55 protein-coding genes, 7 tRNA genes and 1 riboswitch (1 of these 63 running past the window's edge) are annotated in these 57,671 nt (G+C 40.2%); of the genes, 24 read left to right on the top strand and 38 right to left on the bottom strand.

The window, feature by feature from the left end:
* The 10 genes from ACRCA4_RS12290 to seqA form a co-directional block, all read right to left on the bottom strand.
* A protein-coding gene (locus tag ACRCA4_RS12290) for a dihydrolipoyllysine-residue acetyltransferase (protein WP_433188980.1) crosses the window boundary here: on the bottom strand, nt 1-1,248 show its 5' portion. It extends 366 nt beyond the left edge of the window; 1,248 of the gene's 1,614 nt are visible here — the first part of the coding sequence; its start codon is at nt 1,246-1,248; the stop codon falls past the left edge of the window.
* Between the two features lie 9 nt (nt 1,249-1,257).
* Nucleotides 1,258-2,235 carry an alpha-ketoacid dehydrogenase subunit beta gene (locus ACRCA4_RS12285; protein ID WP_433188977.1) on the bottom strand — a complete coding sequence of 326 codons (978 nt, stop codon included), beginning with the start codon at nt 2,233-2,235 and terminating at the stop codon, nt 1,258-1,260.
* Nucleotides 2,235-3,419: a thiamine pyrophosphate-dependent dehydrogenase E1 component subunit alpha gene (locus ACRCA4_RS12280; protein WP_433188974.1), complete on the bottom strand. Its 1,185-nt coding sequence runs from the start codon at nt 3,417-3,419 to the stop codon at nt 2,235-2,237. The genes ACRCA4_RS12285 and ACRCA4_RS12280 overlap by 1 nt, the downstream gene beginning before the upstream one ends.
* A gap of 246 nt (nt 3,420-3,665) precedes the next feature.
* A complete protein-coding gene (gene astE, locus ACRCA4_RS12275) occupies nt 3,666-4,709 on the bottom strand; it encodes a succinylglutamate desuccinylase (RefSeq protein WP_433188971.1) in 1,044 nt (347 codons plus the stop codon).
* An 84-nt stretch (nt 4,710-4,793) separates the two neighbouring features.
* Nucleotides 4,794-6,494 carry a GGDEF domain-containing protein gene (locus ACRCA4_RS12270; protein ID WP_433188968.1) on the bottom strand — a complete coding sequence of 567 codons (1,701 nt, stop codon included), beginning with the start codon at nt 6,492-6,494 and terminating at the stop codon, nt 4,794-4,796.
* A gap of 73 nt (nt 6,495-6,567) precedes the next feature.
* Complete coding sequence (locus ACRCA4_RS12265; RefSeq protein WP_433188965.1) at nt 6,568-6,885, bottom strand: hypothetical protein; 318 nt, start codon at nt 6,883-6,885, stop codon at nt 6,568-6,570.
* Nucleotides 6,886-6,932: 47 nt separating this feature from the next.
* Nucleotides 6,933-7,445 carry a GNAT family N-acetyltransferase gene (locus ACRCA4_RS12260; protein ID WP_433188962.1) on the bottom strand — a complete coding sequence of 171 codons (513 nt, stop codon included), beginning with the start codon at nt 7,443-7,445 and terminating at the stop codon, nt 6,933-6,935.
* Entirely contained in the window at nt 7,432-8,238 is an 807-nt protein-coding gene (locus ACRCA4_RS12255; RefSeq protein ID WP_433188960.1) for an SAM-dependent methyltransferase, read from the bottom strand. Before ACRCA4_RS12255 ends, ACRCA4_RS12260 begins: the two co-directional genes overlap by 14 nt.
* A gap of 88 nt (nt 8,239-8,326) precedes the next feature.
* Entirely contained in the window at nt 8,327-9,976 is a 1,650-nt protein-coding gene (gene pgm / locus ACRCA4_RS12250; protein ID WP_433188957.1) for a phosphoglucomutase (alpha-D-glucose-1,6-bisphosphate-dependent), read from the bottom strand.
* A 9-nt stretch (nt 9,977-9,985) separates the two neighbouring features.
* A complete protein-coding gene (seqA, locus tag ACRCA4_RS12245; protein WP_433188954.1) occupies nt 9,986-10,513 on the bottom strand; it encodes a replication initiation negative regulator SeqA in 528 nt (175 codons plus the stop codon).
* A 108-nt stretch (nt 10,514-10,621) separates the two neighbouring features.
* On the opposite strand from seqA, the gene ACRCA4_RS12240 reads away from it, so the two are divergent.
* The 4 genes from ACRCA4_RS12240 (at nt 10,622) to fldA (ending at nt 12,473) form a co-directional block, all read left to right on the top strand.
* A complete protein-coding gene (locus tag ACRCA4_RS12240; protein ID WP_433188951.1) occupies nt 10,622-11,383 on the top strand; it encodes an alpha/beta fold hydrolase in 762 nt (253 codons plus the stop codon).
* Nucleotides 11,384-11,446: 63 nt separating this feature from the next.
* Nucleotides 11,447-11,644, top strand: coding sequence for a DUF2788 domain-containing protein (locus ACRCA4_RS12235; protein WP_433188948.1), 198 nt, complete (start codon nt 11,447-11,449; stop codon nt 11,642-11,644).
* Nucleotides 11,645-11,657: 13 nt separating this feature from the next.
* On the top strand, nt 11,658-11,930 hold the full coding sequence (gene ybfE / locus ACRCA4_RS12230; RefSeq protein WP_433188945.1) for a LexA regulated protein: 273 nt from the start codon (nt 11,658-11,660) through the stop codon (nt 11,928-11,930).
* Nucleotides 11,931-11,942: 12 nt separating this feature from the next.
* Complete coding sequence (gene fldA, locus ACRCA4_RS12225) at nt 11,943-12,473, top strand: flavodoxin FldA (RefSeq protein ID WP_433188942.1); 531 nt, start codon at nt 11,943-11,945, stop codon at nt 12,471-12,473.
* Nucleotides 12,474-12,558: 85 nt separating this feature from the next.
* On the opposite strand, the gene ACRCA4_RS12220 is transcribed toward fldA, so the two are convergent.
* Nucleotides 12,559-13,029 (bottom strand): DUF4442 domain-containing protein, encoded by a 471-nt coding sequence (locus ACRCA4_RS12220; protein ID WP_433188939.1) that lies wholly within the window; start codon nt 13,027-13,029, stop codon nt 12,559-12,561.
* A gap of 150 nt (nt 13,030-13,179) precedes the next feature.
* Here ACRCA4_RS12220 and fur point away from each other — a divergent pair, with 150 nt between their 5' ends.
* The gene (fur, locus tag ACRCA4_RS12215) at nt 13,180-13,620 is read left to right on the top strand and encodes a ferric iron uptake transcriptional regulator (protein ID WP_433188936.1); all 441 of its coding nucleotides are present in this window, start codon (nt 13,180-13,182) and stop codon (nt 13,618-13,620) included.
* Nucleotides 13,621-13,688: 68 nt separating this feature from the next.
* On the opposite strand, the gene ACRCA4_RS12210 is transcribed toward fur, so the two are convergent.
* Together ACRCA4_RS12210 and ACRCA4_RS12205 are read right to left on the bottom strand one after the other, a co-directional pair.
* Entirely contained in the window at nt 13,689-14,615 is a 927-nt protein-coding gene (locus ACRCA4_RS12210; RefSeq protein WP_433188933.1) for an electron transfer flavoprotein subunit alpha/FixB family protein, read from the bottom strand.
* A complete protein-coding gene (locus tag ACRCA4_RS12205; protein ID WP_433188930.1) occupies nt 14,615-15,364 on the bottom strand; it encodes an electron transfer flavoprotein subunit beta/FixA family protein in 750 nt (249 codons plus the stop codon). Before ACRCA4_RS12205 ends, ACRCA4_RS12210 begins: the two co-directional genes overlap by 1 nt.
* Nucleotides 15,365-15,563: 199 nt before the next feature.
* Between ACRCA4_RS12205 and ACRCA4_RS12200 the strand changes: the two genes are divergently transcribed.
* Both ACRCA4_RS12200 and rluF read left to right on the top strand, forming a co-directional pair.
* Nucleotides 15,564-17,201 (top strand): electron transfer flavoprotein-ubiquinone oxidoreductase, encoded by a 1,638-nt coding sequence (locus tag ACRCA4_RS12200; protein WP_433188927.1) that lies wholly within the window; start codon nt 15,564-15,566, stop codon nt 17,199-17,201.
* 209 nt (nt 17,202-17,410) lie between these two features.
* Entirely contained in the window at nt 17,411-18,166 is a 756-nt protein-coding gene (gene rluF / locus ACRCA4_RS12195; RefSeq protein WP_433188924.1) for a 23S rRNA pseudouridine(2604) synthase RluF, read from the top strand.
* A gap of 152 nt (nt 18,167-18,318) precedes the next feature.
* Here the strand turns inward: rluF and ACRCA4_RS12190 are convergent.
* The 9 genes from ACRCA4_RS12190 to ACRCA4_RS12150 form a co-directional block, all read right to left on the bottom strand.
* Nucleotides 18,319-18,394: transfer RNA gene (locus tag ACRCA4_RS12190), tRNA-Gly, on the bottom strand.
* A 27-nt stretch (nt 18,395-18,421) separates the two neighbouring features.
* A tRNA-Leu gene (locus tag ACRCA4_RS12185) sits at nt 18,422-18,508 on the bottom strand.
* 66 nt (nt 18,509-18,574) lie between these two features.
* A tRNA-Cys gene (locus ACRCA4_RS12180) sits at nt 18,575-18,648 on the bottom strand.
* A gap of 31 nt (nt 18,649-18,679) precedes the next feature.
* A tRNA-Gly gene (locus tag ACRCA4_RS12175) sits at nt 18,680-18,755 on the bottom strand.
* Between the two features lie 132 nt (nt 18,756-18,887).
* The gene (gene pgsA, locus ACRCA4_RS12170) at nt 18,888-19,442 is read right to left on the bottom strand and encodes a CDP-diacylglycerol--glycerol-3-phosphate 3-phosphatidyltransferase (protein WP_433188921.1); all 555 of its coding nucleotides are present in this window, start codon (nt 19,440-19,442) and stop codon (nt 18,888-18,890) included.
* 33 nt (nt 19,443-19,475) lie between these two features.
* Nucleotides 19,476-21,290: an excinuclease ABC subunit UvrC gene (gene uvrC / locus ACRCA4_RS12165; protein ID WP_433188918.1), complete on the bottom strand. Its 1,815-nt coding sequence runs from the start codon at nt 21,288-21,290 to the stop codon at nt 19,476-19,478.
* Complete coding sequence (gene uvrY / locus ACRCA4_RS12160; RefSeq protein ID WP_433189038.1) at nt 21,290-21,925, bottom strand: UvrY/SirA/GacA family response regulator transcription factor; 636 nt, start codon at nt 21,923-21,925, stop codon at nt 21,290-21,292. The genes uvrC and uvrY overlap by 1 nt, the downstream gene beginning before the upstream one ends.
* A gap of 218 nt (nt 21,926-22,143) precedes the next feature.
* A tRNA-Ser gene (locus ACRCA4_RS12155) sits at nt 22,144-22,234 on the bottom strand.
* Between the two features lie 191 nt (nt 22,235-22,425).
* Nucleotides 22,426-22,516, bottom strand: a tRNA-Ser gene (locus ACRCA4_RS12150).
* Between the two features lie 164 nt (nt 22,517-22,680).
* On the opposite strand from ACRCA4_RS12150, the gene ACRCA4_RS12145 reads away from it, so the two are divergent.
* The 5 genes from ACRCA4_RS12145 (at nt 22,681) to ACRCA4_RS12125 (ending at nt 24,874) form a co-directional block, all read left to right on the top strand.
* Entirely contained in the window at nt 22,681-23,349 is a 669-nt protein-coding gene (locus ACRCA4_RS12145; protein ID WP_433188915.1) for a Bax inhibitor-1/YccA family protein, read from the top strand.
* A 144-nt stretch (nt 23,350-23,493) separates the two neighbouring features.
* On the top strand, nt 23,494-23,856 hold the full coding sequence (tusD, locus tag ACRCA4_RS12140; protein ID WP_433188912.1) for a sulfurtransferase complex subunit TusD: 363 nt from the start codon (nt 23,494-23,496) through the stop codon (nt 23,854-23,856).
* A 24-nt stretch (nt 23,857-23,880) separates the two neighbouring features.
* Nucleotides 23,881-24,237, top strand: coding sequence for a sulfurtransferase complex subunit TusC (gene tusC, locus ACRCA4_RS12135; protein ID WP_433188909.1), 357 nt, complete (start codon nt 23,881-23,883; stop codon nt 24,235-24,237).
* Nucleotides 24,237-24,512: a DsrH/TusB family sulfur metabolism protein gene (locus ACRCA4_RS12130; RefSeq protein ID WP_433188906.1), complete on the top strand. Its 276-nt coding sequence runs from the start codon at nt 24,237-24,239 to the stop codon at nt 24,510-24,512. Before tusC ends, ACRCA4_RS12130 begins: the two co-directional genes overlap by 1 nt.
* A 26-nt stretch (nt 24,513-24,538) precedes the next feature.
* Nucleotides 24,539-24,874: a TusE/DsrC/DsvC family sulfur relay protein gene (locus ACRCA4_RS12125; RefSeq protein WP_433188904.1), complete on the top strand. Its 336-nt coding sequence runs from the start codon at nt 24,539-24,541 to the stop codon at nt 24,872-24,874.
* Between the two features lie 35 nt (nt 24,875-24,909).
* Here ACRCA4_RS12125 and serS read toward each other — a convergent pair whose 3' ends face one another.
* From serS to ACRCA4_RS12100, 5 genes are read right to left on the bottom strand one after another with little or no spacing between them, the layout of a single operon-like run.
* Nucleotides 24,910-26,199 carry a serine--tRNA ligase gene (gene serS / locus ACRCA4_RS12120; RefSeq protein WP_433188901.1) on the bottom strand — a complete coding sequence of 430 codons (1,290 nt, stop codon included), beginning with the start codon at nt 26,197-26,199 and terminating at the stop codon, nt 24,910-24,912.
* 6 nt (nt 26,200-26,205) lie between these two features.
* Complete coding sequence (crcB, locus tag ACRCA4_RS12115) at nt 26,206-26,580, bottom strand: fluoride efflux transporter CrcB (RefSeq protein ID WP_433188898.1); 375 nt, start codon at nt 26,578-26,580, stop codon at nt 26,206-26,208.
* Entirely contained in the window at nt 26,580-27,935 is a 1,356-nt protein-coding gene (locus ACRCA4_RS12110; RefSeq protein ID WP_433188895.1) for a replication-associated recombination protein A, read from the bottom strand. Before ACRCA4_RS12110 ends, crcB begins: the two co-directional genes overlap by 1 nt.
* Complete coding sequence (gene lolA / locus ACRCA4_RS12105) at nt 27,936-28,583, bottom strand: outer membrane lipoprotein chaperone LolA (RefSeq protein WP_433188892.1); 648 nt, start codon at nt 28,581-28,583, stop codon at nt 27,936-27,938.
* A 3-nt stretch (nt 28,584-28,586) separates the two neighbouring features.
* A complete protein-coding gene (locus tag ACRCA4_RS12100; RefSeq protein WP_433188889.1) occupies nt 28,587-31,043 on the bottom strand; it encodes a DNA translocase FtsK 4TM domain-containing protein in 2,457 nt (818 codons plus the stop codon).
* Between the two features lie 268 nt (nt 31,044-31,311).
* Between ACRCA4_RS12100 and ald the strand changes: the two genes are divergently transcribed.
* Together ald and cspE are read left to right on the top strand one after the other, a co-directional pair.
* Complete coding sequence (gene ald / locus ACRCA4_RS12095; protein ID WP_433188886.1) at nt 31,312-32,430, top strand: alanine dehydrogenase; 1,119 nt, start codon at nt 31,312-31,314, stop codon at nt 32,428-32,430.
* 303 nt (nt 32,431-32,733) lie between these two features.
* Nucleotides 32,734-32,943 (top strand): transcription antiterminator/RNA stability regulator CspE, encoded by a 210-nt coding sequence (gene cspE / locus ACRCA4_RS12090; protein ID WP_027670166.1) that lies wholly within the window; start codon nt 32,734-32,736, stop codon nt 32,941-32,943.
* Between the two features lie 71 nt (nt 32,944-33,014).
* Here the strand turns inward: cspE and ACRCA4_RS12085 are convergent, their stop codons facing one another.
* Genes ACRCA4_RS12085 through ACRCA4_RS12075 form a run of 3 tightly spaced genes read right to left on the bottom strand, consistent with a single transcriptional unit; the run spans nt 33,015 to nt 35,246 of the window.
* Nucleotides 33,015-33,272 carry a DUF2960 domain-containing protein gene (locus ACRCA4_RS12085; protein ID WP_433188883.1) on the bottom strand — a complete coding sequence of 86 codons (258 nt, stop codon included), beginning with the start codon at nt 33,270-33,272 and terminating at the stop codon, nt 33,015-33,017.
* Complete coding sequence (locus ACRCA4_RS12080) at nt 33,256-34,125, bottom strand: EamA family transporter (protein WP_433188880.1); 870 nt, start codon at nt 34,123-34,125, stop codon at nt 33,256-33,258. Before ACRCA4_RS12080 ends, ACRCA4_RS12085 begins: the two co-directional genes overlap by 17 nt.
* Before the next feature lie 17 nt (nt 34,126-34,142).
* Entirely contained in the window at nt 34,143-35,246 is a 1,104-nt protein-coding gene (locus ACRCA4_RS12075) for a 1-acyl-sn-glycerol-3-phosphate acyltransferase (RefSeq protein ID WP_433188877.1), read from the bottom strand.
* A gap of 295 nt (nt 35,247-35,541) precedes the next feature.
* Between ACRCA4_RS12075 and ACRCA4_RS12070 the strand changes: the two genes are divergently transcribed.
* Nucleotides 35,542-35,618: transfer RNA gene (locus ACRCA4_RS12070), tRNA-Pro, on the top strand.
* A gap of 177 nt (nt 35,619-35,795) precedes the next feature.
* Here ACRCA4_RS12070 and ACRCA4_RS12065 read toward each other — a convergent pair.
* The 4 genes from ACRCA4_RS12065 to ACRCA4_RS12050 all read right to left on the bottom strand — a co-directional run bounded on the left by ACRCA4_RS12065 (nt 35,796) and on the right by ACRCA4_RS12050 (nt 41,858).
* The gene (locus ACRCA4_RS12065; RefSeq protein ID WP_433188874.1) at nt 35,796-36,293 is read right to left on the bottom strand and encodes a GNAT family N-acetyltransferase; all 498 of its coding nucleotides are present in this window, start codon (nt 36,291-36,293) and stop codon (nt 35,796-35,798) included.
* Nucleotides 36,294-36,320: 27 nt separating this feature from the next.
* Nucleotides 36,321-40,232: an ATP-dependent RNA helicase HrpA gene (gene hrpA, locus ACRCA4_RS12060; RefSeq protein WP_433188871.1), complete on the bottom strand. Its 3,912-nt coding sequence runs from the start codon at nt 40,230-40,232 to the stop codon at nt 36,321-36,323.
* A 68-nt stretch (nt 40,233-40,300) separates the two neighbouring features.
* Entirely contained in the window at nt 40,301-40,720 is a 420-nt protein-coding gene (locus tag ACRCA4_RS12055; RefSeq protein WP_433188868.1) for a CBS domain-containing protein, read from the bottom strand.
* A 130-nt stretch (nt 40,721-40,850) separates the two neighbouring features.
* A complete protein-coding gene (locus ACRCA4_RS12050) occupies nt 40,851-41,858 on the bottom strand; it encodes an isoaspartyl peptidase/L-asparaginase family protein (protein ID WP_433188865.1) in 1,008 nt (335 codons plus the stop codon).
* A 169-nt stretch (nt 41,859-42,027) separates the two neighbouring features.
* On the opposite strand from ACRCA4_RS12050, the gene ACRCA4_RS12045 reads away from it, so the two are divergent.
* Together ACRCA4_RS12045 and ACRCA4_RS12040 are read left to right on the top strand one after the other, a co-directional pair.
* Nucleotides 42,028-43,248, top strand: a complete 1,221-nt coding sequence (locus ACRCA4_RS12045; RefSeq protein ID WP_433188862.1) for a tetratricopeptide repeat protein — start codon at nt 42,028-42,030, stop codon at nt 43,246-43,248.
* 142 nt (nt 43,249-43,390) lie between these two features.
* Nucleotides 43,391-44,620 carry a tetratricopeptide repeat protein gene (locus ACRCA4_RS12040; protein ID WP_433188859.1) on the top strand — a complete coding sequence of 410 codons (1,230 nt, stop codon included), beginning with the start codon at nt 43,391-43,393 and terminating at the stop codon, nt 44,618-44,620.
* Between the two features lie 22 nt (nt 44,621-44,642).
* Here ACRCA4_RS12040 and ACRCA4_RS12035 read toward each other — a convergent pair whose 3' ends face one another.
* From ACRCA4_RS12035 to ACRCA4_RS12025, 3 genes are all read right to left on the bottom strand, one after another.
* Nucleotides 44,643-45,671 carry a malonyl CoA-ACP transacylase gene (locus ACRCA4_RS12035; RefSeq protein ID WP_433188856.1) on the bottom strand — a complete coding sequence of 343 codons (1,029 nt, stop codon included), beginning with the start codon at nt 45,669-45,671 and terminating at the stop codon, nt 44,643-44,645.
* Entirely contained in the window at nt 45,668-47,893 is a 2,226-nt protein-coding gene (locus ACRCA4_RS12030; protein WP_433188853.1) for a thiamine pyrophosphate-dependent enzyme, read from the bottom strand. Before ACRCA4_RS12030 ends, ACRCA4_RS12035 begins: the two co-directional genes overlap by 4 nt.
* Nucleotides 47,894-47,994: 101 nt before the next feature.
* Nucleotides 47,995-49,173, bottom strand: a complete 1,179-nt coding sequence (locus ACRCA4_RS12025) for an acyl-CoA dehydrogenase (RefSeq protein WP_433188850.1) — start codon at nt 49,171-49,173, stop codon at nt 47,995-47,997.
* A gap of 109 nt (nt 49,174-49,282) precedes the next feature.
* Here ACRCA4_RS12025 and ACRCA4_RS12020 point away from each other — a divergent pair, with 109 nt between their 5' ends.
* The 7 genes from ACRCA4_RS12020 to thiH all read left to right on the top strand — a co-directional run bounded on the left by ACRCA4_RS12020 (nt 49,283) and on the right by thiH (nt 57,432).
* Entirely contained in the window at nt 49,283-50,125 is an 843-nt protein-coding gene (locus ACRCA4_RS12020) for a LysR family transcriptional regulator (RefSeq protein WP_433188847.1), read from the top strand.
* Between the two features lie 106 nt (nt 50,126-50,231).
* Nucleotides 50,232-51,665: an exodeoxyribonuclease I gene (gene sbcB / locus ACRCA4_RS12015; RefSeq protein WP_433188844.1), complete on the top strand. Its 1,434-nt coding sequence runs from the start codon at nt 50,232-50,234 to the stop codon at nt 51,663-51,665.
* A 57-nt stretch (nt 51,666-51,722) separates the two neighbouring features.
* Nucleotides 51,723-51,833, top strand: a riboswitch (TPP riboswitch).
* 95 nt (nt 51,834-51,928) lie between these two features.
* Nucleotides 51,929-53,707 carry a phosphomethylpyrimidine synthase ThiC gene (thiC, locus tag ACRCA4_RS12010; RefSeq protein ID WP_433188841.1) on the top strand — a complete coding sequence of 593 codons (1,779 nt, stop codon included), beginning with the start codon at nt 51,929-51,931 and terminating at the stop codon, nt 53,705-53,707.
* A gap of 4 nt (nt 53,708-53,711) precedes the next feature.
* Nucleotides 53,712-55,334 (top strand): thiamine phosphate synthase, encoded by a 1,623-nt coding sequence (gene thiE / locus ACRCA4_RS12005; RefSeq protein ID WP_433188838.1) that lies wholly within the window; start codon nt 53,712-53,714, stop codon nt 55,332-55,334.
* A gap of 19 nt (nt 55,335-55,353) precedes the next feature.
* A complete protein-coding gene (gene thiS, locus ACRCA4_RS12000; RefSeq protein WP_433188835.1) occupies nt 55,354-55,554 on the top strand; it encodes a sulfur carrier protein ThiS in 201 nt (66 codons plus the stop codon).
* Nucleotide 55,555: 1 nt separating this feature from the next.
* Nucleotides 55,556-56,323 carry a thiazole synthase gene (locus ACRCA4_RS11995; protein ID WP_433188832.1) on the top strand — a complete coding sequence of 256 codons (768 nt, stop codon included), beginning with the start codon at nt 55,556-55,558 and terminating at the stop codon, nt 56,321-56,323.
* The gene (thiH, locus tag ACRCA4_RS11990; RefSeq protein ID WP_433188829.1) at nt 56,320-57,432 is read left to right on the top strand and encodes a 2-iminoacetate synthase ThiH; all 1,113 of its coding nucleotides are present in this window, start codon (nt 56,320-56,322) and stop codon (nt 57,430-57,432) included. Before ACRCA4_RS11995 ends, thiH begins: the two co-directional genes overlap by 4 nt.
* 6 nt (nt 57,433-57,438) lie before the next feature.
* On the opposite strand, the gene ACRCA4_RS11985 is transcribed toward thiH, so the two are convergent.
* Nucleotides 57,439-57,671: hypothetical protein (locus ACRCA4_RS11985; protein ID WP_433188826.1), on the bottom strand; the 233-nt coding region annotated here is incomplete at its 5' end.

Raw genomic sequence — 57,671 nt, 5'->3', positions numbered from 1 at the left:
GTCTTTAATATTAGGCACTAATAAGCCAACTTTAGAGTCAACCGCAATACCAATATTATGCTGGGCTATATAAGTTAACTCAGTGCAATCAGCATTCACTTGGCTGTTCATAACAGGGAACTGCTTAATTGCTAATGAAAGCGCCTTAATAAAGAACGGCATCATTGTTAATTTAATGCCTTGCTGCTTATATTGATCTTTTAAACTAGCACGCAATGCAATAAGATCAGTTAAATCAATTTCTTCACAATACGTAAAATGCGGTATTGTTGAAACTGAATCGGTCATTTGCCGCGCCATTACCGCTTTAATGCCTTTGATAGGCTCTACGCGGTTTGCCCTTTGTGTCTGTTGAGTTGGCTGAGCTGTGTCTTTAGTTGCACTAGCTTGGCTGTTATTAGCCTTTAAAAAGGCATGAATGTCGTCTTTATACACTCGGCCTTTTTCACCCGTTCCAGCTACCTTGCTAAGTTCAACATTAAGCTCTCTGGCTAAGCGACGAACCGCTGGGCTAGCTAAGGCCTTACCATTGCTTGGCGCACTAGTGTTAGCAACCTTGTTAGTCGTAGTGCTAGCTGGCTGAGTCGCAGTTGCCCTTTGCGCAGGCTGGGTATTCACTGGCGCAGCTTGGATGCTACCTTCGTGCTGCATTGCAAATAATGGCGCATGCACTTTAGCAATTTCACCTTTTGCGTAATAAAGCTTAGTAACTGTTCCAGAATATTTTGCTGGAATTTGTACTAGGGCTTTATCTGTCATTACATCACAAACAGGCTGGTCTTCAACGATCTCATCACCTTCAGCAACAAGCCACTCAACAATTTCACACTCAACAATGCCTTCACCAATATCAGGTAAAATAAAGTCTTCGCTATTTTGCATAGTCGCATTGCTTTGTGTTGCATTCGCCGGTGCAGAGGCTGGCACTTCCATTGCAGTATTTGCGGCATTACTTGCACCATTTTCCACACCTACGGCTGGATTTGGCTCTGCCATTTGGTCTGAACTTCCTGCTAGCTCCATTTCAAATAGTGGCTCATGGACCTTAGCAATTTCGCCTTTTGCGTAATAAAGCTTTGAAATTACACCATCATGAACGGCTGGAATTTGCACTAACGCCTTATCGGTCATTACATCACAAACCGGCTGATCTTCTTTAATGCTATCGCCTTCTGCGACTAACCATTCAACAATTTCACACTCAACAATACCTTCGCCTATATCCGGCAGAATAAAGTCTTTTTTCATTACTGCCTCCTAAAAGTTAATTGCGCGTTTAATCGCTTCGTATGTTTTTAAGTGATCAGCAACATACTCTTTTTCTAATGCCAGTGGATATGGAGTATCTAAACCACAGACTCGCTCTATTGGGCTTTCTAAATGTAAGAAACACATTTTTTGAATAGTTGCAGCAATTTCACCAGCAAAACCACCGGTTAACGGCGCTTCATGGTTTATGACTAAACGACCTGTTTTCATAACCGATTTTGCTACGGTTTCAGCATCCCAAGGTAAGATACTGCGCAGGTCAATAACCTCGCATGAAATTCCCTCTTTAGCTGCCATGTCAACGGCTTTTTGTACCGTCTCCATTTGAGCTCCCCAAGCTAAGACAGTAATATCTTTACCTTGCTGAGTGACTTCGGCTTTGCCAAGTTCAATTTCATAATACTCTTCAGGCACTTCACCCGTTGAAGCCCGATATAATTTTTTCGGTTCAAAAAAGATAACTGGATCTGGGCTAGCTATTGAGGCTAATAATAATCCTTTAGCTTGGTATGGATCACGAGGAATAACAACCTTTAAGCCTGGTGTATGAGCAAAGTAAGCTTCTGGTGATTGACTATGATAGTGACCACCGGCAATACCGCCACCATAAGGGCTTCTAAATACTAAGCCGCCAACATTAAACTCATCACCTGAGCGGTAACGGAATTTAGCTGTTTCATTAACTATTTGGTCAAAGGCTGGGAAGATATAATCAGCAAATTGAATTTCAGCGACTGGTTTCATGCCTTGTGCCGCCATACCATTAGCAAAACCCGCTATACCTTGCTCGGTTAATGGCGTATTAAAACAGCGTGCTTTACCATATTTTTCTTGCAGCTTACTGGTTGCACGAAATACGCCACCAAAATGTCCAACGTCTTCGCCAAAACACACTACGCTGTCGTCTTTAGCCATTGCTAAGTCAAGCGCATTATTAATGGCTTGTAACATATTCATCTTTGCCATTAGTCTAATCTCCCCGCCGTAATCGGATAAGCTTCAGGATATTTACGGATATGCGCTTTTAATTCTTCTAACTGCTGCTCTAGCGCAGGGATAGGATGCTTATACACATCTGAAATTAAATGCTCAATACCAGGCTTAGCAACCTTCTCTGCCACTTTTAATGCATCTAGGATCTCGGTACGCAATGAATCTATGATCGACTTGTCGTCAGAGTCATTTAACCAGCCTTTTTCAATTAACCATAACCTAAAGCGTGAGATAGGATCATTTTGCCGCCACTTTTCTTCTTCTTCTTTAGAGCGATAACCACTTGGATCATCTGAAGATGAGTGAGCACCTAAGCGATAAGCCATCGCTTCAATTAAAATAGGTTCGTTATGCTCTAAGGCAAATTCACGTGCCATTTTTGTTGCTTGATACACAGCTAGAATATCAGCACCATCAACACGGATGGTTTTCATACCGTAACCCACACCACGGCTAGCAATACCATCACCGACAAACTGCTCATTAGCAGGTGTAGAAATAGCATAGCCATTATTACGACAGAAGAAGATCACTGGCGCTTTATGCACAGCCGCCATATTTAAACCAGCATGGAAATCGCCTTCAGATGCAGCACCTTCACCAAAATAGCAAATAGTCGTATTTTTTAAGCCACGTAACTTTTGGGCATAAGCATAACCACTTGCCTGAGGTATTTGCGTGCCTAATGGTGATGAGATAGTCATATAGTGAATATCCTTACTACCATAATGCACAGGCATTTGACGGCCTTTACCTAAATCTTTCTCATTTGAGAAAAGCTGATTCATAAACTGTTCTAAAGTAAAGCCACGATAGCGCAAGGCTCCTTGCTCACGATATTGCGCCATAATCATATCTTTATCATCTAACGCTGCAGCACTACCTACTGTTGTTGCTTCTTCACCTAGGCACTGCATATAAAAGCTAATGCGGCCTTGGCGTTGAGCAGCTAACATTCGCTCGTCTAAAACGCGAGTAAATACCATAGTGTCATACATTTTAAGCGCAGTTTCTTTATCTAATTCTGGCTCGGTTGCACCATCATATAAACTGCCGTCATCACGTAAAATACGCAGTGTTGGAATTTTTAACGCATCACCAGCAGTGAATTCTGCCGTGTGCACCGTAGTAATGGTGGCGTTATTTGGATTAGTCATAGGGTGTCTCTTATTTGTTGTACATGATAGACATGTTGGTTAAAGCGCCGTTTATGTCACTAAACTACACTCAACTTTACTGCAACGTTAGTTGCATTCCCCGTTTATGTCAGACTCAGTCTGGTACCGGTTTGTTCTAATTAATCTCGGCGCAACTTTACCTTTACGTAAACTGCATTGCAACCTAGCACCGATAATTAGCCATGTTTATTGCATTATTAGTGTCAGAAAAAATTTACTAAAGCATTAAAGTAAATTATCACTAACACTCGTAGGCTCTACTAATAACATGGCCCTCTGACCTATAGCGACATTAGCATTAGGGAAAATAATGGCTTCTCCTGCTTGCTCAACTTTATGCACTATATCACCATCGGTTGCCAGTACCGTATCTACTGGATAAGCCGTAAAATTTTCAACATCAGTTGCAAATTGCAGCGTAAAGGCATCTGTTTGTTTATTGATTGCTCGGGATACACGATACAGATTGAAGTTTTCTTCGGCAAAAGTCGGCGTAGTTACTGCCTCTTGGCTAACTAAATCACGTAACGTTTGGCGTACTTTAGTAAAACGCGACATATCGTTTTGTCCAAAGGGCATTACTTTACCTAATTCAATGGTGAAAGAGTCCGCGCTATGCGTATTCGACGCGTAATAACTGAAGGTTGAAGCCGGTGTTTGCATAAGTAATACTGTGCTTACATCACAGGCTTGTAAGAATTCGAATTGATTTTTATGCCAAGGCTTGCCATGTAAAAAAGGATAAACTGCGAACTTCTCAAATCGAGAGCCGCGAATTGCCGTGTGTAAGTCATACAACATACGATGCCTTGGGCTATCGGTTTTCTCTGCCGCTTGATAAAACTGGCTTACGTAATGCTCTAGTGTTTTAGCACGCATTCGCTCTGGGTTTATCACCCCATCACCTAAACTATGATGACCAGAAAACAAACGATTTAAGTTTTCATCTATTTCACGTTTACCTTCTAACATCGCCGGTAAGTTACCAAAAATAACTAATAAACGATGCTTTAAAATTAAATCACCCTGCAACAGATCTTTAACTAGCTCGGCACAAATTTCAATAGGAGCGGTTTCATTGCCGTGGATCCCGCATGACAAGACAATATCTTTTTCAGTTATTTCAGCAGGTTGAAAACGAATAATGCCAGTATCACAAATTTCAACCTTTGTATTATTCGCCAAAGTAAATTTTTGCGCAGTTAATTGATTAGGGTTAGCCAAACTTAAAGCTAAGAAATCATATCCTGGGATGACATTTTCTACCATCGACACTTCTCCTGTTATCTAAACTAACGTAATTCTATCCTAGTTTAGTGAACAGACAAAGTAACCCAAAATGATAAGACATGATTAATGGGCTTCGAACTCTTCAACCTGATTTTTACCCTGTTTTTTAGCTTGATACATAGCATGATCTGCATCAGCAAGTAATTGCTTCAATTGATAACCCGATGTAATAGAGTTACTCACGCCAAAACTGGCACTTAATGTAAAACTATGGCCACTTTCAGTTGTATCTATCGCACTAATCGCCTCACGGCAAATCTCTGCTAGCAATAATGCTTTATCGGGTTGGCAACCGGGTAATAATATAGAAAACTCTTCACCACCTATTCGGCCAAAAATATCATTATTGCGCATAAAGTTACGGCAGGATTTAACTACTTTTTGTAATGCCCAATCACCGGTAGCATGACCATAATCATCGTTAATCCTCTTAAAAAAGTCTAAATCAAATAAAATTAATGAAGCAGGTTTATTATTTGTCTCACAATATTCTAGTGAAATTTTTGCCTGATTATTAAAGTGATACCGGTTGCTTATGCCTGTTAAATGATCAAACTCAGCTAATATTTTAAAGCGATTTCGGCCAAATATTGCTCTTACTGCAAGCACAATAGCAATAAAAACAACCACAGCTAACAAGGTTACCATTAAACGCTGGTTTTTAACTTCTTGCTCGTAAATACTACTTTGCAAATAAAGTAACTCGTTGTCTTTATCTAATAATGCAATGCGCTGATTTTTAGTTTCAATTTCTCCCCGGGCAAGATAAAAAGCTTTTTGTTGGCTTAACTTTTCATCGTTGTAGGTCGCGCTAATATCACTATAAAACTCTAAACTTGCTAGCGCAGCTTCACTATCGCCAAGCGCTTTATGTGCCTTATATTTTGCGTTATATGCCATTAAATGTGCTTGATAGACATTATCTATTTCACCGGTAGCAATTGCTAAGTCGGCATTTTCTAAAGCTCTTTCATAATGGCCCAAACCAAAATAAGCTTCAGCATAAAATGCATAAAAAACAGTTTTAATAAAAGGATACTGAGTCGCTTTAACTGCCGCTAAGTGTTTATCAAGCATTAATAGTCCACGACTAAAGTTTTGTTCTTCGATTAAAAACTTAATTTCATAAGCATGAATAATGTTCATCCACAATAGTTCATTAATAGAATTACAATACTCTATTGCCTCTGGATATATTCGTTCAAATTCAACTTTATCGTTTAGATTAGAGAGGATTTCGGAATATAACTGATAACCGATACATTTATAGCGTGGGTCCTGAGCATTTTCTATTAACTGTAACGAATACGATTTCGCTAAAGAATATACCCCAAGTTTGTTGTACAGCATAGCTTTTAAGCCAATACCATTTTCTAGTGCAGAAGACGTAACTACAAACTTCTCTAGCTCATCTAACTTATCAAGAAAATAAAAAACATCCATATATTGTTTAGTTAATAGATAGCTATTAGAAATAACAGCTATAGCACGATAAGCTAATTCTTTATCTTCACTATCAATAATATTTTTCAGCACTTCAATAGCAGCTAAATATTTGCCGTTATAGGCCAAAGAGTAACCATAGAGATATTGATAATAATCATGCTGTCGTGTGGTTAGTTTCTGACCACTGTCCGAAATTTCAAGTAACAAATCAGACAGTGTATTTGGCTCACTACTCTTAATTTTATCGGCATAAAGCAATTTTTCAGCGATGGTTCTATTTGTCGCTCCCATTTCAGCTTCGTCAACTGTCTTGGACATTAGAGGCAAAGACAATAATAACAGTAATGCAAATATATAGGTTTTTATGTCCATCGCTGAATAAGGCATCTTATTAGCCAATTAACCTAAATGCTTCAATTTCATTATGCAATGAAGCTGAACTATCTTCAGGTTCTTCCGGTTCCTCTTGCGGTGCAGGCTCATCATCAGGCTGTTTCTGAGGCTCTTCTGCTGGCATAACGCCACAAATTAGGCCAGTTCTTGCATCTAATGCTGTTTCTAATTCATGCACTTTATTTTGCTGTAAAGCAGCCAATATTTCGCTATCACTGCCTTGAGCAAGAAAAAGTTGTTGCAATTGTTCTTCCGATGCATTTTGTAAGTTAGCGTTACTAGCAACATACTCAAGTAGACTTACTACGTTTTTCATTTTAACTCCCTGTTTATAAAGCTTTACTATTATTGTTGTTATTTTGGCTATTGAAATACGTACCGACTTGGATCTGACGATACAGCAAAACCAGCTTTCGTTGCCCCGATAATTGCCGCTTTATTGTCAGGGTCAATATTCATATATATAGTATTTACATCAAGCTGTTTTAGCATATTTACGAGTGCTTTAACCACTTCAACAGCAAGGCCTTTTCCTTGTGCTAAAGGCAATAGCATCACACCTACTTCAGCTTCTTTATTTGTCAAGTTAAGATACGGCATCCCGCCTATGCCAAAATCTGTCTCGTTATCTTTATGCTTTATTCGTAACAATAAAGTATCGTAATGCTGTCGTTGTTGCTTGTACATGATGTCAGACATCATTTTTTCAATCTTGCTAAACGATAACGGATCTGCGATGTATTGCATCGTTTTACTACAACCATATAATTTTGCAAGTAGTTCAATAGAAGATGAGTCAATTGGTTCCAAACGTAATCTTGCTGTAGTGAACGTAAAATACGTTAAAATAGCGGCTTTATTATCACTTAGCTGCATGCTGAGCCTGCTCTAATGCCGTTATCGCTTCTAGACGATATAATAGTTCAGAGTTTAATTGCATCTTTTTACAAGGGGGGATAACTAAGGTTGTTTTAAAGTCCATGTTAGCAATAGGCAATTTAGCTAAAGATAAAATCTCAATTCTAGGTTTTTGTAACGGCAATGTGATGGCTTCGTATAAAATAACTTGATGTTCTTTAGGATAACTTTCAGCTAACAAATCAACCAATAGTTGCTTATATTCTGCTCCGGTACTAAATTTAGCTAAACTTCTATCACCGGCCACCCCCACTTGCCAGAGGATTAAATAAGCAGCAGTATCGATAGTACGCTTATAAAACATAAACTGACTTGTTTCATAATGCTGACACCCGTACTGGCCTGGATCAATCGCTAAGTCAGAAAATAGGCAATCCTCGGCCGAGATCCCAGGTTCCATATGGGCATGAAAACCAAGCTGTTGTGCTTGTTTTATGGCATTATGCGGCACCCAAGCAAATACACCTGGATGGCCATAAAATGCACCTACCACTTTTTTATTTAATTTAACCTGAGCCAACATAGCAGAAACCATCTGCTGATAGGTTTCCATCCGAGATTTGCCTTCCAAATAATAAGGTTGCAACGATCTAACATCCGTATTCATTTGGTTAAGCCACTGCTCTGTCACACCATCAGATACCAGCACAAACACAATGTCAGCTTGCTCAATATGACTACGCGCTATGGGACTAATATGAGCCCCTAATGTCATGCCGGTTCCAACACAAACTAAGCTTCCTTTTTGCAAAATAATCCCTGTAAATTTCGCTCAATTCAATTGAGTCTAGCATTGCCTCGTTCCAGATAAAACTAATTATTGCATCAATGTTAAATTTTTAACTCAAAGCAAAAACTTGTTTAACAAAAAGTTTTGCATCTTGCTCTAATTGAAGCAAATGATCTTGATCAATAAAGCTTTCTAAATAAATTTTATAGCTATCTTCAGTACCCGAGGGTCTAGCTGCAAACCAACCATTTTTAGTCACGACTTTAACGCCGCCAATATCAGCTTTATTACCTGCAGCTTGGGTTTCAACGCTTATAATCGTATCTCCGGCAAGGTTGGTTTGTTGGATAGAGGTAACATTTATATCTTTTAATGCTGCTTTTTGTTCTGTAGTAGCAGGCGCATCAATACGTTTATATAAAGGTGCTCCTAACTCTTGGGTTAAGGCTTGGTATTGTTGATAAGGATCTACCCCCGTTTTAGCAAACATTTCAGCGGCAAGTAGCCCTAAAATAAAACCATCTTTGTCAGTTGACCAAACCGTACCATCTAGCCGTAAAAAGCTGGCGCCGGCACTTTCTTCACCAGCAAAAGCCAGATTTTGCTCATATAAACCATCAACAAACCACTTAAAGCCAACAGGAACTTCATATAAGGTACGGCCACGACTAGTCACCACTCGATCAATAAGGGCACTTGAAACTAAGGTTTTACCAATAGCTAAATCAGTCGACCAATTGGGCCTATTAATTAATAAGTAATTAATTGCTGTCGCTAAATAATGGTTAGGGTTCATTAACCCCCCTGACGCGGTAACGATGCCGTGTCGATCAAAGTCAGGATCATTGCCTATAGCAATATCATACTGATTTTTTAGCTTTAAAAGATTTGCCATGGCATAGGCTGAGGAGCAATCCATTCTAATTTTGCCATCTTTGTCCAATGGCATAAACGCAAAAGCCGGGTCTATTTTGTCATTAACTACAGTGATATCTAAACCATAGCGCTCGGCAATTCTAGGCCAATAAGCAATACCCGACCCACCCATAGGATCCACGGCAATACGTACATTAGCCTTAGCAATGGCGGCCATATCAATTACATTTTCTAAATCATCAACATAGTGCTGAATATAATCAATATGCTGGCAGTAACCTGAGGTTAAAGCTACTTGATAAGGCATCATGCGAACGCCGTCTAAATCTTTAGCCAATAATTCATTTGCCCGATGTTCAATCCAAGCGGTAGCTTGGGTATCAGCCGGCCCTCCATGAGGTAGATTATATTTAAGCCCACCATCTTCAGGCGGATTATGTGATGGTGTAATTACAATGCCATCGGCCAGTTGCTGCGTTTGGCCTTTATTCTGCGTTAAAATAGCATGGGAAATAACCGGAGTCGGTGTATAGCCTAAATCTTTTTCAATACAAACTTGAATTTTATTCGCAATAAGGACTTCTAACGCTGAAGCAAAAGCGGCTTCAGATAACGCATGGGTGTCTTTTCCTAAGAATAAAGGCCCCGTATAGCCTTGCTGTTTGCGATAGTCAGCAATAGCTTGACAAATAGCTAAGACATGCGGCTCGTTAAACGTTTGTTTTAACGCGCAGCCTCTGTGCCCTGATGTACCAAAGCTAACTTTTTGCCCAGGAAACTGCTCTACATCCGGCTCTAAAACATAGTAGGCCGTCATCAAACGGCTAATATTAGGAATTAAATCGGACGGAATAGCTTGGCCGGCTAACGGATGTAAAGACATAGAATTTCCTTAAAGTAAATCACGGATCCGCTCAGCGTCCGCTTCTGCATAACCCAATTTAATGGCCGCTTCAGTTAACATTAATTTTTTTCGCGTTGTATTAGAGTTGGTCATAACCCAGTATTGCGTGTTTGGAATTTGTTTTGGATTAGTACTACTTCCTGCCTCAGACAATTCATCGTAGGATCGTCCAAAATACAGGCGGTTACGGCCTTTTATTTCTAAAACCGCTGAAAATTGCTTTTTGTGTGCTCTCGCTAATGCAGATAAGATAAATAAGAAGCGCCCGACTACACTTGACTCTGCCTGTAGCTCTTGACGATTAATTAAGTCAAAAACCGATAAATTAGTCACTGTCTCTTGTTTAACAGCTAAATTAGCAGAAACCGTCTCTTCACTTTTAGCACTAACAGCAACTTGTGTTTCTGCATCACCAAGTAATAAACGGCGTAAAATATCTGAAGCACTTTCACCAATTTGTTGTGTCTGTCCTGCGATATATTGATAAAGCTCTTCATCAATCTCGATGGTTTTCATACATTTATTCCACCTACAAAAATTTCTACCATTATATAAAGCCTTATCGACTGACGCCAGTAACAACCTTTGTTAAACTAGCGAACATTTCAACTCTAAGAGCTTTATATGCTATTACATACTCATTCTACAGGTTCTGGAGAACCCATTGTATTAATCCACGGCCTTTTTGGCAGTTATGAAAACCTAGGTATTATTGCCCGAAGCTTGGCAGAACACTACCATGTTATAAATATAGATGTGCGTAATCATGGGCTGTCTGCACACAGCGAGCAAATGACCTACCCATTGATGGCCGAAGATTTAAAACAAACCTTAGATCACTTAGACTTGGGTAAAGTTGCTATGTTAGGCCACTCTATGGGGGGTAAATTAGCTATGGCTTTTGCCCTAGCTTACCCTGAACGCGTAACAAAACTCATTTTAGCAGATGTTGCTCCTGTGGCTTACCCAGCAAGACATCAACAGATTTTGGCCGCTTTAAATTCAGTTCCTTTAGCAGAAATAAAAAGCCGCACTGATGCAGACAAGCATTTAGCACAATATATCAATGAAGCCGGTGTTCGACAATTTTTGTTAAAAAGCTTAGATAAACAAGAGCAAAATTTTAACTGGCGCTTTAATTTAACCGCACTAACTAAGCAATATGACAACATAATTGGCGAGCCGCAACAGAACGGTGTTTTTGCAGGCCCTTGTTTATTTATCAAAGGTGGCTTATCTGACTATATATTAGCCGAGCATAAAGAGCAGATCCTAGCCCACTTTCCACAGGCAAAAATAAAAGTAATTGAAGGGACTGGCCATTGGTTGCATGCAGAAAAGCCAGTTATTTTTAGCCGATTAGTACAAGATTTTTTATCAGTATAACAGCTCAATTTATGCCAATTTATGCTATAGTGCCGTCGATTTTTTACAGGCAGGGGAAATAAATTGGCTTTTGAGCAAATTGAAACGCTTGGATTATGGCTTGGCTTACTGATTTTATACGGCTTTATCGTTATGGCGATTGTAGATGTCTTGAAAAAAAGTAAGGTGCCTAAGTATGGGCAGATCTTTGTTTGGCTAGTGTTATTTCTATCGCCACTTGTATTTGTTATTAAAAGCGTAATACCGTTTTTTCTTGAGTAAAGGGTTCAGATTAATGGCTAAAATTGCCACTGATCGCACTACTATTGATTTGTTTGCGCAAGATAAACGTCCGGGACGGCCAAAAACCAACCCACTGCCTCGAGCAGAGCAACTCAAGTTAAACAAACGCAATCAGATCAAACGTGATCGCAGTAAAGGTTTAAAACGTATAGAGTTCAAAGTGTCTGATCAGTTGTATGAACAGTTAAGTCAGCACGCAAGCGACGCGCAAATGACGCGTAGCGCCTATATTGAACATATTTTGACACAAATGTTGACCAGGTAAGAAGGTTAGATAATGGCTACAGTAGGCATATTTTTTGGAAGTGATACAGGTAACACTGAACATATTGCTAAAATGATCCAAAAAGAGTTAGGTAAGCACTTATTTGATGTGCGTGATATCGCCAAAAGCAGTAAAGAAGATATTGCTGCTTTTGATTTAATTTTATTTGGCATCCCTACTTGGTATTACGGTGAAGCGCAATGTGATTGGGATGATTTTTTTCCTGATTTAGAGCAAATCGATTTTACCAACAAACTAGTTGCTATTTTCGGTTGTGGCGACCAAGAAGATTATGCTGAGTATTTTCTTGATGCTATGGGCACATTGCGTGACATTATCGAACCCAAAGGCGCTATTATTGTTGGTCATTGGCCTACTGAGGGATACGACTTTGTTGCCTCTAAGGGTTTAGCTGACGAGAATCATTTTATCGGTTTAGGTATTGATGAAGACCGCCAACCAGAGCTAACCGAGCAGCGAGTTAAAGATTGGTGCAAGCAAATATATGAAGAGTTAAGCCTAAAAGAATTTGAAGGCCTTTAAAACTTTGTTATTAAAGTGACTTATCTTAAAAAGCCAGTAAATTAAACTGGCTTTTTTTATATTTATTGGTTGTTGCACATTTTATTTATTCGGGACGATATTGGCCTTTTTTTCGTACATAAATAGTGCGCAATACTTCACAAACTACGTTATCGTCACTATCTTTTACATCAATTCTAAACTGAGGGAAGTATTTACTGCCATCAGCTGTAGCGTGTAAAATTTGCTGTAGCCTATCTTCAGTTAAATGAAACTCAGCCATTAACTTGCCTTTACCTGGCTGCAAAAAGTTTATTTCTGCCTGTCTATCCCAAACAAAATATTGCTTACCTAATACGCCCATTAGCATTAAAGGGTAAATAGGATCAGTCATAGAAAACATGGAACCGCCATATTGGCTTTTATTAATATTTTTAGTCCATGGCCGTGACTTTAACACCACCTTGCAATAGCAATAGTCTGAGCTTAACTCAACAATTTTTATACCACTGAACAAAAATGGTGGCCAAAAATTAATTAGCCGCCTCATAACGGCAGGTTTAAATAACCACTTCATAAAACACTCTGGTATGACCTCTTTACTGCATTTTATCAAGCACAGAGATAAGTACAAGGTGTTGTTTAGGCTAAACTGTTATTAGTCGATTTGCTTAATAGTTTAATCCCTTTATAATCGACCTACATTCACGATAACGTTAGAGGTCTTATGTCAGATCATAATAGCGAACTGCGCAAAGCGGGTTTAAAGGTTACTCTACCTAGAGTAAAAATTTTAGAGATATTACAAGATCCTAAAAACCAGCATATTAGTGCAGAAGATGTTTATAAATTGTTATTAGAGCTGGGAGAAGACATTGGTCTAGCAACAGTATATCGCGTTCTTAATCAATTTGATGACGCAGGCATTGTAACTCGTCATCACTTTGAAGGTGGCAAGTCGGTATTTGAACTTGCAGGTAATGACCATCATGATCATTTAGTCTGTTTAAAATGCGGCAATGTTATAGAATTTCATGATGATGTGATTGAAGCAAAGCAATTAGAAATTGCAGAGCAAAACGGTATTAAACTTACCCACCACAGTTTATATTTATATGGCGAATGTAAAGATACCGTGCAGTGTAAGAAAAACACCGAATTACTTTAATTACTCTACTTGCTCAGTATTAATAAAAAACGGCACCTTAAGGTGCCGTTTTTTTGCCAAATATCTTATTATAATAACTGCTCTAATTCTGGTAATACCGTAAATAAATCAGCAACTAAGCCATAATCGGCAATTTGGAAGATTGGTGCCTCAGCGTCTTTGTTGATAGCAACAATCACTTTAGAGTCTTTCATACCGGCTAAGTGTTGAATAGCGCCAGAAATACCAACGGCAATATAAAGTTCAGGTGCAACGATTTTACCTGTCTGCCCTACTTGCATATCATTAGCAACAAAACCGGCATCTACTGCTGCTCGTGATGCGCCAATAGCGGCACCTAGTTTGTCGGCAATACCATTTAATAACGCAAAGTTTTCGCCATTTTGCATACCACGACCACCAGAAATAACCACTCTAGCGGCAGTTAATTCTGGACGCTCTGATTTTGTCAGCTCTTCATTAATAAAGGTTGAAACCGCGGCATCTTTAGCAATAGAAACAGCTTCAATTGGTGCATTATTACCCGTTTCTGCAGCAGCAAAAGCCGCTGGTCGCACAGTTAACACTTTAATCGCATCTGATGATTGTACCGTTGCAATAGCATTACCGGCATAAATAGGACGAACAAAAGTATCTGCCGATTCTATAGCAATAACATCAGAAATTTGCGCAACATCAAGTAAGGCGGCTACACGGGGTAAAAAGTTTTTACCCGTTGTAGTCGCAGCCGTTAAAATATGCTGGTAATCTTTACCTAGCTCAACAACTAAAGCAGCAATATTTTCAGCTAACTGGTGTTCATAAACTGCATTATCAGCATGTAATACTTTAGTTACACCATTAATGCTTGCCGCTTCTTTCGCTGCATCAGCGCAATTATGGCCTGCAACTAATAAGGTAATATCACTACCAATGGCACTAGCAGCTTGTACTACTTTATGGGTCTCTGCTTTTAAGCCCTGTTCGTTATGCTCTGCGATTATTAAAATAGCCATTAGATCACCTTCGCTTCATTCTTTAATTTATCAACAAGTTCTGCAACCGACTCAACCGTAACACCGCCTTGACGAGTCGCTGGTGCAGTAACTTTTAAGGTTTTGACGTTAGAGTCTAATGCTACGCCATAGCTTTCTGCTGATTTAACATCTAAAGGCTTACGTTTCGCCTTCATAATGTTAGGTAATGAAGCATAACGTGGTTGATTTAAGCGAAGATCTGTTGATACAACAGCTGGTAAAGATAAGGCGACTGTTTGTAATCCCCCATCAATTTCACGAGTGACATGAACTTTATCATTGATAACTTCAACTTTAGAAGCAAAGGTACCTTGCCCCATGCCCGTTAATGCAGCAAGCATTTGTCCGGTTTGGTTATTGTCAGAATCAATAGCCTGTTTACCTAAAACAACTAATTTCGGCTGCTCTTCCTCTACAACTTTAGCTAATAGCTTAGCAACTTGTAATGAGTCAAGGTTTTGCTCTGTCTCAATATGAAGAGCTCTATCTGCACCTAAAGCTAATGCGGTACGCAATTGCTCTTGTGCAGCGGCAGCACCAATAGAAACAACGACAACTTCAGTTGCAACACCGGCTTCTTTTAGGCGTACGGCTTCTTCGATAGCAATTTCACAGAACGGGTTTAAAGCCATTTTCACGTTAGTTAAATCAACAGCAGACTCGTCCGCTTTAACTCGAACTTTTACGTTATAATCTATTACCCGTTTTACCGGTACCAATATTTTCATAAAATCCTCGTTGTTTGAGCTCAGCGGCAATAATGCCCTAGCCGCTGAGTATACTTCATCTAAACGGTTTATAATTACTGGGCACAATCTACTTATTGTTGACGTTAACGTCAACCTGCAATACCCTTACAAGTAGTAAAATATGCCGTATATTGTAAACAATTTTAGCCAAGGGGTCTTAGCTGTGGAAAGAGAATCAATGGAATTTGACGTTGTAATCGTTGGTGCGGGGCCTGCTGGCCTGTCTACTGCTATTCGATTAATGCAACAAGCCAAAGCGGCATCACAGGAATTAATGGTATGTGTTGTTGAAAAAGGATCTGAAGTCGGTGCCCATATCTTATCTGGTGCTGTATTTGAACCCAAAGCCTTACAAGAATTATTTCCAGATTGGCAAAACATGGGCGCCCCTGTTACTACACCGGTTACCCATGACGATATTTATCTTTTTAAATCTGACGAAAATGCAACTAAGCTACCGCATTTTTCCGTGCCTAAAACCATGCACAACAGTGGTAACTATATAGTGTCTATGGGCAATGTTTGCCGCTGGTTAGCCGAACAAGCAGAGCAATTAGGCGTTGAGATTTTCCCAGGTTTTGCTGCGAGCGAAGTGATCATTGAAGATGATGTTGTCAAAGGCATTTTAATTGGCGATATGGGCTTAGATAAACAAGGTCAACCTAAAGACAGCTATGTACCGGGTATGGAGCTTCGAGCGAAATATACCGTTTTCGCTGAAGGCTGCCGTGGTCATTTAGGCAAACAACTGATTAATCATTTTTCATTAGATAAAGATAGCTCACCTCAACATTACGCTTTAGGCTTTAAAGAAATTTGGGATGTTTCAGCAGATAAACATCATGCTGGTTTAGTGGTGCACTCAGCAGGCTGGCCATTAAATAAAGAAACCTCTGGTGGTGGCTACCTATATCATGCTGAAAACCAGCAAATTGTTGTCGGTTTAATTATTGACCTTAACTATAGCAATCCACATATCAATCTGTTTGAAGAGTTTCAACGCTATAAGCAGCACCCTGTTATAAAGCAGTACCTAACCGGGGCTAAACGCATAAGCTATGGCGCTAGGGCAATTGCTAAGGGGGGGCTAAATAGCTTACCTAAAATGAGCTTTAATGGCGGTTTACTAGTAGGTTGCGATGCCGGTACCTTAAATTTCGCTAAGATTAAAGGTAACCATACGGCGATGAAGTCAGGTATGTTAGCTGCTGAAACACTATTTGCTGAACTTAAAGATCCTGAAACCTTAGGCGGTAAAGATTTAAGCCAATTTGCGGATGCGATTAAAAACAGCTGGTTATATGACGAACTCTATAGTTCACGTAACTTTGGCCCAGCAATGCATAAATTTGGTACCTTCTGGGGAGGTGCCTTTAATACGCTTGACCAAAACTGGTTTGGTGGCAAGTTACCTTTCACTTTAAAAGATAACAGTCTTGATTACGCTCAAATGAAGCCCAGCAATGAGGCTAAGCCAATAAGCTACCCCAAGCCAGATAATGTAATTAGCTTTGATAGACTGTCTTCAGTGTATTTATCTAATACTAATCATGAAGAAATACAGCCTTGTCACTTAAAATTAAAAGATAGCAGCATTCCTATTACCGTCAATTTAGCGGTATATGATGAACCGGCTCAACGTTATTGTCCTGCCGGTGTTTATGAAGTTATTACTGATGAAAGTAATCAGCCGCAATTTCATATTAATGCTCAAAACTGTATCCACTGTAAAACTTGTGATATTAAAGACCCATCACAAAACATTACTTGGGTTACACCAGAAGGCGGTGGTGGCCCTAACTACCCTAACATGTAGTTACATCAACTATTAACCCTTTAAAACCATCCTTAGGCAGTACAAGCTTGTTTAAGCTTGTACTGCCTTGTTTCATCTTAGTCTAGCAGTACCTCATTTTTACTTACTTATTGGAAATAAACATTACTAATCTTGATGCTAGTGTAGCGAAAAACCTCACTAAGCTCTAAACTAGCAACCAATTTGCTATTTAGGAGTCACTTGCCTTTATGTCTGAGCCTAGACTTTATCGTTTAAACAAATTTATCAGTGATACCGGATTTTGTTCACGGCGAGAAGCCGATAGATACATTGAGGCGGGTCAAGTTTCAGTTAATGGTGAGCTTGCCCCTATTGGTTTAAAAGTGACAGAGCATGATCAGGTATTAATTAATGGCCAGCCTTTAAAAGAAAAGCCTAAGCTAGTCTATCTGGCTTATCATAAACCTGTTGGTATTACCTGTACTACCGAGCGCCATATTCAGGGCAATATTATTGATGCAATTAAATACCCTGAGCGTATATTCCCTATAGGGCGCTTAGATAAGCCTTCTGAGGGCTTAATTTTCTTAACCAATGACGGCGATATCGTTAATAAAATTTTACGCGCGGGTAATGCTCACGAAAAAGATTACATCGTTACGGTTAATAAGCCTATTACAGAGCGCTTTATTCAACAAATGAGTGCCGGCGTGCCAATCTTAAACACGATAACTCAACCTTGTGTAGTGACGCAGCGATCTAAGCAAAGTTTTTCAATTATACTCACGCAAGGTTTAAACCGGCAGATCCGCCGTATGTGTGAGTATCTAGGCTATGAAGTAAAAACCTTGAAGCGTGTACGTATTATGCACATTAGGCTAGCAGGGCTAAAACCTGGCCAGTGGCGTTTATTAACAGAGCAAGAAATTAAAATGCTAGAAAACCAGCTACTTGAATCTAGTAAAAATGCAGACATTGCCAATACCAATAGCTTTGATGACTAACTAATAGATTTGGCATAGCCTATTTATAAGGTTATGCCAAAGCACTGAAAAATTGATAACCGATAATAGCGCGGCATACACTAAAAAATAGCAAGAAGAGAATGATTTTATAAACGAAAAAACGCAGCTTTAAGCTGCGTTTTTTGCTAATTTGGAGCGAGTAACGAGGTTCGAACTCGTGACCTCGACCTTGGCAAGGTCGCGCTCTACCAGCTGAGCTATACTCGCAAATCTACATTTACTCTGGTAAGTAAATGGTGCCCGGGGCCGGACTTGAACCGGCACGCCCTTTCGAGCGAGGGATTTTAAATCCCTTGTGTCTACCGATTTCACCACCCGGGCAGACAACGTATTTTAACTTTTTCTTACAGTATATTTCTATACTTTTTACTATCTTGTATCTTGTTATGGAGGCGGGTCCCGGAGTCGAACCGAGATAGACGGATTTGCAATCCGCTGCATGGCCATTCTGCCAACCCGCCATTCAAACAATATACACTCTTTGAAAAGAGTTGGAGCGAGTAACGAGGTTCGAACTCGTGACCTCGACCTTGGCAAGGTCGCGCTCTACCAGCTGAGCTATACTCGCTTTGTGTGGCCATGTGCCTTAACACGAGACGCATTCTACTGTTTTTAATTATGCAGTCAATAACAAATTATTGCTTTTATGACTGACTGATTAAATTTTAGCTTAGTTGCTGCAATAATCAGCAATTTTTCATCAATTAGCAAGATCTTGCCATGCTGCTTTTAAATATTCATACATAGACCACAGCGTTAAAACCGTAGCAATATATAATAAAATCATACCTGCTGGCGTAAACCAACTCACTAACCACCATTCTGGCCGCCAAATTAAACCTATTAACGCTAACATTTGAGCAATAGTTTTATATTTGCCTAAGTTTGATACAGCCACATTAGCGCGTTTTCCCAGCTCCGCCATCCACTCTCGTAAAGCCGAAATAATTATTTCTCGACTAATCATAGCAATAGCCGGTAAAGTTACCCAGAGTGACTGGCTATCAACGGCAATAAGCACTAAGGCACCACACACCATCACTTTGTCGGCCACCGGATCTAAAAAAGCACCAAAGGGCGTTGACTGCTTAAGCTTTCGTGCTAAATAGCCATCTAGTGCATCAGTTATCGCAGCAAGTACAAAAACAAAGGCACTCCAAAAACGGGCATTTTCTAATCCAGAATAAAAACACCATAAAAAAACTGGGATCAGCATTAAACGAAACAAGGTTAATAGATTAGGGATATTCCACATCTTATAGTTCTCGATAGATAAACAGCTAGCACACTACTTATTATGGCAAGCCTGATAAATTTTTTCCGCCTGTTGCTTCGATATACCCGGTACCGAGCTTATTTCATCAACAGACGCACGCATAACACCTTGCAGACCACCTAGGTACTGCAATAAAGCTTGTCGTCGTTTTTCTCCTATGCCAGGCACCTGCTCTAATGGGCTGCTTACTAAAGACTTGCCGCGTTTATTTCTATGCCCTGTTATTGCAAAACGGTGGGCTTCATCACGGATTTGCTGAATTAAATGCAAAGCAGGTGCATCTTCGTCTAAATGTATACTTCGATTGCTGTTAGCAATAATTAATGTTTCTAAGCCGGGTTTACGGCTGATCCCTTTTGCCACCCCTATTAATAGCGGCGTTTTACTATGAGGCCAGTTTTGAAACTGCTCTATCGCAATATTTAATTGACCTTGGCCACCATCGATAAAAATAATATCAGGTATTTTACTTAGCTCTTGCAGCCTACTATAGCGTTTATCTAGAGCAAATTGCATTGCCGCGTAATCGTCACCACCTGTAATACCTAACACATTATAACGTCGGTATTCAGACTTCAATGGCCCCTGACCGTCAAACACAACGCAGGAAGCGATTGTTGCCTGGCCCATGGTATGACTTATATCAAAACACTCCATCCGCTCTATTACGGAATCTAACTTTAATAAGCTTTGCAGTTGCTGATAGCGCAGCGCCATTTTTTGTGCTTGAGATTGTTTAGTATCACATGCAACTTGAGCATTTTTTTGCGCTAGGCTTAAATAATCAGCTTTTTCGCCGCGTTGGGCGTAAGTTAAACGCACTTTTTTACCGGCAACTTCACTAATGGCTTGCTCAATACTGCTATTGGTTAAGGCTTGCGGTAACACGATCTCAGCAGGCAGTTGTTGACTGCCATAACCGTCTAAATAAAACTGTAATAAAAAAGCAGTTAAAATAGCATTATTATTAGTGTCTGCAGGCACTTTTGGAAAATATGATTTACTGCCTAACACTTTTTGATCACGAACAAATAACACATGAATAGCCGCGACACCGTGCGAATAAGCTAAGCCTATAATATCTAGCTCTTTATGCTCGCCTGTTACCGTTTGCTGCTCTTGCACTTTACGCAAAGCACTAATGCTGTCTCTATACTGTGCAGCTTGTTCAAAATGAAAGTTTTCACTTGCTTGGGTCATTTTAGCGACTAAATCGTCAATAACTTGCTGATTTTTTCCCTGTAAAAATAAACGGGCAAGTGTCACTTGATGCTGATAATCCTGATCCGATATTTTACCAACACAAGGCGCAGAGCACAGCTTTAATTGATACTGCAAACATGGCCGAGTTCTAGCACGATAAAAGCCATCTTCACATTGCCTAATAGGAAATATTTTTTGTAATGTTTTAAGGCTATGAGCTACAGCTTTTGCATTAGGATAAGGCCCAAAATATTGACCTTTAATTTTACGAGGTCCTCTGTGTGAGCTTATTCTAGGGTGCTTATGATCAGAAATTAAGATAAACGGGTACGATTTATCATCGCGCAATAAAATATTGTAACGCGGTAAATATTGCTTAATAAAATTATTTTCAAGGATCAGCGCTTCGGTTTCGCTGTGCGTTAAGGTGTATTCAATTTGAGCAATTTGACTAACTAACGACTTGGTTTTTACACCATCTACTTTACTTCTAAAATAGCTACTTAAACGAGCTCGCAGGTCTTTAGCTTTACCTACGTAAATCACTTTTTGTGCAGCATTTATCATTCGATAAACGCCGGGTTGTTTGGGTACTGTCGCTAAAAACTCTTTGGCGTTAAACATTAGGCCTTAGCGATATCTATCATGCCGTGACGTAAAGCAAGATGGGTTAACTCAACATCGCCACTAATTGCTAGTTTTTCAAACATACGATAACGATATGAATTCACCGTTTTAGCACTCACATTCAATTGTTGTGCAATATCAGTTACTTTTTGCCCTTGAGTGATCATCATCATAATTTGCAATTCACGATCAGATAAACCATGAAAGGGATTTTCGTTTAGGTTATTAACCCGGCTTAATGCCATTTTCTGAGCAACTTCATCAGAAATATGACGCACGCCTGAAAACACTTTACGAATAGCTGCTATCATTTCCTTAGGAGGGGAATTTTTTGAAATAAAGCCAGCCGCACCCAACTGCATTACTTTTGTCGGTACCGGCTCTTCACAAGAAACAGATAAAGCCAGTACTTTAATATCCGGACAATAGTGCAAAATACGTTTAGTTGCCGTCATGCCCCCCATACCAGGCATATTCATATCCATCAACACAACATCAGGTTCATGCTGACGACAAAATTGTAGAGCGTCCTCACCGGAACCAGCTTCACCTATCACCTTGATACCGCGCTCATCCATTAGTATGCGACTGATCCCAGTACGTACAAGCTCGTGGTCATCAACTAACAACACGTTGATCAATTTGGCTTCTCCGAATACTGGTTTTTATTATTAATAATCATTAAGCATAACTTAACAAAGCTAATCTTGCTAATACTGAACACAAAATGAATTTAGCTAAATAGCAGTTATATTAGTTTGCCAGAATTAAGTAGATTTAGATATAACTTCGATTATTTAATTTAAATGGATTAATGAAAATAAAATGAGATAACAAGAGGAGTAAGAAGTGGCGGAGGGAGAGAGATTCGAACTCTCGGTGGGCTATTAACCCACGCCGGTTTTCAAGACCGGTGCATTCAACCGCTCTGCCATCCCTCCGCAACACAGGACGCATATTAGAAACTGCAGCCGTGTTTGTAAAGTGCTTTTTCTATCATTTAGATCGTTTGCGCAGATATTCACCAACCCGCTGACTAAATAAACAATTTATAAGCATTCAGGTTAGAATTAGACTTTAGCTAAAACAAAAACGCCCGCTGCTTGTTTAAAGCAGCGGGCGTTAGCAATAATGGCGGAGGGAAAGAGATTCGAACTCTTGGTGGGCTATTAACCCACGCCGGTTTTCAAGACCGGTGCATTCAACCGCTCTGCCATCCCTCCAGCGAGGCGTATATTAATCAGGTTCAAACAGAATTGAAAGCTTTTTTTTAGATTTATTTAATTGATTCATAAATTTGTCTATAACACGCTAGTGTAAGTGGAACTAACTCGGTATGATTACACTCAAAGTGACAATAAACTTTGTATCTAGGAGAACAATTAAGATGTCATATAGAGAGAGTCCTGCACTAAGCACAGCTGGTCGCAGTATTGAAATCAATAAAGTATTACGTAACACCTACTTTCTGTTAGCGATGACATTAGCTTTTAGCGCAGTGACAGCAGGTATTGCAATGGCAATGAATATGTCGCATATGATGGCGTTAGTTTGTTTTGTTGCTGGCTTTATTATGCTTTTTATTGTTAATAAAAAAGCAGATTCAGCAAGCGGTATATTTTGGGTATTTGCTTTTACCGGTGTAATGGGTGCATCAATTGGCCCAATGCTAAACGTATATGCCGGCTTAGCTAATGGTCCAACAATGATTATGCAAGCCTTAGGCGGCACAGCGTTAATCTTCTTTAGCTTATCAGCTTATGCCTTAACAACACGTAAAGACTTCTCTTTTATGGGTGGTTTTTTAATGGTTGGTTTAGTTGTGGTTTTAGTCGCCATTATTGCGAATATTTTCCTTGCTATTCCAGCGTTAAGCTTAGCCATTAGCGCAGCTATTATCTTAATAATGTCGGCGTTAATATTATTTGACACTAGCCGCATCATTAATGGTGGCGAAACTAACTATATTCGCGCGACTGTAGGCTTATACCTCAATGTCTTCAACATCTTTGTTAATTTATTACAGTTATTAGGTGTGTTTGGTGGTGACGATTAATAAGCTAATATAGATAAGCTTCTATATTGCATTATTAACTTAAATGCCCCTTATAATAGGGGCATTTTTATTTGCTAGCCTGTTAAGTTTTAAAAATACGCTTATTAAATAGTAGTCTTTATTACAAGTTCTATAGGGATAACGATGACACGTTTTGCTCTGCTAATTACCTCATCCAGTTTCAGTAGCCAAACAATAGCCAGTGCGTTAACTTTTGCCACCGCGTTACTTGAGTCAGGTCACAGTTTAAAACAAGTCTTTTTATATCAAGATGCAGTCTATTCAGCCTTACAGCATATAGATTTACCGTCAGATGAGTTTAATCATAGCCTTATGCTCAGCCAATTTTGCCAGCAGCATGATATCGCCCTGCACTACTGTATTACTGCAGCAGAAAAACGTGGCATTGTCAGCTCTGAATTAGCCGCTCAACAAGGTTATATTGCAACAGGATTAGCAGAGTTTGCCATTTTACTCGACGATGTCGATAAGTTAATCCAATTTTAAAAACGGGTTTTATACGAGGTTTTAATGCGTAATATTATGTTAATTCAGCGCCATTCATCCTTTAATACTAGCCATGGTCGGGAAAGCTTTGATTTAGCAATGGCCCTTGCCGCTGTCGAACATAAAGTAAGCTTATTATTTATGGCTGATGCTGTTTTTCAACTTATGCCATTAAGCGATAATCCCCAACTGCAATTAAAGCCCTATCAACATGGATTTAAGCTGTTTGATTTATATGAGATTGACCAGGTATTAGTTTGTGAAGACTCATTAAAACAAAGAGGCTTAACGCGTGCCGACTTAATAATTAATACCACTATTGCAAATAGCGCTATGATTAAAAACTGCCTTGCGAACCAACATCAGGTAATTACCAGCTAATGATTTTATATACACTTACCTCTGCTAGCATTAATCTAGCTGAATTAGAGTTAGTCTGTGCGAATACTGACGCCATTTTATTACGCCAAGACGCAGTTTACTTGCTTAAGCGAAAAGATCTAACTTGGCCAACTAAGCAGCTGTTTGCACTTGATCTCGACCTTAGAGCACGCAATATCAAAGCAATTGCTGATTTTAAGATTATTACAGCAAAAGACTGGGTTGAGTTAACCATTCAAGCGAACCAAAATATCCTCTGGCAACATCTTGCCTAAGTAAAGACGACTATAGAGTTAAAGTTATGGAACAATTAACTATCGACGGTAAGCAACTGGCTTTAGATAAACATGGTTATTTAGTAAATAGGCAAGACTGGAGCGAAAAGGTTGCCCTAGCTTTTGCCGAATTAGAAAATATTGATATGGAGCAGGCGCATTGGGAAGTTGTTTGGTTTGTTCGTGATTTTTATCAAGAATTTCAAACTTCACCGGCGATGCGAATGTTAGTAAAAGCGATGGCGCAAAAGCTAGGCCCAGATAAAGGCAATAGCAAATATTTATTTATGTTGTTTCCACAAGGGCCAGCTAAACAAGCAACACGCTTAGCTGGCTTACCTAAACCAGCTAAGTGTTTATAAAAGGCTTATTAGTGCAAAGCCGGCGTAAAAGCGTATTAACCAATACGCTCAACTCCGCCCATATAAGGTCTTAATACTTCAGGTATAACAATACTGCCGTCTTGCTGTTGATAGTTTTCTAAAATAGCCACTAAAGTACGGCCTACAGCCAGAGCAGAGCCATTTAGGGTATGGATAAGCTCTGGCTTTTTCATATCCGCATTGCGATAACGCGCCTGCATTCTACGCGCCTGAAAATCGGTCATATTACTGCACGATGAAATTTCGCGATAAGTTTTCTGAGCCGGTAACCAAACTTCTAAATCGTAGGTTTTCGCAGAGCCAAACCCCATATCGCCAGTGCATAACAACATAACACGATAAGGCAACTCGAGTAATTGTAATACTCGCTCTGCATGGCCCGTGAGTTGCTCTAATGCCTGCATTGACTGCTCTGGCTGCACCATTTGCACTAATTCCACTTTATCAAATTGATGCTGGCGAATTAAGCCACGAGTATCACGGCCATAAGATCCCGCTTCACTTCTAAAGCATGGCGTATGGGCAGTAAACTTAGCCGGTAATTCTGCAGCATCAAAAATATGATCGCGTGCTAAATTAGTAATAGGCACTTCAGCTGTAGGAATTAAGGCTAAACCTTGCCCTTCTTCTGTTGCCGGCTTAGTATGGAATAAATCTGCACCAAATTTCGGTAACTGTCCAGTACCATAAAGGCTATCGTGGTTTACTAAATAAGGTACATATAACTCTGTATAACCATGCTGATTAGTATGTAGATCAAGCATAAACTGAGTTAAAGCACGATGTAAACGAGCGACTTTGCCACGCATCACCACAAAACGTGAACCCGTTAATTTAACCGCACTTTCAAAATCTAAGCCTTTATCTAACGCTTCGCCTAATGCAACATGATCTTGAACGTCAAAATCAAACTCGCGTGGCGTACCGACACGGCGAATTTCTTGGTTTTCATTTTCATCAGCCCCAACCGGCACTGACGCATCAGGCAAGTTTGGCACGCTTAAAGCAATTTGTTCAACTTCGGCTAATACTGCGTCTAATTTAACTTTGGCAGCTTCAAGTTTTTCACCTAAGCCATCTACTTCGGCTAGTAACGGTGCTATATCTTCACCACGCGCTTTTGCTTGGCCAATCCCTTTAGATTTACTGTTACGTAAACTCTGTAACTCTTGGGTCTCTACTTGTAATAACCGGCGATCGGCTTCTAATTCGGTTAATTTCGCAACATCGAGCGTAAAGCCTCGTTGGGCTAACCGCGCAGCGGTTTGGTCTAAATCTGTACGTAAATATTTTGGATCAAGCATAGTCTTTCACTTCATTGAGCCTAGTTTTAAGCCAAACCAGGCGAGCGTTAAACACAACAACACATTAAGTAATACGTTGGCGATAGCCTTAAACCAGTCTCCTTGTTGCAATAACAACACGGTATCTAGCGAAAACGTTGAAAACGTTGTGAAGGCCCCCAGCAAGCCAATACTTATTAATGCTCGCCAAGGTGATACGGCTAAAAAACCGCTACTGAACATGCCATAAAGCATGCCCAGTGCAAATGAGCCCAGAATATTAACCAGCAATGTGCCAAAAGGGAATGCTTTACCTAAAACATTCAGCATTAATTCACTGCAGGCATAGCGCAAACATGCACCTAAAGCACCGCCTAATCCTATGGCCAGATAAGTTAACATCAGGACTGTCTCTTTTTGCTACTTTGTTGATCAAGTTGGTGAAGATAAGCCATTTTTTCCGCCAACTGTTTTTCCATCCCTCTATTACTTGGTTGATAAAATTGCTGGCCAAGCAGTTGCGGTGGTAAGTAAGACTCCCCTGCCGCATAAGCACCGGGCTCGTTATGAGCATAGCGATAGCCTTCACCATAACCCAATTCGGTCATTAATTTTGTAGGCGCATTACGAAGGTGTAATGGCACCTCATAAGCGGGGCTATCGGCGACAAGTTGCTTAAGCTGATTAAACGCCATATAGACAGCATTACTTTTTGGCGCTAATGCCATATAAACCGTAGCCTGAGCAATAGCGCGCTCGCCTTCGGCTGGCCCTACTCGTTCAAAGGTATCCCAAGCATTAATAGCCAGCGTTAGTGCACGAGGATCGGCAGTACCTATATCTTCACTCGCTATAGCCAGTAATCGTCGTGCTACATACAGAGGATCGCCACCACCTGCCAGAATACGACAATACCAATATAAAGCAGCGTCAGGATCTGAACCACGAACTGATTTATGGTAGGCTGAAATGAGATCGTAAAATAAATCCCCCTGGTTATCAAAACCAGGTAACTGACGCGGCATAATATGTTTTAACGTTGCAAACTCAATGAGTTTAACTTCTTTAGCCTGTTCATCTTTCACGGCCGTGCTAAGCTCTGCTGCTTGCTCTAATAAATTAAGCAATTTGCGGGCATCACCATCTGCTAAGCGTAATAATAATTGCTCTGCCTCAGAGGACAATTGAATGTTTTGCGTCCCTAAACCACGTTCGTTATCTGATAGCGCTTGTTGTAAAACTTGACGTAAATCCGCTTCTGATAAGGCTTTTAACACGCAAACTCTGGCCCGAGATAAAATAGCATTATTTAATGCAAAAGACGGATTTTCTGTAGTTGCGCCAATAAAAATAATAGTACCGTCTTCAATAAAAGGTAAAAAAGCATCTTGTTGGCTTTTATTAAAGCGATGCACTTCGTCAACAAATAATAAGGTGCGTTTTTGCTGCTGTTGCTGGTTTTGTTGGGCTTGCGCTATCGCATCGCGGATATCTTTAATACCTGAGGTTACCGCGGACAATTTAATGATACTGGCATCTGCATGCGCAGCTATTACTTCCGCTAAGGTTGTTTTGCCTGTACCTGGCGGCCCCCATAAGATAACAGAATAGACTCGCCCTGCCAGAATGGCTTTTCGTAAAGCCGAGCCCTCACCCACTAAATGTTGCTGGCCGGCGTATTGCTGCAAATTTGTTGGGCGCATTCTTGCAGCTAAAGGGCGAAAGTCATCTGCAAAATCTAAAGATAACGGTTTCATTTAATTTCTACTGCGTTGATCATCAATTTCAGTAAATTCTGGTGGCGTAAATTGAAACAAGCTATCATTTAATGGCACATTGAGCTGCACAGCAATAAATTGGAACACGCTAAGCTGTTGATTAATATCTACTACCTGCATTTCAGATAACGCATCACCTGAAAAGCGTAAAATTAACTCGGTAACTTGACTGCTTGGATCATTGGCATAGATAGTAAACTGCTGTTGTTGCTGTTTAACTGTAAAGTTAGCCCAAAGTTCAGGATCAGTAGACGTTAATAAAACAAAAGGCGTTCTATTCACTTCTGCTGCAGCATCATAAATAGTTAACTGCTCTAACGGTTCATTATAAAACCACAACGACTTACCATCCCCTATAAAAACATTTCGCTCTGGCTCTGTAGTTTCAAAGCGAAATAATTGCGATTGCTTTAAGTTTAATATGCCCTGTGCTTGCTGAAGTATTTGCTGATTTTGATCAAACACTTTTTGCTTAAACTGCGCAGTAAAAGTATCAATTTTGTTTAACTTTTGTTGTAACACCTCAGTCGGCGATGCTATAGATTTAGCTGCTTTTGACTCTGACTTTGCTGCCACAGAAAAACACAATGTAAAAAGCAGTACTAAACATACGAATAAAGATCTCATGCATTATCCTCTTGGTGGCGGTGGCGCCATAACTTCACGATTACCATTATGTCCTGGAGAGCTAACAATACCGCTGCGTTCCATTTGTTCAACTAAACGTGCTGCGCGGTTGTAACCTATTCTAAACTTACGTTGCACGCCAGACACTGAAGCCCGACGAGTTTCAGTAACAAAGGCGACGGCTTGATCGTATAACACATCAGACTCATCATCATCGCCTTCTAAGGTCTCCCCAGGTAATAAATTCTCTTCAGTTGTTTCACCACTTAATATTTCAGCAATATAATTCGGTTTCCCGCGTTGTTTCCAATCGGCAACAACAGCATGCACTTCATGGTCATCAACAAAAGCGCCATGTACCCGAGTTGGTACACCAGAGCCTGGCGGCAAATACAACATGTCACCTTGGCCAAGTAAGCTTTCGGCCCCTTGCTGATCTAATATTGTTCTAGAATCGATTTTTGATGACACCTGAAACGCAATACGAGTTGGAATGTTCGCTTTAATTAAGCCCGTTATTACGTCAACTGACGGTCTTTGAGTTGCTAAAATTAAGTGAATACCTGCAGCTCGTGCTTTTTGGGCGATACGGGCGATAAGCTCTTCAACTTTTTTACCCACTATCATCATCATGTCAGCAAATTCGTCGATAACAACGACAATTGCAGGTAGTTTTTCTAATTCAGGTTGCTCTGTGCGCATATCATCAGAGGGGCGCCATAAAGGATCTTTTAACGGCGTTCCCTCAGCAATAGCTTCTTTGACTTTAGCGTTATAACCTTTAAGGTTACGTACACCTAGTGCAGACATTAACTTATAACGTCGTTCCATTTCACCTACACACCAACGTAGACCATTAGCAGCATCTTTCATGTCGGTGACAACTTCGGTTAATAGATGCGGTATGCCTTCGTAAATAGAAAGCTCAAGCATTTTTGGATCTATCATTAAAAAACGTACATCATCAGGCGTCGACTTATACAATAAACTACAAATCATAACGTTAACGCCAACTGACTTACCTGAACCTGTAGTACCTGCAACTAATAAGTGCGGCATTTTTGCTAAATCGGCTACGACTGACTTCCCCGCAATATCTTTACCTAACACCATAGTTAACGATGATTTAGAGTTTTCAAAAACATCATCGCCAATCACTTCAGATAACCGAACAATTTCACGATGTTTATTAGGAAGTTCTAAACCAATATAAGATTTACCAGGAATAACCTCAACGACACGGACACTTATCGCCGATAGTGAGCGGGCTAAATCCTTAGATAAACCTGTAATTTTGCTAACTTTTATGCCTGGTGCTAAATCAAGCTCAAAGCGAGTAACAACAGGACCAGGGTGCACGCCAACCACAGTTGCTTGGACATTAAAATCTAATAGTTTTGCTTCAACTAAACGCGAAACACGCTCTAAATCCTCTGGGTCAATAGGGTTAACTGCTCTATCAGCTTTATCTAATAACGCAATAGAAGGCAATTCTTCTATAAGATGCTCAACTTCTTCTGTGTCATCCTCATCGGCTTCATCTAAACCGAATAACACATCGCCATCTTGTTCTTTAGGTAAGTGAATTTTCTCTAAGGTTTGACTCCAGTCATCTGCATTATCAGTTTCATCAATAGCACTGAAAGACAGCTCATCGTCAGCAATAGTGTCAACACTATAAAAAGCCTTAGCCTCTTTGTTTATATCTAAAGGTGTAATAGGTAACTCTTCTACTGGCTTTTTAATTTGTGGTTGCACTGTAGACTTAGCAATAGCTGCTTGTTTTTTAGCGGGCTCGTCTTCAACAAAATCATTGCCTTGTTCAAAAGGATCGTAATCACTTTCTCTACGCTCACGCCAACGCTCGGGTAAACCGCTTAACAATTTAATAGCAGCAAAACACAAGGCACCTATAGCATCAGCCACCGTTAACCAAGAAATTCCGGTCATAAAAGTAAGGCCGGTTGCAAAACCACACAGCAACACAACGCTAGTGCCAATAAAGTTTAAATGTGGCATCAATAAGTGACTCACAACATCGCCTACCACGCCACCAGATGAAAAATAAAATATATCATTAAAGTTAAGACTACTAATGGCAGTAGCTGTAACTACAGTTAGCACTATACCTATTAATCGCAGCCCTAAAATCAAGTAATCTAGCTGCAGCAAATTATGAAAACGTTTAAACAACAAAAAACCAGCGCCAGCTACCATAAACGGTACTAAATAGGCTATCCAACCAAAGTAGAGTAAGAGTAAATCAGCCAACCAGGCACCAAAAGGTCCAGTATAATTATTTACTGTATTCTGATACCCCGTCTGTGACCAACTTGGGTCGGCAGGATCGAACGACAATAAAGCTAGTAATATAAATAATGCCATGCCAGAAAATAGGATTAAGCCTACTTCTAATAAGCGTTGCACACCATTTAATGGGAAATAAACTCTGTTTTGCAAACGAAAAACTCCACGTTATTATTATCGTTTCTTATTCATGCGCATAATTACCTAAGATACCAGACACACAGTAAAAGTGCATCCGTGAAGCTACCCTGAATTGACGGTAAGTCACGCTTTTTTTGCCAAGTAATGACAATATTTAAATAGTAAGCCTTAGGACTAACCTTTTAGTGTTAAAAACAGGTGTTAATCCTATAATCAACTCAGTATACTGCGTGCGTATTTTTCGCAGCAATCATTTACCTCAGTAATAAGGCAACTAACGATGATTATTGGTGTACCAAAAGAAATTAAAAACCATGAATACCGTGTTGGTATGACTCCTGCCAGTGTACGTGAGCTTATCGCCCACAAACACAGTGTTGTTGTTGAAACAAACGCCGGTATGGGTATTGGTTTTACTGATGAAGATTATATTGAAGCCGGTGCTAAAGTATTAAATACCGCAGCAGAAGTATTTGCTCAAGCCGAGATGATAATCAAGGTTAAAGAGCCTCTTGCTGTTGAGCGCGCCATGTTACGCGAAGGTCAAATACTATTTACTTATTTGCATTTAGCGCCGGACTTAGCACAAACAGAAGATCTTATTAAATCTAAATCTATTTGTATTGCATACGAAACCGTAACTGACGCTAAAGGTGGTTTACCTTTATTAGCCCCTATGTCTGAAGTCGCTGGCCGTATGTCAATTCAAGCCGGTGCCCGTGCTTTAGAAAAGTCTTCAGGTGGTAGCGGCATGTTACTTGGTGGTGTGCCCGGCGTTAAACCAGCTAAAGTTGTTGTTATCGGTGGCGGCATGGTGGGTACTAATGCAGCACAAATGGCAGTTGGCTTAGGTGCTGATGTAACAGTACTTGATCGCAGTGTTGAAGTGTTACGCCGTATTAATGTGCAATTTAATGGTGCTGTAAAAGCAGTTTATTCTACTGTTGATGCTTTAGAACAAGAAGTACTAGCAGCAGATCTTGTTATTGGTGGCGTGCTAGTACCTGGAGCAGCTGCTCCTAAACTAGTCACTGCAGATCATATCAAACGGATGAAGCCTGGTTCAGCCATTGTTGATGTTGCTATTGACCAAGGCGGCTGTATTGCCACCTCAAAGCCAACAACCCATGCGGATCCAATTTTTATTGTTGATGATGTTGTACACTACTGTGTAGCTAATATGCCAGGTGCTGTGCCTCGCACTTCAACCTTTGCTTTAAATAATGCCACACTGCCGTTTATTGTTCGTATTGCCAATAAAGGCTATAAGCAAGCCTTATTAGAAGACAGTCATTTGATGAATGGGTTAAATGTTATCAATGGCCAAGTCACTAATTTAAGTGTTTCTGAAGCTTTAGGCTTTGACTTTGTTGACCCTAAAGTTGCTTTAAATGCTTAACAATCGTTAAGAATTTATCCTCTAAAGCTGCTTAGGCAGCTTTTTTTTGCTTTATTTTTATTTATTAGTTTTAAGGGTTTATTTGCAAATTGCACTATACATTCATCATAAACCTGCTATAGTATTCATCGGCCTGTAAAGCAGACCTATGTAACAAAATGTTTATGAAAACTTCGCTACACAGCTTCATAGTAAGTCATGTCCTGAAGATTCACGCACGTTTGGCCGCATAAGTAAAGTAACAGTCAGGCTAAAAGCGCAATTTAGCGTCAATTAATATTTTAAAATTTTTAGGAGTCATTCATGGCTAAAGTAACAGGTGTAGTTAAGTGGTTTAACGCTGATAAAGGTTTCGGATTCATTACTCAAGATAACGGCGGCGCTGACGCATTCGTTCACTTCCGTGCTATCCAAACTGAAGGTTACAAAACCTTAAACGAAGGTCAACGCGTTGCTTTCGAAATCGAACAAGGCCAAAAAGGCCCACAAGCTGCTAACGTTACAGTTCTGTAATTTAAAGCACTTGCCAAAAAAGGACACCTAGGTGTCCTTTTTTATTGCTTATAATTTAGTTATTTAGTTGCCTATTTTTTACTAGGCTCTTCTTGCCTAACAAAAGCAATATTTTTAAATCCCATCCGAATAAACTCTTGTTGCCTAAAATTTTTAGTGGCAGAGCTATGCTTAGCTGTCATAGCAATTTGTTGCTCCATAGCTAAAAAGCGGCTTAAATCAATTCCTTCCGCTTCAGCAACAGCTTCATACATATCTCGATGTTTATCATAACTAAAATTGATAACTTTGTTCTGTTTATTATAGGTATAACTAATTTGTCGGGCCATTGGCCGCTCCTACGGTTGGCGCTGAGCTTTTACAGATCAGGCAAGAAACTAATAATAATGCTGAGCCTATACCCAACGTGATTAAGTTTTGTTGTTTATTCCACAATAAAAGGTTTACTAATAACCCAGCAGGAATAAGTACATTATTCATTACTGCTAACAGACCACTGCTTACTTGGGTAGCCCCTTTATTCCAGCAAAAATAGCCGCAACCCGAGGCGACTAAGCCAAGCCAAAACAAAATCGCCCATTGCAAACTAGTGCTTGGATATTGATTAGTTCCCATTAACCACCATGCTGGCACTACTACCAAAACGGCTCCGATATAAAACCAGCCAAACAGCTGCATTTGATTAATTGACCTTGGTAGTTTTTCCAATAATACTTTGTAGCCGACTTGGCCGATAGCAAAACATAAATTAGCCATTTGAACGATGATAAAACCCAGCCAATAATCTTCAGTCAGGCTTTGATAGCGCATAACTGCCGCCGCGAAAACAGCTAATATCGCCGCAGCGAGAAAACGATATTGAAACCTTTTGTGTAAAATGTCGTACAGTAGTGTGATATAAACTGGAGTGAAAATGGTGAAAACAAGCACTTCCGGCACAGTTAAATACAAAAATGATTGGTAATAAAATAAATACATACAACCAAGTTGTATTGCACCTAAGACTAGCAGCTTAATAACAAGACTAAATTTCTGCCACTTTAAAAAAGGCAAAAACACGATAGCAGCCAAAACGACCCGTATTAATACAGCAAAGTACGCGTCAACTTGTCCAGCTAGATAAACCCCAATTAAACTAAATGAAAATGCCCACAATAGCGTAACGGCAATTAAATATGGCAACGCTTTCGCTCCTTAATCTATTGCTGCTTAGCAATAGGCGCAGCATAGAGTTGGGTTAACAAATCATGTGCTCCGTCTGGTATAGCCGATAAGCGCTGTTGCCACTGCTCTGCTGCAGCTTCATCTATAGAGTCATGGGTTAGGCCAGCGGCTAAATAATTAATCGGAAACAGCTTATAATTTTGCCAAATTTGTTGATCAATCATCGCGGCTAAATCGTCTGGCTCATCGGCTATATTGGTTAATGGCTGAGTAAAAGCTACATGAATACGCCCTTTGAAGCCAACTATACCTTTAATAATGCTATCAATATCCTCAAATTCAGTTTTTTGATAATGGCCTTGAGTTTTCTTTTGCCACAACTCTTTTATTTTATCTGCATCACAAGGATCATATTCATAGGATAAACAAACCGGAACTATATTAAGCTTTGCCATATAAGTAGCAAAATCTTCGCCCTGTTTTTTACCATGCATATAAAACATTTTTAAAATTGCTGGATCTGTAACATCATTACCATCTTTAGCCCGACCTTCTTTTTGCGCTATCCAAATAGAATGATCATCATCTAAAGAATGCTTAATATAAGACGATAATTGAGAAAAATTCTTTAACATCTCGCGCGGCCCTTTAGCGCCCCGCTTAACAATAAAACTTTTATTTAATTTCATTAGCTCTGTGGCACAGGGCTTACGCAGCAAATTATCGCCAATGGCAATACGCACCGTCTCATGGCCTTGCTGATGCAAACACCAATTAACTAAAGCTGGGTCCATTGCAATATCACGATGATTCGAAATAAATAAATAACTTTGTTTAGGATCTAATTTCTCTAGCCCTGACATAGTGATTTGTTTGCTAGTTGTTTCAATCATCTTATCCATAAAGGTTGCAACTTGACGTTGCACATCCTTTACAGATTTCAACTTAGCTAGTTTACGCTTTAATATAAAACGCAAAATTGGCGCTGCAATGGCTCCCATAATTCCCGGCATATGTGGAAAGCGATAATGTAAAATAGCCTGGATAAACTCCTCATCGGCAATTAAACGCTGAATGGCTGGTGCAACTTCGCTGTCATTATAGGGCCGAATATCGGCAAATAGATCGTTTTCAGACACTAGGATAATTTTTCCATTAAACAGATTAATAACTATTTTACTGACTTGGCAAAATTTCACCAGTGCCAGTTGCATTTAAGCAGACATTCGAACAAACAATACCAAGACAAGTAAGACATAAACCCTAACTTACTCACATTGTAGCAGAGCAGTCTTTTACACATGCTAGTTAATAACTAACATGTGGTGTTTACAATAATGACAAAAAACTACTCTGTCTAACTGCTGAAAATTACCGCAGTCAGTACTTTGAGCATTGCTTTCTGGCAGATAATCTTTATTATAGCCACTAAGTCGGTACGTAGCGCAGCTTGGTAGCGCACTGTCATGGGGTGTCAGGGGTCGGAGGTTCAAATCCTCTCGTACCGACCAATTAAACTATCTGTTTAATAAGTTTTGTTTGTCTTTCCTACTTTATCATTGCTTCTCAACTATACGATTTAAAGTGCAAATACCGATTAGCTAGCCCATTTACATGGGTACATTAATCACTTCCAATGTTGAAAAGTGAATAAACAGCATCTGCAATAAATACGGCTGTACTTTTATTTATGCCACTATATACCTTTGCACAACGTGATTATTTACTCTTATTTCAGACTCTAGAACTCCACTGTTACTGATGATACAACTGGCCGAAGCTAAGTTATCTCGATAGCAGTGAATATGAATTGGCGCAACACCTTTTTGTTTTAAATACTGTATCGAAAGCTGCATTAAATATTTGCCTAAGCCTTTACCTCTATATGCTGGTCGAATGCCTAAACCTATATGGCCACCACAATGTTGGATCCGCTCATTTAAATAATGGCGAATATTAGTAACTCCCAGCAACTCATGACCTTCAACTAGCCATAAGGTTGTACTTGGCACATAACCATCTGGCAGCTTATAACCTGCAGCAAAATCAGCTAATTTTTGTAATAAAGCATCAAAATTACTGTAATCAAAATCTAACGGAAACGGATAACGCTCTTCATTAGCTAATTCTGTTATATAATGGTTATAACTAATTTGGTACTGTTTTGAGGGAGTAACTAATTCCATTTAATCTCCAAAGGTTATACTTAATAATTAAGCTTTAAGCTCTTGTACTGCCAACAAAATACGTTTTACAGAAATAGGGTAAGCAGTACCTAATTGCTGAGCATGCTGGGATACTTTTAACTCTTGTAGCATCCAATATATAGCCTTTACTTCATCTGGTAACATTGGTTTATCTGCATATTGGCCCAGTAAACTTTGATAAGCTTGCTCTGCTTTAGCATATTCATGCATTAGTAACCGATCGCGATTTGGATCAATTGGCAACTTTTCTAATCTTTTCTCCATAGCCTGCAGGTAACGAATTAAATCATTTAATTTAGCCGCGTCATGAGCACTAACAAAGCCTTTAAAAATTAACTCATTGAGTTGCTGTTTAATATCCCCCTGCGACTGGACATGTGCTAAATCGACCCGGCCTTTTAGTTTCTTTTGAATCGCATGGCAAAGGCTTAATATTTGTTCTACTTGTAAAGCAATTGCCAGTACCGTTTCACCTAGCTCAGCGCGAACTGTTTCACGTAACAAAACAAACTCAGCCTCTGTGCTGGGTAAAGCCGTTTGCTTAACAAGCTTGTCTATACCTGCAGCAATGCAATCGTCAATTAACTCTAGTACTCGGCCAAAAGGATTAAAATATAACCCAAGCTTAGCTTTGTTAGGTAAGGACTCTTGTAAATACTTAACAGGTGAAGGGATATTTAATAGCAATAAACGCCGCAAGCCTAAACGGGTTGTTTGCTCAGCTAACATGGGGTTGTCTAACAGTTTAATTGCAACAGAGTTACGTTCATCAACTAAAGCAGGAAAGGCTTTAATTTCATAACCCGCTTGTACTTTAACATATTCTTTAGGCAGCTTGCCAAAGCTCCACTGGGTTAGTTGCTCTTGCTCTATACCTTGCTCGGCTACTTGGCTTAAGCTTTGTTGCACATCATCTTGTAAGCCTTGCTTTAATAGCACTAATGAACGCCCTTGCTGTAAAGTATGGCCGTTTTCATCAACCACTTTATAATTCATTTTTAAATGCAGCGGAATACTAGCCAAGTCCCAAGCATCATCTGGAATGGTGATCCCCGACATTCGCTTTAACCTTTGACTCATGGTGGCTAATAACGGGCCTTGATCTGGGCTAATGCTTTGCATCAAGGCATCCGCATAATTTGGTGCCGGCACAAAGTTACGCCGATATTGTTTAGGTAGCGACTTTATTAAGGCAACTAATAAATCATGGCGTAGCGCTGGAATAAGCCAATCAAAGCCAGTGTCTTCAACTTGATTTAATAGCGCCAGCGGAATTAACACACTAATGCCATCATCGGCTTCACCCGGTGAAAAATGGTACTCTAGCGGTAAAATAAGATTACCTTGTTGCCAAGTTTCTGGAAACTTATCCGCGGTGATGTCACTGGCATCACGGTTTAATAAGTTATCTAAGGAAAAGTTTAAATAGCTAGGATCTTTTTTACGTTGCCCTTTCCACCATTTTGCGAAATCAATTCGGTTATTAGCCCAAACCGGTACACGTTGGCTGTAGAATTCAGCAAGTATTTCCTCATCAACCAAAATATCACGACGACGAGATTTATCTTCTAATGCAGTTACATCATCTACTAATTTCTGGTTATAACTTAAAAAGCTATCGTTAGTGCCTAGCTCTTGATTAACCAAAGCTTCGCGAATAAAAATCTTGTGGCTAGTTTGCTGGTCAATTTTACTAAACTGCACCGCGCGTTTAGCAACAATAACTAAGCCATATAAGCTAACTTGCTCATATGCTATAACTGCACCACGCTTTTTCTGCCAGTGCGGCTCGCTGTAACTGCGACTAACCAAATGCTCGGCTAATGGCTCTACCCATTCTGGCTCTATTTTAGCTAGTGTTCTGGCATACAAGCGGCTAGTTTCCACCCATTCTGCGGCAACAACCCATTTAGGCTTGCGTTTAAATAATTGACTACCAGGGAAAACATAAAAACGGGTTTGCCGCGGCCCCATATAGTCGGCATCACTGTCTTTAAAACCCACTTGCCCTAACAAGCCACTTAATACAGCTTGATGAATAGCCGCATAGTCTGCCATTTGTTGATTAAGCTTATAACCTTGTTCTTGCATTAATTGCTGCAATTGCGCGGTTAAATCTTGCCATTCTCGCACCCGTAGGTAATTTAAAAATTCTTGCTTACATAAACGCCTAAATTGGTTGCCACTTAGCTCGATTTGTTGCTGCTGTAGGTACTGCCATAACAATAACCAGCTACTAAAATCTGAATCAGGATTAGCAAAGCGGGCATGGCATTGATCAGCTTTTTGTTTTTTATCTAAGGGCCGCTCCCGCGGATCTTGAATTGACAAGGCAGCGGCTAAAACTAGCAACTCAGCTAAAGCCTGTTTTTCAGCCCCAGCTAACACCATTCTGGCTAAACGCGGATCTATAGGTAAACGCGCCAGCTTTTTCCCTAGTTCCGTTAGCTGTAACCCCGTTTTTCCTCGTTTTAGCGGTATCGCGCCAAGTTCTTCAAGTAATTTAACACCGTCATTAATAAAACGGCTATCTGGTTTTTGCAAAAAAGGAAATTGTTCAATATCGCCTAAACCTAGCGCCAGCATTTGCATAATAACGGATGCTAAGTTCGTTCTCAGTATTTCCGGATCGGTAAATTCTGGCCGGCCTTTAAAGTCCTCTTCGCTGTATAAGCGGATACAGATGCCCGCAGCAACACGGCCACAACGGCCTTGACGCTGATTAGCACTGGCTTGGCTAATAGCCTCTATCGGCAGTTGTTGCACCTTAGAGCGATAACTGTAACGTGATAGTCGCACCGTACCAGGGTCAATAACATAGCGAATACCCGGTACTGTTAATGAGGTTTCAGCCACGTTAGTTGATAATACAATGCGTCGGCCACTATGGCCTTGAAATATCCGGTTTTGTTCACTGGCGCTGAGTCTCGCGTATAAAGGCAATACTTCAGTATGGGGCAGATTACGCTTTTCTAATGCTTCAGCGGTATCACGTATTTCTCGCTCGCCATTTAAGAAGATTAATATATCACCTGGCGGCTCTTGATATAATTCATCAACGGCATCAAAAATCGCTTGCAGTTGATCCATATCTTTATCTTCATCATCGGCGATAGCACGATAACGGGTTTCAACAGGAAAGCTTCGACCTGAGACTTCAATAATAGGCGCATCAAAAAAGTGCTTTGAAAAACGTTCAGGATCAATAGTCGCAGAAGTAATAATCAGTTTTAAATCAGGCCGCTTAGGTAAAAGCTGTTTTAAATAACCCAATAAAAAATCAATATTTAAGCTGCGCTCATGGGCTTCATCAATAATAATAGTATCGTACTGATTTAAAAAGCGATCTTGTTGGATCTCTGCCAGTAAAATACCATCGGTCATCAACTTAATATGGGTATTATCATTAGTATGATCACCAAATCGAATTTTGTAACCTACTTGCTGCCCCACTTGGCAATTGAGCTCTTCACTAATACGATCGCAAACACTACGTGCAGCAAGTCGCCTTGGCTGAGTGTGGCCTATCATGCCTGCAACACCCCGCCCTAGCTCGATACACATCTTAGGGATTTGGGTTGTTTTACCTGAGCCGGTTTCACCGGCGACAATCAGCACCTGATGTGCAGCAATAGCCGCTTTAATGTCTTCTTTTTTCTCAGAGACAGGTAATTGCTCTGGATAGGTTATTTTGGGTAGCAACTGAGCTCGGTTTTGCCTTATTTGTATTGACCTTGCAATATCTTGGGCAATTTTAGCTAGTTGTTTATGCTGTTTATTTTTATCTGCTTGCTTTTTACTATTTTGCAGACGACGGCGCAGCCGAAATTGATCTCTTAATAGACAATGCTCAAGCTGAGAAAATAATGTTGATAATGCTGGTATTGCTTCTTCAGATGGTAATTCAGTTGCGGTCAAAACAGTGCCCTCGTATTAGAGGGCAACATGCTACCAAGAGCGATAGGTAAAAATCCAGCGTTATAGGCTTATGTCACCTTTCTATAATGTGAATGCAGTTCTTTATCTATGGCGCCAAGCACATCAGTGCGAGAAATAATGCCAATTAAGCATTCATTATCATCCACTACAGGATAAAGCTTCGGCTTAGTTTGCAGCATAAGCTGAGCTAAATCGATAATATCTTCATAAGGCCTTACCGTTAATACTTGCTTGTGCATTGCATCCATAACCTTGCTAGCCTGTTGATCATGGTAGGTCGACATTAACATGCGTGATAAACAATCTTGCTCAGAAATAAAGCCGACGACTTTACGCTCTTCATCAATAACCGGCCCGCCAAGCTGTTTAGCTTGAATAAGACGATCAACCGCCATTTCTATTGGCATATCTGCTGAAAACGTCACTGGATATCGATGCATATAATCGGCTACTTTTAAAGTTCCCATATGCCCTCTCTTTCTCTTATTAAGCACAACTTACCTATACTAAAACGAGATCTGTGAGTGATAAGCTCTTCTTAATAGTAGCCGATATTCCAGTTATTGTTGCTCAAACGGTATTAATAATAACAACACATTACTGCTTGGTTTGAAAAATTTCACTGATCGGCGCTTTGCCTTGCGTTTGCATAGCACGATACATGCCTTGGGTATTAAACGCCCAGCTTAACTCGCCTTTATTATCAACCACAATAACACCGCCATCACCACCAATCTGCTTTAGCTCTGTTATTACTTCATGTGCCGCATCTGCTGCTGTTTTTTGCTGATACTTAACTCTGGCACAAATATCAGCCGCAACCTGATAACGAATAAAATATTCTCCATGTCCTGTGGCCGATACCGCGCAGCTGTCGTTATCAGCAAAGTTACCAGAACCAATAATAGGCGAATCACCAATGCGGCCATAACGTTTAGCTGTCATACCACCGGTTGAAGTTGCGGCAGCTAGGTTACCTTGTTTATCTATCGCGACTGCACCAACAGTGCCCATTTTCCATGCTGGATTATAAGGAACTTGTGCTTGATGAGGAGCTGGTGCAATAGATTGTTTTGCTTTTTTTAAGGCTTCTAACCTAAATTCGGTATCAAAATAGCTATTCTTAACTAAATCCAACTGCTGCTCAGCTGCAAATTGTTCTGCTCCATTGCCTGATAACATCACATGTACTGATTTCTCCATTACTGCTCTTGCGAGTAATATTGGATTTTTCACTCTGGTAACACTTGCTACAGCGCCAGCATTGCGGTTACTACCATCCATAATAGAGGCATCTAACTCATGGCTCTCATCCCAAGTATAAACCGCACCTTTACCGGCATTAAATAATGGCGAGTCCTCTAACACTATCACCGCTGCGCTGACTGCATCTAAACTGGTTCCGCCTTGCTCTAAAACTGCATAACCCTGACTCACAGCATGCTTTAAGGTGGCATGGTAAGCGCTTTCTTGCTGTTCAGTCATATTACTGCGCTCAATAGTACCTGCGCCACCATGTATCACAATACCAATAGGCGCCAGCGCTTGTTCAGCTAGCACATTAGCAGACATCAATAAGCCAATAGATAAAAATAACCGTTTCATATTTATTCCTGTTTGCAGCAGCTAGCTGCTGTTGTTTATAAAATTAATTTACCTTACTGCTAAATAAGTCATTATACCAACACTAAAAATAACGACCGTAAAAACAAAATGAAAATATCTATTTTGGTCTACACTTTATAGATAACCCAATTGTATTGCCGAGGTGGTTATGACTATTCAAAAGCTATCTACTCAAACACTATACTGCTGGTTCTTTGCACTAATATCATTAAGCCTGTTAACGCAATGCCAAAGTACAGAGTATCAGCCTCGCCTATTGAACCAAGATACGCTATTGGTTAGCGCTGAAACATTTAAAAATGCCAATAGTTCTGTTAATCATCCTATAGAAAAAGCCGATGACATATTTCAACTACCAGAGGAAGCTAAAGAACAAATACATAAACTAATTGTTAGTTATAGGACTATGCCCGAACAAACGAGAGCTGTTTTAAAGTTTATTGCATCTTATGCTGATACTGGGCTTATTTATGATAATAGCGCAACCTATACCGCGAGTGAAACGCTGCGATACACTAGGGCCAATTGCTTAAGTTTATCTATTCTTGCCTATAGCTTAGCCAAAGAGGTCGGTATAGATGCTAACTTTCAAGATGTACAAATTCCAGAGTATTGGACCAGTCAATTGAACCAAACTTGGCTAAATGCGCATGTAAACTTACGGATAAAACAACGCCGGCAAGTTGATAATGGAATGGGCGTTGTTATGCTTGGCAGTGACTTTATTATTGACTTTGATCCCTATAGCTTAAAGAAGCGTTTTAAAACGCAACCTATTACCGAACAGCGTATCGTTGCGATGTTTTATAATAATAAAGCAGCATTTGCATTCGCAGAGCAAAACTATGCCCAGGCTTATGCTTACTACAAAGCCGCTATCAAGACAGATCCTAAATTTGCAGTAACATGGTCAAATTTAGGTATTTTATATCGTATACATAACTTAAATGATCTTGCAGAGAACCTTTATTATCACAGTCTTGCGTTAGAGCCTGACTCAATTAACACCCTATCAAACCTAGCCTATTTATACCGACTACAAAATAAGCTGAATTTAGCCGATTCACTAGAGCGTAAAGTCACTAAACAGCGAGAAACTAACCCATACTATTATTTAATGTTAGGTAATGAAGCCTATATAGATCAGCAGTATAGGTTAAGTATTCAGCATTATAAAAAATCATTATCCTTAGATAGGCAAAACCATGAGGCATATTTTGGTTTAGCTAAAAGCTATTTTATATTAGAGCAGTTACCACAAGCTGAGCGGTATCTAACCAAAGCCAAGCAACATGCCTTAACTAAGCAAGATGAAAAAAAATACCAAAATAAACTTAACTTACTCAATCAAATAGCACTAGCTTACTGACTAGATTAGTTACTACTATTATGTAAACTGTACTTTTTTATTAAATAATAGATAATTTTAATTGCTATTTGACCTGGTTATTGTTGCCATTAAAACATTAAAATGTTAAAAATATGGCAAATTGAATCGTAATAGGATAGTCATGATAGAGACTATATATCGGCACACGTTATTTCTCGTTCTATTTGTCCCGCTCATAGTAAGTTGCCAAAGTTCTGGCGTTAGCCAACAAAATAATGTAATAGCTAGTAATCTATTGGTGGGTGCTGACAGCTTTAAAAATAGTGATGATACCCCCATCCATTCTATTGAGACACCAACTGAGATTTTTAGGCTACCTAAAGAAGAAAAAGATAAACTTAATTTAATAGTGGCTGATTATGAGTCCTCGTTAGACAGTGGTAAATCATTAAAGGAGAGTATTCAACCATTATATGACTTTATCCTTTCCTACGCTGATACGGGGCTACTCTATGAAAACACAGCTACACGCACAGTAAGCGAAACTTTAAATTATGGAAAGGCAAATTGTTTAAGTTTATCTATCCTAGCTTATAGCTTGGCTGAAGAGTCAGGGTTAGAAGCGACCTTTCAAGATGTAGATATTCCTGAGTTCTGGACCAACGAGCTTAACCAAACTTGGCTAAATGGTCATGTTAATGTGCGTTTAAAAAAATATTATCAAGACTACAATAATAATGCGATACTAAAAACAATACGATATATAGTTGTAGACTTTGATCCATATAGCCGGAAAAAACGTTTTAAAACTACAGATATAACTAAACAACGTATTCTAGCGATGTTTTATAATAATAAAGCCGCTATTGCTATTGCAGAGAAAAACTATAAGCAAGCATACCTCTATTATACAGCCGCTATTGAAGCCGATAGCAAGCTAGCAATAACTTGGTCTAATTTAGGTGTTTTATATCGGACCCATAACTTATTTCAATTAGCAGAGCAAGCTTACCATTACAGCTTAAGCCTTGACCCTTTTTCAACAAACACCATGTCAAACTTAGCTTATTTATATCAACATATTGGCAAGACGTCTCAAGCTGCTGAGCTAGAACGTATCGTCCAAATGAAGCGAAAAAATAACCCTTATTATTTTCTAATGTTAGGTGCTGAAGCTTTTCAGCAAGAAAAATTTAAAGAAAGTATTAAGTACTATAAAACAGCACTAATCCTAGACAACGACAATCATGACGCTTATTTTGGACTAGCTAAAAATTATGTTTTATTAAACGAATTAACCTTAGCTAAACGCTTTATCAATAAAGCAAAAACTCATACCACTAGTATAGAAAATAAAATGAATTATCAAAGGAAGCTTAGTATTCTAAACCAACTAGCTAAAGCACATTAACGTTAGCTAGTTGACCTAGCGTTTAACTAATTATTGTTTGCCTTTGCTGATCAATGCCCATACTAAGAATGAAGGGCATTGCTTCAGCTTCCTGTGCTGCCACAAAGTCTTGCTTTGAACTTAAGCCATGCCAGTTAATATTTATTAAACTCTGGGCCACTGCCCCCCCCAAGCTACTACCTGGCCCTAATAAAATTAGATGCTCTGGCGCAAATTCTTTAACGGCCACTTGTAGCGCAAGTGAAAAGTTATAACTTTGGCAAACTTGATGTTGCAAGGTGTATTGCTGTAATTGCGATGTATTGTTTACATTAGCCGGCCAAATATGACCACGCCCATCGATAAGCGGTAAGTTTGGAGCTTTAAAGTGTGAGGACGGCCATTGCTTTAACGCCTTATCAGATGCAGCTTGCATTAATGGGGTATGAAAACCGGCATGACCATTTAATAATAATGGGAATCGTTCATCGCAAGGTGGTAAAGCAGCAATAGCCGCAGAAACGGCCGCTTTAGTACCAGCAAGCACCGCATAACCACCATAATAAATAGACATAAACAAGTCGCCTTGATGCTTAGCAATTTGATTATTAACCAATTGCTGGCGCTCAGCACTAAACTGCCAATTTTCATCTGCTAACGGATAAATAAACTGCGCACCTGCTTCATTAGCCGTTAACTGAGCCATGCTAGTAACAAGCTGCATCGCCGTATCAGCTTGCCATACATCGGCACAGCCTAAAGCGGTATACCAGCCCATGGAGTTTCCGGTTAAAGCCACTAAATCAAATTTGTCGCGATTAATTGCTTTAAAATCTGTGATCCCAGCGGCAAAAATTAACGCTGCCGCATTATCTGCTTTTAAATGGATCCGGCTACTAAAGGTTGCTTGGCTGTCTAATTCGGTTACTGTCATTGTATTCAATGTTTTACGCGTTTGATCAAACTGACTAATTAATGCCGATTGCTTGGCTGCATATTTTGCTAAGTAACCCAGTTCGGCTCTATTGTAAGTACCACGACCGGGGCAAACCACTAAGGCTGTTTTTTTCATGCTAAGCCCTCTTTGGTTGGCAACGCTTTAGTCATTAACATACTTAAAGCTTGCTCAATAATCTGTTGTTTAGAAGGCAGTACCGCATAAGCTGCGCTGCCTAAAGGAATAAAGCTATCTTCAGCGCATAAACGGCGAATAGTAAAATAATTAGGCTTAGTTTCATGTAATGCCGTAAACAGCTCTTCGCTTAACGAGCCGCGGCGGCGACATTCATCAACAATTAAGATCTGCTGACAATCAGTTAACGCCGCTATAATTTTATCTGTTTGCAATGGCACTAAGGTACGTAAATCTATTACTCGAATTTGATATCCTTGTGCTTCTAGCTCTAGCTCAGCTTGGCGGCTTAAATAATAACCATTAGCATAGCTAATAATTGCTAACTCTTTACCTGTCCCATAAACCGCTGGCACACCAAATTCTGGTAAAGCCGTATCTGGCTCTGGGTAATCAGTTAGCCATAAACCATCACCCGTGTTAGCCAAGTCTCGCGTCATATATAAGGCTATTGGCTCTAAAAATATAACTAACCTTTTTTGTTCATGGGCTAATTGCACTGCTTGGCGTAATAGTAAAGCAGCGTCATGACCATTGGAGGGGCAAAATACAATAACACCCGGAATATCTCTAAAGACGGCAAAGGAGTTATCATTATGGAAATGGCCACCAAAACCACGTTGATAGGCCAAACCAGCGATACGGATCACCATAGCATTGGCATATTGACCGTTAGAGAAAAATGGTAACGTGGCCGCTTCACCGCGAATTTGATCTTCAGCGTTATGCACATAAGCTAAAAACTGTATTTCAGGTATAGCAATAAAACCTTGCTGAGCTAAACCAATTGCCATGCCTAAAATGCTTTGCTCATCTAATAAAGTATTGATAACTCTATTGCTACCAAAAGCTTGAATTAAATGCTGGGTAACGCCATATACGCCACCTTTTTTAGCCACGTCTTCACCAAACACCACCGTATTTTTAAACCGGGCTAATAAATCATGCAAGGTCCAGTTTAGTAACTTAGCTAAATGTTGTGGTTTTGCTTGGTTATGTTTGTCATAGGCAAAAAGTTTTTCTCGCGTGGCCGTATCTGCAATAGCGGGCAATGCAACCACAGGTTTTACTGGTGCTATAGACGCCATAACTTGAGCTGCTGTAGTTAGCTTTGGTTTAGTTACCGCAACGGCCGCAACCCGAACAATTTGTTGTTGCAGGGCATCTAACTGCTGCAGCATTTGCTCTGTGCTAATAATACCTTTAGCTAACAATAAGGCCGAACTGGCTAATAATGGATCTAGCTCTAGCTCATCAGCTATTTTTGTTTTATGTCGATATGAGGTTTCAGTATCCGCGCCAGCATGGCCAAACAAACGCACGGTAGATAAATGCAACAACGCCGGTTTACGGGTTGTGCGCACATAATCTGCCGCACGTTTAGCCACACTATAGGTATGAGCTAAATCACGACTGTCGGCTGCAAAATACTTTAAGGCTGGCCTATCAGCTAAAGCATGCTCTATCCAGCCATTAGGCGTGGGCGTAGAAATACCTAAGCCATTATCTTCACATACAAACAGCGCCGGCATAGGTACTTGTTGATACGCTGTCCAGCTAGCGGCATTAAGAGCGCCTTGGGCAGTAGAGTGATTGGCCGATGCATCACCAAAACTACAAACAGCAATGGCATCACTAGGCCAGTTGCCTTCAAGCTGTAGTCGGCGGCTTAAATCTATAGCTAAAGCTGCCCCCATGGCTTTGGGTAAGTGTGAGGCGATAGTACTGGTTTGTGGCGGTATATTTAAAGCTAAACTCCCTAACACTTTATGCCGGCCACCCGATATAGGGTCATCACTGCTAGCACAAAAAGAGAGCAGTAAATCATAAATCGGCGTACTGCCTGGTAACTGCTTACTGCGTTCAATAAAAAAAGCACCGCTGCGATAATGTAAAAATGCTGGATCAGTTAACCGTAATGCCGCTGCTATAGCCGCATTGCCCTCATGCCCTGCACTACCTATAGTATAGAAGCTTTGCCCTTTTGCCTGTAATAAGCGTGATTGCAAATCAAGCAAACGACTACAAAGTTGGCTATGCCATAATTGGTGTAGCATCGCATCAGTTATATCAGTTTGCTTCTGCCAACTGGTATCAGGCAAAGCCTGATCGGTTATACGTTGGCGAAATTGCGCCACCCACGGATGAACTGGTTCCGTCATGTTTTACTCCCGCAGCATATGCTATTGACCGCTAAACTTACTAATAAATTAAGCGGTAAATTAACTAGTGAACCTAGACCTAGTGAACTTAGACTAAGTTATTAACCGGCGAAGGCCGCTATACCTGTTTGTGCCCGACCTAAAATTAAGGCATGCACATCATGAGTACCTTCGTAAGTATTAACTGCTTCTAAATTCATCACATGACGGATCACATGAAACTCATCGGCAATACCATTACCACCATGCATATCACGCGCTACACGGGCAATATCTAAAGCTTTACCGCAAGAATTACGTTTAATTAAAGAAATTGTCTCAGGTGCTAATTGATTTTGATCCATCAAACGCCCAGCTTGTAAGCAACTTAATAAACCAATGCTGATATCCGTTTGCATATCCGCGAGTTTTTTCTGAATTAACTGCGTTGCCGCTAATGGCCGGCCAAATTGCTGCCGATCTAAGGTATATTGACGCGCAGCATGCCAACAAAATTCAGCCGCGCCTAAAGCGCCCCAGGCAATACCATAACGGGCTTTATTTAAACAACCAAAGGGGCCCTTTAAACCGCTGACATTAGGTAACAATGCATCTTCACCAACCTGAACATTGTCCATGACAATCTCACCGGTAATAGAGGCTCGCAGTGAGAATTTACCTTCAATTTTAGGCGCAGTAAGCCCTGGCATGCCTTTATCTAATATAAAGCCTCTAATCACCCCATCAAGCTTGGCCCATACTACAAACACATCGGCTATTGGCGAATTAGTGATCCACATTTTAGTGCCGTTTAAAATATATCCTTTAGCATTTTTTTTAGCTGTAGTGCGCATGCTAGCAGGATCTGAACCTGAATCTGGTTCAGTTAAGCCAAAACAACCTACCCACTCCCCTGTTGCCAGCTTAGGTAAATACTTCATGCGTTGCTCTTCACTACCATATTCATAAATTGGATGCATCACTAACGATGACTGCACACTCATAGCACTACGATAGCCACTATCAACCCGCTCGACTTCACGTGCCACTAAACCGTAGCAAACATAGTTAACCGCTGAGCAACCATATTTTTCCGGCAAGGTAGCGCCTAATAACCCTAGCTCGCCCAATTCCGTCATAATTTCTCGATGAAAATGTTCATCTCGGTTGGCATGTAAAATACGTGGCATAAGCTTTTCTTGGCAATACTGATGGGCAGTATCGCGGATCATGCGCTCTTCTTCAGTTAACATTGCAGAAAATTGAAACGGATCTTGCCAGTCAAAATGGGCACGTGTCATAGAATATTCCTTAATAAAACCAGCTTAATAATAATGGTTATAGCCACAATAGCCTGCTTTGATGTACAGTTAAACTATAATAATACTGTATCAGGTATAGTTTTATACTATGGATGTAAGACAACTAAGCTATTTTATTGCCGTCTATGAACAAGGCAGTATTAGCGCAGCAGCGCGTCAATGCTGCATTACACAGCCTTCGCTTTCTACTGCTATCCGTCAATTAGAACAAGAACTAAGCGTTATTTTATTTACCCGTCTGCCCAAAGGGGTATCTCCAACGGAAGATGCCGACAAGCTATATGGCCATGCAGGACGCTTGGTTAGCCAAGTCCACTCAATTAAGGCCAGTTTTTTACAACCAATAAAAAAAATTCAATTTAAATTAGGCTTAATTAGAGCCTTAGGCGTTGAGAGGATGAGTCAATTACTACGAGAGTTTAGCTTATTAGTTGAAGGTTTAGAGTTACATTTAGTAGAGCCAACCGAACAGTGTGATGCCCGCATTATTACAGCAGCTCAGTTAAATGCGGGGGAGGTATTTGAGCCTATTTGGCATGATAGTTACATGCTTGCAATACCACCAACATCGCCTCTGACACTGCAAACGACTATTGCTTTAGCTGACTTTGAAAATTTACCCTTAATTAAACGTACCCCTTGCGATGCATGGAACTCATTATACCCTGAGTTAGGTCGGCGCAATATAAAACCAGATATTAGGGCTGATATTCAAACGATAGAATATGCCTTAGGCTTAGTGTCAGCAGGGATTGGCTGTGCTTTAGTACCTGACTTTTATAACATGAGCCAACGTAGTGATGTTATCTTTAAAAATATAGATGAGCTGGCATTGCAACGAACGATTGGTCTCGCTTATAGGCGCACTAACGGCAGTGAGCCAATAAAAATATTGAGCCAACTTTGCTTACATACAGCAAATATGCGTTAGATAATACTGACAAATTTTAGCTTTACCATACGTATGTAAGTCAGTAACTGCTACAATAGCCAATATAATTTATTGTTTTAAATATACTAATTGGTCTGCTATCGCTATGACAACTGAAGCAAGCTTATACTTTTATGACTATGAAACTTGGGGGGCAGATCCTAAACGCGACCGGCCAGCCCAGTTTGCTGGGATCCGTACTGATCTTGAGTTAAACATTATTGCAGAGCCTGATAACTGGTATTGCCAGTTGGCAAATGATTATTTACCTCACCCTGAAGCGGCTTTAATTACCGGTTTAACCCCACAAATATGTAATAAAAAAGGCGTACCTGAAACTGAATTCATGGCTAAAATTCTCCAGCGTTTTAGCCAAGCTAATACCTGTGTTTTAGGGTACAACAGTTTACGATTTGACGATGAAGTCACTCGGCATAGTTTATTTCGTAACTTTTACGAGCCTTATGGTCGCGAATGGCAACAAGGCAATAGTCGCTGGGATATCATTGATATGGTGCGAACTTGTTATGCTTTGCGCCCTGAAGGAATAAATTGGCCACTGCGCGATGACGGCAGCCCTAGCTTTAAATTAGAACTACTCAGTAAAGCCAATAATTTAGAACATGAACAAGCTCATGATGCTTTATCTGATGTTTATGCCACTATTGCTATAGCCAAATTAATTAAACAAAAACAACCTAAACTCTATGATTACTTGTTTAATTTACGTAAAAAAGCAGCGGCTTCAGCCTTAATTGACGTCGCTGGCATGACGCCCTTAGTTCATGTATCGTCAAAATTTCCAGCGATGCAAGGTTGTGTCAGTTGGATAGTACCTCTGGCTTATCACCCCAGCAATAAAAATGCAGTTATTTGTTATAATTTACAAGCTGATCCTAGCCCGTTATTAGCTGATGACATTGCAACCTTACAACAGAAGTTATACACCAAAACCATTGATTTAGCCGAAGGTGAGCAGCGTTTGGGCTTAAAGCTTATTCACCTAAATAAGTGCCCGGTACTCTCACCGGCTAAAACCCTAAGTGAAGCAAGAGCCGCAGAGTTAGGTATAAATCGCAGTCAATGCTTACAACATTTAGACTGGTTAAAAAAACATCCAGAAGTGCAAAGTAAAACCTTGCAAGTCTATGAACTTCAGGATGATTATCCGGTAGAAAGCAATCCAGATTATCAATTATATAGCGGTTTTATCAGCAATAGTGATAAAGAAAAAATGCAACAATTGCACCAGTTATCACCAGAGCAACTCGCTGTTTCTGCACCAATATTTAATGATGATAGACTCAACAAACTGATTTTTTTGTACCGAGCTCGAAACTATCCAGCAAGCTTAACAGACAGTGAGCAACAACAGTGGCAACAATACCGTACTGATAAAATAATGCACGGGGTCGATCAGCCTAATTTAACAATGGAAGAGTTTAGCCTAGCACTAGAAAATGCAGCCCATAGCCATGCTGATGACGAACAAAAAATGAACATTCTAAAAGCATTATATTTGTATGTAGAAAGTTTATAGTCATAGCCATATAACAAATAGGCGTTGAATTAAATAAAATTAAACGCCATACTAAATAACAACTTGTCGGAGTGCCTAGCAAATTAATGCGGGCTGAGACCGTGAAAACGGGATCCGTTGAACCTGATCAGGCTAATACCTGCGAAGGGAAACAAGGGGAAAACAGTATTTATCACAGCACCAATCCACTTTGTGGAAGCGTGTCTGCACTATCCTGCCCCCACTCCGGACAAGCAACTTCAACTTGTATATCGGAGCTTGCTATGTCTACAACGCAAATATCTAATCGTGAATTACGTGCCCATGCTAGGGCTTACATTAATACCTTACGCGGCGAAACCTTTCCTGGTTCAACTCGGCGTTATTTAACCTGCCAAGACAGCCAAGTTAAAGTACCTGTAAGAGAAATTCATCTTACACCAACCAAACAAGCCGATGGCACCGAGTTTATTAATCCTAGCTTATCTGTTTATGACACCTCAGGACCATATGGTGATCCGGATCAACCTTTAGATATTTTAAAAGGCTTACCTAAACTGCGCCAAGACTGGATTGAGCAACGCCAAGACACAGAAATATCACCACTGCCAGCTTATAACGAAATAAGCTTAGATGAACAAATTACAGAATTCACCCATAAACCAAGACGGGCTATCAACGGTAAAGCCGTTACTCAACTGCATTATGCTCGTGCGGGTATTATTACCCCTGAAATGCATTATATTGCTCTGCGTGAAAATATGCAGGTTGAACAAGCTGACAACTTAAGCAATCAAGGCAAAATGCATGCGGGTGAAAACTTTATCGGCGCTATGCCAAAACAGATTACCGCAGAGTTTGTTCGCCAAGAAGTTGCCGCTGGCCGCGCTATTATTCCGTTAAATATTAATCACCCAGAAGCGGAGCCTATGATTATTGGCCGTAACTTTAAGGTTAAAGTGAATGCGAATATTGGCAATTCTGCCGTCACTTCAAGTATAGAAGAAGAAGTCGAAAAGTTAGTCTGGGCTACTCGTTGGGGTGCTGATACTGTAATGGATTTATCTACAGGTAGACGCATTCATCAAACTCGTGATTGGATATTAAGAAACAGCCCAGTACCAATTGGTACTGTGCCAATTTACCAAGCCTTAGAAAAAGTTAAAGGCGATGTTGAAAAGTTAAATTGGCAAGTTTTTTATGACACCCTTCTAGAGCAAGCTGAGCAAGGTGTCGATTACTTCACTATTCATGCTGGCGTATTAAAAGACTTTATCAAGTTAACCTCAAAACGTGTAACAGGTATAGTTTCTCGCGGCGGTGCCATTATGGCGCAGTGGTGTAATATATTTGAGCAAGAAAACTTCTTATATCAACATTTTGAACAAATATGTCAGTTATGTGCAGCTTATGATATTTCACTGTCTTTAGGTGATGGCTTGCGCCCTGGCAGCATTGCAGACGCCAATGATGAAGCCCAATTTGCAGAATTACACACCTTAGGCGAATTAACAAAAATTGCATGGCGCTATGATGTGCAAGTGATGATTGAAGGCCCAGGCCATGTGCCAATGCAATTAATTCAAGAAAATATGACCGAGCAATTAAAGCATTGCCATGGTGCACCTTTTTATACGCTAGGCCCACTAACAACGGATATTGCACCTGGCTACGATCATATTACCTCAGGTATAGGTGCTGCAATGATTGGCTGGTTTGGTTGTGCCATGCTGTGCTATGTAACCCCGAAAGAGCACTTAGGTTTACCTAATAAAGAAGATGTTAAACAAGGCTTAATTGCTTATAAAATTGCCGCTCATGCAGCCGACTTAGCCAAAGGTCACCCTGCAGCACAGCATAGGGATAACGCCTTATCTAAAGCACGTTATGATTTTCGTTGGCAAGATCAATACAACTTATCTTTAGATCCTTTCACAGCTAAGGCCTATCACGACGAAACCCTTGGCCACGAAGGCACAGATACCGCGCAGTTTTGTTCAATGTGTGGGCCTAAATTCTGTTCAATGCGGATAAATCAACAAATAAAGCATCAGGAAGATTAAATAGATGCTGGATAATACTAACGCGGTGGCTAGCACCGCGATTAAGACAGTACCAGAGCTCTCATCAACTGAGTCTATCGTCGTTGAGTCAACAATAGCTAAGCCTATAGTCTGGACCATAGCCGGCTCAGACTCAAGTGGTGGTGCCGGTATCCAGGCAGATTTACATACTTTCAAAGCGCTAGACTGTCATGGCTGTAGTGTTATTAGCTGCATTACAGCTCAGAATAGCCTAGGTATAACTGCCTATACTAATGTCAGCTTAGCGTTATTTATCAGTCAGTTAAATTGTTTAATCGCCGACATGCCACCCAAGGTTATAAAAATTGGCCTTATTGCAGATCCCGAGCAATTAATCGCTTTAACTCAATGGATTGGCAAGAATAAATATCAATTTAATTTTAAGGTAATAGCCGATCCTGTTTTTAGTAGTAGTACAGGTTATGACTTTGCTAAACAAGAATTAATCTTAGCATGGCAGCAGTTATTGCCTTTGATTGATCTAATAACACCTAATTACCCAGAATTAGCCATACTTAGCCAAGCTAAACTCATAACCGATAAAGCCAGCTTGCAAAGCCAGCCAAATACATCGACGCTGGAGCAACAAGCTAAGGCACTTTTAGCTCAAGGAGTAAAAGCGGTATTAGTTACAGGTGGCCATGATCCAAGCCCTAACAAGGTTACAGACACACTATATCGCTCACGACAAGCGGCATTTACAGTAGACAATAAACGCATAAATACGAAACATAATCATGGTACAGGTTGCGTACTTTCAAGCAGCATTAGCGCAGCTTTAGCGCATGATTATACAGTAGAAGATGCCCTGATTATTGGTAATACTTGTATTCAGCAAGGCTTAGCTAAAGCTTATGCAACAGGCAAAGGCGCAGGATGTTTATCATTAGATACATGGCCTAAAACGCGACCGCATTTTCCACAGCTAAAAGCTATATGCGGTAAAACACAGCTGCAACCTTATAGTCCTATGCAAACACCTATTGGTCTATATCCTGTGGTTGATAGCTGCGAATGGTTGGCGCTTTTAGCACCACACGGCTTAGATACTGTTCAGCTTCGTATTAAGCAAGATAGTAAAATAAAAGCGTCTGAAACAGAAATAGAGCAACAAATTATTGCAGCAGTTAACTTAGCTAAAAAATATCACTTAAGACTATTTATTAACGATTATTGGCAGCTGGCCATTAAACATGGCGCTTATGGCGTTCATTTAGGTCAAGAAGACTTACTGACTGCTGATTTAGTTGCAATAAACCAAGCAGGGCTACGCTTAGGTATTTCGACACACAGTTATCAAGAAGTGCTAAACGCTATTGAGCTAAAGCCATCTTATATAGCATTAGGACATATCTACCCCACTACAACAAAAGATATGCCATCAAAGCCTCAGGGTTTAGAGAAGCTTAAACGTTACAAGCAGTTGTGCCATCCCATACCTACCGTCGCTATAGGCGGAATAAATGCAACAAGATTACCGCAGGTACTTGAATGTCAAGTCGATGGTGTTGCAGTTGTAACAGCGATAACAGCACAGCAAGAGCCTACACAAGCATTTATCGCATTAGAAAAACTATTCAACCAATATTTCCAGAAGCAATTCTAGAACCAATTCGAGCGTTAATATGCAAATTACTATTAATGAGATACCAACAGAGGTTACAAGCAATATAAGCTTACAGCAGGTTCTGCTAAGTCAAAATATTAATCAAAACGGACTTGCTGTTGCTGTTAATAACAGCGTAATAAACAAAAGCACTTGGCAACAATACCAACTAAAAGCAAATGATGCAGTACAACTGTTTCAAATAGTAACAGGAGGATAAGATGCTCAAAATTGCGGATAAAACCTTTGATAGTCGCTTATTAATGGGCAGTGGTAAATTTTCAAGCCCAAAGGCAATGCAAGAAGCTGTAATAGCCAGCGGTTGCGAGTTAATTACACTAGCCATGAAAAGGCTAGATTTATCACGCCAAGAAGACGATATACTTAGCCCTTTACAAAAATTAGGCGTACAACTGCTACCTAATACATCTGGAGCTAAAAATGCAAAAGAAGCGATATTTGCAGCTGAACTCGCACGCGACGCCCTAGGCACACAATGGCTAAAACTAGAGATACACCCAGACCCACGCTACTTAATGCCTGATCCAATAGAAACCTTATTAGCAGCAGAAGAATTAGTAAAACGAGGCTTTGTTGTTTTACCCTACTGCAGTGCAGATCCGGTACTATGCAAACGCTTAGAGCAAGTTGGCTGCGCCGCAGTGATGCCATTAGCGGCAGCAATAGGCTCCAATCAAGGCTTAAAAAATTTGAGCATGCTAGAAATTATTATTGAACAAGCAAATGTGCCAGTAATAATAGATGCCGGCCTAGGCAAGCCCTCTCACGCTGCTGCGGCACTTGAAATTGGTGCAGCAGCGGTATTAATCAATACCGCTATAGCAACAAGCTCATCCCCTACAGCTATGGCCGAAGCCTTTAAATACGCCGTCAAAGCCGGACGACAAGCCTATAAAGCAGGCTTAGCCCAGCAACAAAGTGTAGCTGCAGCAACTAGCCCTCTTGCTAATTTTATTCAACAATTATGAGTTTCTATAGCCAATGGCAAGCCATGGATTGGCAAGCTTTCCAACTACAAAGCCGTGCAGCTAATGAGCAGGATGTAGAGCGCGTTTTAGCCAAACCACGTTTAAATTTGGCAGACTTACAAATATTGCTAGCGCCAAAAGCTATGCCCTATTTAGCCCAGATGGTACAAAAAGCACAGCAACACACCAGGCAGAGATTTGGTGCTACAGTACAATTATATGCCCCCTTATACTTATCAAATCTGTGTGCTAATGAGTGTACCTATTGCGGTTTTTCATTAAGCCAAAAAGTGAAACGCAGAACACTAAGCCCAGAGGAAGTTGAGCAAGAATGTATTGCTATAAAGTCACTAGGTATTAACCAAGTATTATTAGTCAGTGGCGAGCATGAAAGAAAAGTTAGCATTGACTACTTTCTTAGCATTATGCCAGTAGTTAGGCGCTATTTTAGCAGTGTGCAATTAGAGGTTCAGCCATTAACAACAGACGAATACCAACAACTAAAAGCCGCTGGCGTTGATGCGGTTATGTTATACCAAGAAACATATTCAAAAAAAGCCTATCAACAGTACCATTTAAAAGGGAAAAAAACAGATATTCACTGGCGATTAGATGCCCCTGATCGCGTAGGCGCTGCAGGGATAGATAAAATAGGCATAGGGATCTTACTTGGCTTAACTGACTGGAGAACCGACGCTATTATGCTCGCCAGTCATTTGCAGTATCTACAACAGCGTTACTGGCAAAGCCGTTATAGCCTGTCTATACCTAGGATCAGGCCTTGTAGCGGGGGTACAGAAGTACAAGCGCCCATTACTGATAAGGAGCTCATTCAATTAATATGTGCCTTTCGTTTATTTGCCCCAGAGTTAGAGATAACATTATCGACACGCGAATCAATTGAATTTAGACAAGCAGTGGTACCAGTAGCAATCACTAGTGTTAGCGCCGGCTCAAAAACACAACCAGGTGGTTATAGTGTAGCACCAGAAAGCCTAGAACAATTTAGCATTGATGATCAACGCTCACCTAAACAAGTGGCAAATAGTTTAATCCAGCAAGGCTTACAACCGGTATGGAAAGACTGGGAGCCTTATTTAGGCCGCTGATAAATTTTAAATTTCCCTTTCTAAAAGCTCGTTATGCGGGCTTTTTTTATTGAGTAATGACTTGGTATCTTTGGTAGTGAACAACTTTGCGGCCGCCTTCCATGGCAGCCGCCGCTGCGCGGTCAGCAGAGCTGACCCAATTCGCTCCTGACGAATTGGTATTCCGGGCGTCCTGCCCTGCACCCTTCGGGCCGCCGCAAGCGGCATTCTAATTCGTTCCTGACGAATTGGTCGCATGG

Source organism: Rheinheimera sp. WS51, assembly GCF_050936095.1.
Taxonomy (GTDB): Bacteria; Pseudomonadota; Gammaproteobacteria; order Enterobacterales; family Alteromonadaceae; genus Alishewanella.
This window is presented reverse-complemented; position numbering and strand designations above follow the sequence as displayed.

Excerpts from the sequence above, each read along its gene's own strand:
- ACRCA4_RS12285 (WP_433188977.1), bottom strand. The coding sequence starts at position 2,235 with ATGGCAAAGATGAATATGTTACAAGCCATTAATAATGCGCTTGACTTA.
- ACRCA4_RS12280 (WP_433188974.1), bottom strand. The coding sequence starts at position 3,419 with ATGACTAATCCAAATAACGCCACCATTACTACGGTGCACACGGCAGAA.
- astE (WP_433188971.1), bottom strand. The coding sequence starts at position 4,709 with ATGGTAGAAAATGTCATCCCAGGATATGATTTCTTAGCTTTAAGTTTG.
- ACRCA4_RS12270 (WP_433188968.1), bottom strand. The coding sequence starts at position 6,494 with ATGTCCAAGACAGTTGACGAAGCTGAAATGGGAGCGACAAATAGAACC.
- ACRCA4_RS12265 (WP_433188965.1), bottom strand. The coding sequence starts at position 6,885 with ATGAAAAACGTAGTAAGTCTACTTGAGTATGTTGCTAGTAACGCTAAC.
- ACRCA4_RS12260 (WP_433188962.1), bottom strand. The coding sequence starts at position 7,445 with ATGCAGCTAAGTGATAATAAAGCCGCTATTTTAACGTATTTTACGTTC.
- pgm (WP_433188957.1), bottom strand. The coding sequence starts at position 9,976 with ATGTCTTTACATCCGTTAGCCGGCCAAGCTATTCCGTCCGATTTAATT.
- seqA (WP_433188954.1), bottom strand. The coding sequence starts at position 10,513 with ATGAAAACCATCGAGATTGATGAAGAGCTTTATCAATATATCGCAGGA.
- ACRCA4_RS12240 (WP_433188951.1), top strand. The coding sequence starts at position 10,622 with ATGCTATTACATACTCATTCTACAGGTTCTGGAGAACCCATTGTATTA.
- ybfE (WP_433188945.1), top strand. The coding sequence starts at position 11,658 with ATGGCTAAAATTGCCACTGATCGCACTACTATTGATTTGTTTGCGCAA.
- fldA (WP_433188942.1), top strand. The coding sequence starts at position 11,943 with ATGGCTACAGTAGGCATATTTTTTGGAAGTGATACAGGTAACACTGAA.
- ACRCA4_RS12220 (WP_433188939.1), bottom strand. The coding sequence starts at position 13,029 with ATGAAGTGGTTATTTAAACCTGCCGTTATGAGGCGGCTAATTAATTTT.
- fur (WP_433188936.1), top strand. The coding sequence starts at position 13,180 with ATGTCAGATCATAATAGCGAACTGCGCAAAGCGGGTTTAAAGGTTACT.
- ACRCA4_RS12210 (WP_433188933.1), bottom strand. The coding sequence starts at position 14,615 with ATGGCTATTTTAATAATCGCAGAGCATAACGAACAGGGCTTAAAAGCA.
- ACRCA4_RS12205 (WP_433188930.1), bottom strand. The coding sequence starts at position 15,364 with ATGAAAATATTGGTACCGGTAAAACGGGTAATAGATTATAACGTAAAA.
- ACRCA4_RS12200 (WP_433188927.1), top strand. The coding sequence starts at position 15,564 with ATGGAATTTGACGTTGTAATCGTTGGTGCGGGGCCTGCTGGCCTGTCT.
- rluF (WP_433188924.1), top strand. The coding sequence starts at position 17,411 with ATGTCTGAGCCTAGACTTTATCGTTTAAACAAATTTATCAGTGATACC.
- pgsA (WP_433188921.1), bottom strand. The coding sequence starts at position 19,442 with ATGTGGAATATCCCTAATCTATTAACCTTGTTTCGTTTAATGCTGATC.
- uvrC (WP_433188918.1), bottom strand. The coding sequence starts at position 21,290 with ATGTTTAACGCCAAAGAGTTTTTAGCGACAGTACCCAAACAACCCGGC.
- ACRCA4_RS12145 (WP_433188915.1), top strand. The coding sequence starts at position 22,681 with ATGTCATATAGAGAGAGTCCTGCACTAAGCACAGCTGGTCGCAGTATT.
- tusD (WP_433188912.1), top strand. The coding sequence starts at position 23,494 with ATGACACGTTTTGCTCTGCTAATTACCTCATCCAGTTTCAGTAGCCAA.
- tusC (WP_433188909.1), top strand. The coding sequence starts at position 23,881 with ATGCGTAATATTATGTTAATTCAGCGCCATTCATCCTTTAATACTAGC.
- ACRCA4_RS12130 (WP_433188906.1), top strand. The coding sequence starts at position 24,237 with ATGATTTTATATACACTTACCTCTGCTAGCATTAATCTAGCTGAATTA.
- ACRCA4_RS12125 (WP_433188904.1), top strand. The coding sequence starts at position 24,539 with ATGGAACAATTAACTATCGACGGTAAGCAACTGGCTTTAGATAAACAT.
- serS (WP_433188901.1), bottom strand. The coding sequence starts at position 26,199 with ATGCTTGATCCAAAATATTTACGTACAGATTTAGACCAAACCGCTGCG.
- crcB (WP_433188898.1), bottom strand. The coding sequence starts at position 26,580 with ATGTTAACTTATCTGGCCATAGGATTAGGCGGTGCTTTAGGTGCATGT.
- ACRCA4_RS12110 (WP_433188895.1), bottom strand. The coding sequence starts at position 27,935 with ATGAAACCGTTATCTTTAGATTTTGCAGATGACTTTCGCCCTTTAGCT.
- lolA (WP_433188892.1), bottom strand. The coding sequence starts at position 28,583 with ATGAGATCTTTATTCGTATGTTTAGTACTGCTTTTTACATTGTGTTTT.
- ald (WP_433188886.1), top strand. The coding sequence starts at position 31,312 with ATGATTATTGGTGTACCAAAAGAAATTAAAAACCATGAATACCGTGTT.
- cspE (WP_027670166.1), top strand. The coding sequence starts at position 32,734 with ATGGCTAAAGTAACAGGTGTAGTTAAGTGGTTTAACGCTGATAAAGGT.
- ACRCA4_RS12085 (WP_433188883.1), bottom strand. The coding sequence starts at position 33,272 with ATGGCCCGACAAATTAGTTATACCTATAATAAACAGAACAAAGTTATC.
- ACRCA4_RS12065 (WP_433188874.1), bottom strand. The coding sequence starts at position 36,293 with ATGGAATTAGTTACTCCCTCAAAACAGTACCAAATTAGTTATAACCAT.
- ACRCA4_RS12055 (WP_433188868.1), bottom strand. The coding sequence starts at position 40,720 with ATGGGAACTTTAAAAGTAGCCGATTATATGCATCGATATCCAGTGACG.
- ACRCA4_RS12050 (WP_433188865.1), bottom strand. The coding sequence starts at position 41,858 with ATGAAACGGTTATTTTTATCTATTGGCTTATTGATGTCTGCTAATGTG.
- ACRCA4_RS12045 (WP_433188862.1), top strand. The coding sequence starts at position 42,028 with ATGACTATTCAAAAGCTATCTACTCAAACACTATACTGCTGGTTCTTT.
- ACRCA4_RS12040 (WP_433188859.1), top strand. The coding sequence starts at position 43,391 with ATGATAGAGACTATATATCGGCACACGTTATTTCTCGTTCTATTTGTC.
- ACRCA4_RS12035 (WP_433188856.1), bottom strand. The coding sequence starts at position 45,671 with ATGAAAAAAACAGCCTTAGTGGTTTGCCCCGGTCGTGGTACTTACAAT.
- ACRCA4_RS12030 (WP_433188853.1), bottom strand. The coding sequence starts at position 47,893 with ATGACGGAACCAGTTCATCCGTGGGTGGCGCAATTTCGCCAACGTATA.
- ACRCA4_RS12025 (WP_433188850.1), bottom strand. The coding sequence starts at position 49,173 with ATGACACGTGCCCATTTTGACTGGCAAGATCCGTTTCAATTTTCTGCA.
- ACRCA4_RS12020 (WP_433188847.1), top strand. The coding sequence starts at position 49,283 with ATGGATGTAAGACAACTAAGCTATTTTATTGCCGTCTATGAACAAGGC.
- sbcB (WP_433188844.1), top strand. The coding sequence starts at position 50,232 with ATGACAACTGAAGCAAGCTTATACTTTTATGACTATGAAACTTGGGGG.
- thiC (WP_433188841.1), top strand. The coding sequence starts at position 51,929 with ATGTCTACAACGCAAATATCTAATCGTGAATTACGTGCCCATGCTAGG.
- thiE (WP_433188838.1), top strand. The coding sequence starts at position 53,712 with ATGCTGGATAATACTAACGCGGTGGCTAGCACCGCGATTAAGACAGTA.
- thiS (WP_433188835.1), top strand. The coding sequence starts at position 55,354 with ATGCAAATTACTATTAATGAGATACCAACAGAGGTTACAAGCAATATA.
- ACRCA4_RS11995 (WP_433188832.1), top strand. The coding sequence starts at position 55,556 with ATGCTCAAAATTGCGGATAAAACCTTTGATAGTCGCTTATTAATGGGC.
- thiH (WP_433188829.1), top strand. The coding sequence starts at position 56,320 with ATGAGTTTCTATAGCCAATGGCAAGCCATGGATTGGCAAGCTTTCCAA.